64 protein-coding genes are annotated in these 54,655 nt (G+C 69.0%); 31 read left to right on the top strand and 33 right to left on the bottom strand.

All coding sequences use genetic code 11. From position 1 onward, the window contains the following. Positions 1-276 precede the first annotated feature (276 nt). From SNA_RS24725 to SNA_RS24715, 3 genes are read left to right on the top strand one after another with little or no spacing between them, the layout of a single operon-like run. On the top strand, positions 277-519 hold the full coding sequence (locus tag SNA_RS24725) for a hypothetical protein (protein WP_030064090.1): 243 nt from the start codon (positions 277-279) through the stop codon (positions 517-519). Further along, positions 516-701 carry a hypothetical protein gene (locus SNA_RS24720; protein ID WP_030064091.1) on the top strand — a complete coding sequence of 62 codons (186 nt, stop codon included), beginning with the start codon at positions 516-518 and terminating at the stop codon, positions 699-701. The genes SNA_RS24725 and SNA_RS24720 overlap by 4 nt, the downstream gene beginning before the upstream one ends. Beyond that, positions 698-937: a hypothetical protein gene (locus SNA_RS24715; RefSeq protein WP_030064092.1), complete on the top strand. Its 240-nt coding sequence runs from the start codon at positions 698-700 to the stop codon at positions 935-937. Before SNA_RS24720 ends, SNA_RS24715 begins: the two co-directional genes overlap by 4 nt. Before the next feature lie 82 nt (positions 938-1,019). Here the strand turns inward: SNA_RS24715 and SNA_RS24710 are convergent, their stop codons facing one another. From SNA_RS24710 to SNA_RS24700, 3 genes are all read right to left on the bottom strand, one after another. Next, positions 1,020-1,637 (bottom strand): hypothetical protein, encoded by a 618-nt coding sequence (locus tag SNA_RS24710; protein WP_051877149.1) that lies wholly within the window; start codon positions 1,635-1,637, stop codon positions 1,020-1,022. Between the two features lie 267 nt (positions 1,638-1,904). Next, positions 1,905-3,242 (bottom strand): hypothetical protein, encoded by a 1,338-nt coding sequence (locus SNA_RS24705; RefSeq protein ID WP_157880084.1) that lies wholly within the window; start codon positions 3,240-3,242, stop codon positions 1,905-1,907. A gap of 465 nt (positions 3,243-3,707) precedes the next feature. Continuing rightward, positions 3,708-3,914: a hypothetical protein gene (locus tag SNA_RS24700; RefSeq protein WP_030064094.1), complete on the bottom strand. Its 207-nt coding sequence runs from the start codon at positions 3,912-3,914 to the stop codon at positions 3,708-3,710. A 369-nt stretch (positions 3,915-4,283) separates the two neighbouring features. Between SNA_RS24700 and SNA_RS24695 the strand changes: the two genes are divergently transcribed. Then, on the top strand, positions 4,284-4,949 hold the full coding sequence (locus tag SNA_RS24695) for an RNA polymerase sigma factor (RefSeq protein ID WP_241779822.1): 666 nt from the start codon (positions 4,284-4,286) through the stop codon (positions 4,947-4,949). A 280-nt stretch (positions 4,950-5,229) separates the two neighbouring features. Next, positions 5,230-5,394, top strand: a complete 165-nt coding sequence (locus SNA_RS24690) for an excisionase family DNA-binding protein (protein WP_157880085.1) — start codon at positions 5,230-5,232, stop codon at positions 5,392-5,394. A 176-nt stretch (positions 5,395-5,570) separates the two neighbouring features. Here SNA_RS24690 and SNA_RS24685 read toward each other — a convergent pair whose 3' ends face one another. After that, a complete protein-coding gene (locus SNA_RS24685; protein WP_044366844.1) occupies positions 5,571-5,831 on the bottom strand; it encodes a hypothetical protein in 261 nt (86 codons plus the stop codon). 31 nt (positions 5,832-5,862) lie between these two features. Here SNA_RS24685 and SNA_RS40420 point away from each other — a divergent pair, with 31 nt between their 5' ends. The 4 genes from SNA_RS40420 to SNA_RS24665 all read left to right on the top strand — a co-directional run bounded on the left by SNA_RS40420 (position 5,863) and on the right by SNA_RS24665 (position 7,965). After that, complete coding sequence (locus tag SNA_RS40420; protein WP_051877153.1) at positions 5,863-6,744, top strand: restriction endonuclease; 882 nt, start codon at positions 5,863-5,865, stop codon at positions 6,742-6,744. A 197-nt stretch (positions 6,745-6,941) separates the two neighbouring features. Then, complete coding sequence (locus SNA_RS24675) at positions 6,942-7,310, top strand: PadR family transcriptional regulator (protein ID WP_241779821.1); 369 nt, start codon at positions 6,942-6,944, stop codon at positions 7,308-7,310. Beyond that, positions 7,307-7,774 carry a hypothetical protein gene (locus tag SNA_RS24670; RefSeq protein ID WP_030064100.1) on the top strand — a complete coding sequence of 156 codons (468 nt, stop codon included), beginning with the start codon at positions 7,307-7,309 and terminating at the stop codon, positions 7,772-7,774. Before SNA_RS24675 ends, SNA_RS24670 begins: the two co-directional genes overlap by 4 nt. Continuing rightward, positions 7,771-7,965, top strand: coding sequence for a hypothetical protein (locus SNA_RS24665; protein ID WP_030064101.1), 195 nt, complete (start codon positions 7,771-7,773; stop codon positions 7,963-7,965). Before SNA_RS24670 ends, SNA_RS24665 begins: the two co-directional genes overlap by 4 nt. Before the next feature lie 131 nt (positions 7,966-8,096). On the opposite strand, the gene SNA_RS43395 is transcribed toward SNA_RS24665, so the two are convergent. Further along, positions 8,097-8,291 (bottom strand): hypothetical protein, encoded by a 195-nt coding sequence (locus SNA_RS43395; RefSeq protein WP_030064102.1) that lies wholly within the window; start codon positions 8,289-8,291, stop codon positions 8,097-8,099. Next, complete coding sequence (locus SNA_RS38580) at positions 8,288-9,103, bottom strand: hypothetical protein (protein ID WP_051877154.1); 816 nt, start codon at positions 9,101-9,103, stop codon at positions 8,288-8,290. The genes SNA_RS43395 and SNA_RS38580 overlap by 4 nt, the downstream gene beginning before the upstream one ends. 117 nt (positions 9,104-9,220) lie before the next feature. Here SNA_RS38580 and SNA_RS24650 point away from each other — a divergent pair, with 117 nt between their 5' ends. From SNA_RS24650 to SNA_RS24625, 7 genes are all read left to right on the top strand, one after another. Then, positions 9,221-9,544: a hypothetical protein gene (locus SNA_RS24650; protein ID WP_030064104.1), complete on the top strand. Its 324-nt coding sequence runs from the start codon at positions 9,221-9,223 to the stop codon at positions 9,542-9,544. Beyond that, positions 9,541-10,635: a tyrosine-type recombinase/integrase gene (locus tag SNA_RS24645; protein ID WP_044366843.1), complete on the top strand. Its 1,095-nt coding sequence runs from the start codon at positions 9,541-9,543 to the stop codon at positions 10,633-10,635. Before SNA_RS24650 ends, SNA_RS24645 begins: the two co-directional genes overlap by 4 nt. Further along, entirely contained in the window at positions 10,632-11,159 is a 528-nt protein-coding gene (locus SNA_RS24640; RefSeq protein WP_051877155.1) for a recombinase family protein, read from the top strand. The genes SNA_RS24645 and SNA_RS24640 overlap by 4 nt, the downstream gene beginning before the upstream one ends. Before the next feature lie 238 nt (positions 11,160-11,397). Continuing rightward, positions 11,398-12,642 carry a hypothetical protein gene (locus SNA_RS24635; RefSeq protein ID WP_157880083.1) on the top strand — a complete coding sequence of 415 codons (1,245 nt, stop codon included), beginning with the start codon at positions 11,398-11,400 and terminating at the stop codon, positions 12,640-12,642. Positions 12,643-13,264: 622 nt separating this feature from the next. Then, complete coding sequence (locus SNA_RS42755) at positions 13,265-13,963, top strand: hypothetical protein (protein ID WP_157880082.1); 699 nt, start codon at positions 13,265-13,267, stop codon at positions 13,961-13,963. Between the two features lie 154 nt (positions 13,964-14,117). After that, a complete protein-coding gene (locus SNA_RS42750; protein ID WP_157880081.1) occupies positions 14,118-14,255 on the top strand; it encodes a hypothetical protein in 138 nt (45 codons plus the stop codon). Positions 14,256-14,663: 408 nt separating this feature from the next. After that, positions 14,664-14,921, top strand: a complete 258-nt coding sequence (locus tag SNA_RS24625; RefSeq protein ID WP_030064110.1) for a hypothetical protein — start codon at positions 14,664-14,666, stop codon at positions 14,919-14,921. Between the two features lie 94 nt (positions 14,922-15,015). Here SNA_RS24625 and SNA_RS24620 read toward each other — a convergent pair whose 3' ends face one another. Further along, the gene (locus SNA_RS24620) at positions 15,016-15,210 is read right to left on the bottom strand and encodes a hypothetical protein (protein WP_030064111.1); all 195 of its coding nucleotides are present in this window, start codon (positions 15,208-15,210) and stop codon (positions 15,016-15,018) included. Positions 15,211-15,699: 489 nt separating this feature from the next. Here SNA_RS24620 and SNA_RS24615 point away from each other — a divergent pair, with 489 nt between their 5' ends. Then, on the top strand, positions 15,700-16,599 hold the full coding sequence (locus SNA_RS24615) for a hypothetical protein (RefSeq protein WP_030064112.1): 900 nt from the start codon (positions 15,700-15,702) through the stop codon (positions 16,597-16,599). Between the two features lie 220 nt (positions 16,600-16,819). Here the strand turns inward: SNA_RS24615 and SNA_RS24610 are convergent, their stop codons facing one another. The 10 genes from SNA_RS24610 to SNA_RS24575 form a co-directional block, all read right to left on the bottom strand. Beyond that, positions 16,820-18,394: a hypothetical protein gene (locus SNA_RS24610; protein ID WP_063894104.1), complete on the bottom strand. Its 1,575-nt coding sequence runs from the start codon at positions 18,392-18,394 to the stop codon at positions 16,820-16,822. Between the two features lie 70 nt (positions 18,395-18,464). Continuing rightward, on the bottom strand, positions 18,465-18,968 hold the full coding sequence (locus SNA_RS24605; protein WP_030064114.1) for a hypothetical protein: 504 nt from the start codon (positions 18,966-18,968) through the stop codon (positions 18,465-18,467). 67 nt (positions 18,969-19,035) lie between these two features. Then, complete coding sequence (locus SNA_RS24600; protein ID WP_241779820.1) at positions 19,036-19,395, bottom strand: hypothetical protein; 360 nt, start codon at positions 19,393-19,395, stop codon at positions 19,036-19,038. Further along, on the bottom strand, positions 19,392-20,153 hold the full coding sequence (locus SNA_RS24595) for a hypothetical protein (protein ID WP_044366840.1): 762 nt from the start codon (positions 20,151-20,153) through the stop codon (positions 19,392-19,394). Before SNA_RS24595 ends, SNA_RS24600 begins: the two co-directional genes overlap by 4 nt. Before the next feature lie 4 nt (positions 20,154-20,157). Then, positions 20,158-20,316 (bottom strand): hypothetical protein, encoded by a 159-nt coding sequence (locus SNA_RS42745; protein WP_157880080.1) that lies wholly within the window; start codon positions 20,314-20,316, stop codon positions 20,158-20,160. Beyond that, the gene (locus SNA_RS24590) at positions 20,310-20,735 is read right to left on the bottom strand and encodes an ASCH domain-containing protein (protein ID WP_030064118.1); all 426 of its coding nucleotides are present in this window, start codon (positions 20,733-20,735) and stop codon (positions 20,310-20,312) included. The genes SNA_RS42745 and SNA_RS24590 overlap by 7 nt, the downstream gene beginning before the upstream one ends. Then, positions 20,735-21,013, bottom strand: a complete 279-nt coding sequence (locus SNA_RS24585; RefSeq protein ID WP_030064119.1) for a hypothetical protein — start codon at positions 21,011-21,013, stop codon at positions 20,735-20,737. The genes SNA_RS24590 and SNA_RS24585 overlap by 1 nt, the downstream gene beginning before the upstream one ends. Further along, positions 21,010-21,294 (bottom strand): hypothetical protein, encoded by a 285-nt coding sequence (locus SNA_RS24580; RefSeq protein WP_030064120.1) that lies wholly within the window; start codon positions 21,292-21,294, stop codon positions 21,010-21,012. The genes SNA_RS24585 and SNA_RS24580 overlap by 4 nt, the downstream gene beginning before the upstream one ends. An 85-nt stretch (positions 21,295-21,379) precedes the next feature. Further along, positions 21,380-21,514: a hypothetical protein gene (locus SNA_RS44810; protein WP_275042032.1), complete on the bottom strand. Its 135-nt coding sequence runs from the start codon at positions 21,512-21,514 to the stop codon at positions 21,380-21,382. A gap of 5 nt (positions 21,515-21,519) precedes the next feature. Beyond that, the gene (locus tag SNA_RS24575; protein ID WP_052808981.1) at positions 21,520-21,837 is read right to left on the bottom strand and encodes a hypothetical protein; all 318 of its coding nucleotides are present in this window, start codon (positions 21,835-21,837) and stop codon (positions 21,520-21,522) included. Positions 21,838-22,149: 312 nt separating this feature from the next. Here SNA_RS24575 and SNA_RS24570 point away from each other — a divergent pair, with 312 nt between their 5' ends. From SNA_RS24570 to SNA_RS24555, 4 genes are all read left to right on the top strand, one after another. Further along, a complete protein-coding gene (locus SNA_RS24570; RefSeq protein ID WP_044366839.1) occupies positions 22,150-22,479 on the top strand; it encodes a hypothetical protein in 330 nt (109 codons plus the stop codon). 113 nt (positions 22,480-22,592) lie between these two features. After that, the gene (locus SNA_RS24565; protein ID WP_030064122.1) at positions 22,593-24,443 is read left to right on the top strand and encodes a coiled-coil domain-containing protein; all 1,851 of its coding nucleotides are present in this window, start codon (positions 22,593-22,595) and stop codon (positions 24,441-24,443) included. A 336-nt stretch (positions 24,444-24,779) separates the two neighbouring features. Then, the gene (locus tag SNA_RS24560) at positions 24,780-27,062 is read left to right on the top strand and encodes a type IV secretory system conjugative DNA transfer family protein (protein WP_051877157.1); all 2,283 of its coding nucleotides are present in this window, start codon (positions 24,780-24,782) and stop codon (positions 27,060-27,062) included. Then, a complete protein-coding gene (locus tag SNA_RS24555; RefSeq protein WP_030064124.1) occupies positions 27,062-27,754 on the top strand; it encodes a hypothetical protein in 693 nt (230 codons plus the stop codon). Before SNA_RS24560 ends, SNA_RS24555 begins: the two co-directional genes overlap by 1 nt. A 72-nt stretch (positions 27,755-27,826) precedes the next feature. Here SNA_RS24555 and SNA_RS24550 read toward each other — a convergent pair whose 3' ends face one another. The 8 genes from SNA_RS24550 to SNA_RS24515 all read right to left on the bottom strand — a co-directional run bounded on the left by SNA_RS24550 (position 27,827) and on the right by SNA_RS24515 (position 38,364). After that, complete coding sequence (locus SNA_RS24550) at positions 27,827-28,942, bottom strand: hypothetical protein (protein WP_030064125.1); 1,116 nt, start codon at positions 28,940-28,942, stop codon at positions 27,827-27,829. Next, the gene (locus SNA_RS24545) at positions 28,939-29,616 is read right to left on the bottom strand and encodes a hypothetical protein (protein ID WP_030064126.1); all 678 of its coding nucleotides are present in this window, start codon (positions 29,614-29,616) and stop codon (positions 28,939-28,941) included. Before SNA_RS24545 ends, SNA_RS24550 begins: the two co-directional genes overlap by 4 nt. Before the next feature lie 111 nt (positions 29,617-29,727). Then, positions 29,728-30,153: a hypothetical protein gene (locus SNA_RS24540; RefSeq protein WP_030064127.1), complete on the bottom strand. Its 426-nt coding sequence runs from the start codon at positions 30,151-30,153 to the stop codon at positions 29,728-29,730. 75 nt (positions 30,154-30,228) lie between these two features. After that, complete coding sequence (gene mobF / locus SNA_RS24535; protein ID WP_044366834.1) at positions 30,229-35,253, bottom strand: MobF family relaxase; 5,025 nt, start codon at positions 35,251-35,253, stop codon at positions 30,229-30,231. A gap of 951 nt (positions 35,254-36,204) precedes the next feature. Further along, the gene (locus tag SNA_RS24530) at positions 36,205-36,726 is read right to left on the bottom strand and encodes an HNH endonuclease family protein (protein WP_030064068.1); all 522 of its coding nucleotides are present in this window, start codon (positions 36,724-36,726) and stop codon (positions 36,205-36,207) included. Positions 36,727-36,857: 131 nt separating this feature from the next. Further along, positions 36,858-37,427, bottom strand: coding sequence for a hypothetical protein (locus SNA_RS24525; RefSeq protein WP_051877144.1), 570 nt, complete (start codon positions 37,425-37,427; stop codon positions 36,858-36,860). After that, positions 37,424-37,759, bottom strand: coding sequence for a hypothetical protein (locus tag SNA_RS24520; RefSeq protein ID WP_051877145.1), 336 nt, complete (start codon positions 37,757-37,759; stop codon positions 37,424-37,426). The genes SNA_RS24525 and SNA_RS24520 overlap by 4 nt, the downstream gene beginning before the upstream one ends. Then, positions 37,756-38,364 (bottom strand): hypothetical protein, encoded by a 609-nt coding sequence (locus SNA_RS24515; protein ID WP_030064071.1) that lies wholly within the window; start codon positions 38,362-38,364, stop codon positions 37,756-37,758. Before SNA_RS24515 ends, SNA_RS24520 begins: the two co-directional genes overlap by 4 nt. A gap of 532 nt (positions 38,365-38,896) precedes the next feature. Here SNA_RS24515 and SNA_RS24510 point away from each other — a divergent pair. Next, the gene (locus SNA_RS24510; RefSeq protein WP_241779819.1) at positions 38,897-39,661 is read left to right on the top strand and encodes a hypothetical protein; all 765 of its coding nucleotides are present in this window, start codon (positions 38,897-38,899) and stop codon (positions 39,659-39,661) included. Between the two features lie 57 nt (positions 39,662-39,718). Here the strand turns inward: SNA_RS24510 and SNA_RS24505 are convergent, their stop codons facing one another. Together SNA_RS24505 and SNA_RS38575 are read right to left on the bottom strand one after the other, a co-directional pair. Next, complete coding sequence (locus SNA_RS24505) at positions 39,719-40,462, bottom strand: nuclease-related domain-containing protein (RefSeq protein ID WP_030064073.1); 744 nt, start codon at positions 40,460-40,462, stop codon at positions 39,719-39,721. Positions 40,463-40,554: 92 nt separating this feature from the next. Then, on the bottom strand, positions 40,555-41,259 hold the full coding sequence (locus SNA_RS38575) for a hypothetical protein (RefSeq protein ID WP_051877146.1): 705 nt from the start codon (positions 41,257-41,259) through the stop codon (positions 40,555-40,557). A 242-nt stretch (positions 41,260-41,501) separates the two neighbouring features. Between SNA_RS38575 and ku the strand changes: the two genes are divergently transcribed. The 3 genes from ku (at position 41,502) to SNA_RS24485 (ending at position 42,828) form a co-directional block, all read left to right on the top strand. Then, positions 41,502-42,284, top strand: coding sequence for a non-homologous end joining protein Ku (ku, locus tag SNA_RS24495; RefSeq protein WP_157880079.1), 783 nt, complete (start codon positions 41,502-41,504; stop codon positions 42,282-42,284). 80 nt (positions 42,285-42,364) lie between these two features. Further along, complete coding sequence (locus SNA_RS24490) at positions 42,365-42,607, top strand: hypothetical protein (RefSeq protein ID WP_030064076.1); 243 nt, start codon at positions 42,365-42,367, stop codon at positions 42,605-42,607. 8 nt (positions 42,608-42,615) lie between these two features. After that, positions 42,616-42,828, top strand: coding sequence for a LexA family protein (locus tag SNA_RS24485; RefSeq protein WP_044366846.1), 213 nt, complete (start codon positions 42,616-42,618; stop codon positions 42,826-42,828). Between the two features lie 57 nt (positions 42,829-42,885). On the opposite strand, the gene SNA_RS38570 is transcribed toward SNA_RS24485, so the two are convergent. After that, the gene (locus tag SNA_RS38570; RefSeq protein ID WP_051877148.1) at positions 42,886-43,404 is read right to left on the bottom strand and encodes a hypothetical protein; all 519 of its coding nucleotides are present in this window, start codon (positions 43,402-43,404) and stop codon (positions 42,886-42,888) included. A gap of 165 nt (positions 43,405-43,569) precedes the next feature. On the opposite strand from SNA_RS38570, the gene SNA_RS24475 reads away from it, so the two are divergent. From SNA_RS24475 to SNA_RS24460, 4 genes are all read left to right on the top strand, one after another. Next, positions 43,570-44,697, top strand: a complete 1,128-nt coding sequence (locus SNA_RS24475) for a tyrosine-type recombinase/integrase (RefSeq protein ID WP_037788791.1) — start codon at positions 43,570-43,572, stop codon at positions 44,695-44,697. Beyond that, entirely contained in the window at positions 44,694-47,147 is a 2,454-nt protein-coding gene (locus SNA_RS42740) for a tyrosine-type recombinase/integrase (protein ID WP_030064080.1), read from the top strand. Before SNA_RS24475 ends, SNA_RS42740 begins: the two co-directional genes overlap by 4 nt. Further along, positions 47,144-47,668, top strand: a complete 525-nt coding sequence (locus tag SNA_RS24465) for a hypothetical protein (RefSeq protein ID WP_104532062.1) — start codon at positions 47,144-47,146, stop codon at positions 47,666-47,668. Before SNA_RS42740 ends, SNA_RS24465 begins: the two co-directional genes overlap by 4 nt. Before the next feature lie 71 nt (positions 47,669-47,739). Further along, positions 47,740-48,396, top strand: a complete 657-nt coding sequence (locus SNA_RS24460; RefSeq protein WP_030064082.1) for a class I SAM-dependent methyltransferase — start codon at positions 47,740-47,742, stop codon at positions 48,394-48,396. A gap of 240 nt (positions 48,397-48,636) precedes the next feature. Here the strand turns inward: SNA_RS24460 and SNA_RS42735 are convergent, their stop codons facing one another. The 4 genes from SNA_RS42735 to SNA_RS24445 form a co-directional block, all read right to left on the bottom strand. Continuing rightward, positions 48,637-48,789 carry a hypothetical protein gene (locus tag SNA_RS42735; protein ID WP_157880078.1) on the bottom strand — a complete coding sequence of 51 codons (153 nt, stop codon included), beginning with the start codon at positions 48,787-48,789 and terminating at the stop codon, positions 48,637-48,639. 169 nt (positions 48,790-48,958) lie between these two features. Continuing rightward, positions 48,959-51,127, bottom strand: a complete 2,169-nt coding sequence (locus SNA_RS24455) for a zinc finger domain-containing protein (protein WP_241779818.1) — start codon at positions 51,125-51,127, stop codon at positions 48,959-48,961. A 456-nt stretch (positions 51,128-51,583) separates the two neighbouring features. After that, entirely contained in the window at positions 51,584-51,829 is a 246-nt protein-coding gene (locus SNA_RS38560) for a hypothetical protein (protein ID WP_030064084.1), read from the bottom strand. A 412-nt stretch (positions 51,830-52,241) separates the two neighbouring features. After that, a complete protein-coding gene (locus SNA_RS24445) occupies positions 52,242-52,466 on the bottom strand; it encodes a hypothetical protein (protein ID WP_030064085.1) in 225 nt (74 codons plus the stop codon). Between the two features lie 182 nt (positions 52,467-52,648). On the opposite strand from SNA_RS24445, the gene SNA_RS24440 reads away from it, so the two are divergent. Continuing rightward, complete coding sequence (locus SNA_RS24440; RefSeq protein WP_157880077.1) at positions 52,649-53,656, top strand: hypothetical protein; 1,008 nt, start codon at positions 52,649-52,651, stop codon at positions 53,654-53,656. Between the two features lie 28 nt (positions 53,657-53,684). Further along, positions 53,685-54,056, top strand: a complete 372-nt coding sequence (locus SNA_RS24435; protein WP_030064087.1) for a hypothetical protein — start codon at positions 53,685-53,687, stop codon at positions 54,054-54,056. Positions 54,057-54,128: 72 nt separating this feature from the next. Here the strand turns inward: SNA_RS24435 and SNA_RS24430 are convergent. Further along, positions 54,129-54,655 (bottom strand): 2'-5' RNA ligase family protein (locus tag SNA_RS24430; RefSeq protein WP_044366830.1); only part of this gene is annotated, 527 nt, incomplete at its 5' end.

The following is a 54,655-nucleotide window of genomic DNA, read 5'->3' as shown; positions in this document are numbered from 1 at the left end:
ATTGAAGGAGGAGGCAGGCATGGGCAGCGGTGCCCAAAAAAGTAGGGCACCGCTGCCCGTGACCGCGACCCGCAGGCTTGGAACGCTGGCCCGCGACACCGGCACCAGCGAGGGACGGCGCAACGCGGACACGCGTCCCGATCCCGCCGCTGACGCATCGTCGCCCGGTGATCACAGTGCGACGACGCGTCAGCCGGTCTCGGCGTGCCCGCACGCGTCCCCCGTCGCGGGCGGGCACGCCACCTTCCACCTGACCGCTACGGCTGAGGCGGCGCCATGACCACATGCCAAAGAACCATCCCCACCCAAGTCCCCCGCTGGCTCGGCCCCGGCGCCCTCGCCCTGGACACCAACACCGGCTGGGCCGGCGTCATCCAGCTCTTCAGGGATGACCGCGGGTCGATCAGCATCGATGCCGTGGGGCACCCGACGCATGCCATCCTGCGGCCGGTCGGCGGCCTGGGCGCGTCCTGGCGGGCCGCCCTCGCACACCTGAAGAAGCCGGAGGGCACCCGATGAGTGAGCGCCCTGACGTCGGCGATCTGGTTCACGACCTCGCCCGCAACGAGAAGGGCGTCGTAACGGACATCTCGCGCGGGAAGCTCATCCTGCGGTCGCCGTTCGGCACCCAGCAGTGGACACCCGACGACCCCACCAAGATCAGGGTGGAGGCCCGGCGCGGCTCTTGGAGGATCCCGTGATTGCCAAAACCTCCCAGGAACAGCGGACAGACAGCGCCTATCCGCCGGACACGATCATCTATGACACCGTCGCCGATGAGGTCGGCCGCGTTGCCGGCCCAGACGAATACCCGCACGAATACCTGGGGGCCGCATGTGCCCTGGTGGTTCCGCTGCGGGGGAATGCGTCGGCGTGGCAAGCCGAACCGGGAGCCCTCCGCCCGGCGACCGCCGACGAGATCGAGGCTGCGCGGTGAGCGGCGTGGATCTCCGGCACGATCCGGGTCGTCAGGCAGCGCTACCCGTCCGTTCGCCGAGAACGGGGCCAGCTCGGGTCGCTCACGGATTAGGGCCCTGCGTCTGGTCGATTTTGTGGACGCGCCAGCCGTCGAGCCCCCAAGTCAGATCCAGTCGCATCGTGAACCAGCTGGTCCGCGGGGAGACTGTGGCTCCCTTGCCAGTGAGTCCCAAGACCCCGGAGCACCACACTGCTACCGACGCTCTGGTGTCGGTGTACGACTTGGTGGTGATTTTGAGCGGCGTTGTCGTCGACACGAATGTCTGTCCGCTAGGCGGTGTGCCGTCGCGCCCGAGCCCGAGGCGGTCTCCCAGGGCCCTATACGCGCGGTCGTCGTCGCGCTGAAGCCGATCCACCACGGTCGGGTCCATGACGGATTCGAGCACCTGCTGGCGCTCCTTATCGCTGAACATCCTTTCCGAGCCGATGAGCTGTGCGGCGTGTTTGGCGGCGCTCTGCGCCCCGGCTTCGTTGTGGGAGTAGCGGGCCGTCGTCTGGCCGGCCTGGGTACCGCCTTCAGTGTCGTCCCGGTTCACCAGGGCTATCGCCGCGATCAGGGCGGCGCACACTCCCACGCTGGCTACGAGACTCCGGGTAGGCCGCCATCGGGCCCTCGCAGGCGGCGGGCTCTTCACCTCGTACTGGTCGTCGGCGCTCATCCGGTGCGGTCCCCCTCAGCCTGATTGATCTTCAACTGCTAGGTGATTGTCCGTTTGTCCGTCAGCAGCGGTAAGGCCCGGTGCGAACAGGACCGGGCCTTACTGCGCGTCATCTCAGGTCAGCGCGGCGGTGGTGGGCCGGCGAGCGTCCCAATCAGCACGCCCAGAGCCACGATCGCCAGAAGGAACAGAAGGCATCCCTTGATCGAGAACTGCATGACATTACCCCCCTTCGTGCGCCCTGGTCAGCGGCAGTAACGGTGCAGCTCACCGCTCCGGCCGGTCATTTCCTGGCTGCTGGCGGGACTCGGGCTGCTGCCTTCCCTGGGTCCCCGACGACCGGCTGGCCCGGCTGGAGTGCGCGGCGATGCCTCCCGATGCCTGGCCGGTTGTGGCGGCTGAGGGCCGGGAGGACGAAGTTTGCTGCCCGATGCCACGCTCGCTGTGTGTGCTGATGCCCTGCTGTACCGTCCGGGCGGGAGAGGTGTGCTGTGGCACGCGGTTGCGCGGTGATGCCTGCGTGATGATGGCGCGGCGTGAAGCCTGGATATCGTCCCCCAGTCCCGGGATGAACCGGTAGATCACAGCGCTGGCGAGAATCGCGAGAATGATGATCGCCAGGCCCGAGATGACGGCAGAGAGGGATGCGTTCTCGTCCTGCTTCGTGCCGCTCAGGGCGCTGGCCAACAGCAATACGATGGCCACGACTGGCTTGACCATGATGACGGCCCCCATGAGCCCGGCCCACCTCTTGATCCTCGGCCACAGGTCCTTGTCCACGAAACCGCTGTAGACCGCGGTGCCCAGGACCGCGCCGACGTACAGCACGGCGGCGCGGATGGCCATCTCCAGCCACAGGATGCCGGCGGCGGCGATGGACACGATGGCGACCACGATCTGCATGATCGGTCCGCCACCAATGCCCGAGTCCGACTGCAGGGCCTTGGCGAAACCGCCGAAGAAGTTGTCGGATGCACCCTTGTCGGCGATGACGGACGTCACCGCGTCCACGGCTCCGACGACTGTGTAGAGCATCAGGGGGGTGAAGGCCGATGCCAGCACGACCAGCCAGAGAAGGCCGACGGCTTCCCCAACCGCGGTGGTGAGCTTGGCTCCGCGGATAGCCCTTTTCATGATGCCGACCAGCCAGAGAATCAGCGTCAAGACGGTGCTCGCCGCGAAGACGATCGCGTACTGGCGCAGAAAGGCGGCGTTGGTGAAGTCGACGGTTGATGTGGCCGAAACAGCGTAGGACAGCTTGGTGACGATCCAGGAGGCCGCCTTCGTGCACCCGTCTGCCACGCTCTGCAGTGGATCGAGGGGGTTGTTGTCCATCAACCCTCCCGGCTTCTTGGGCGCCGCCCCGTCCCCCTTGTCCGACTTGCAGTACTCTGCGGCCGGCGTGCCGGAGAGCAGCTGGCAGGGGTCGTCCTTCTTGTCTTTGTCCTTGCCTTCGCCCGTCGCAGGCTTGTCCTTCTGATCCCCGGACCTGCAGTAATCCCCCGCTGGGCCTCCGGGGCACGGCGGCGCCATCGGGGCGGCCACTGTGCGCTCGGGGCTATCAGCAGCCTCTACCGGGGATGCGGCTGCGGTTGTGCCGAGCATCAGTACAACGGCAGCCGCCAGTGATGCGGCCAGCCGACCGCCTATACCTCGTGGTCGTGTGAGCAGCACCGGGCCTCCTGTGACGAGCAATCTGCTGACCGTAGTCTCCAGCATGACGGCCATATGTTCCGCTGCCCGCTCCTCCGCCCAAGTCCAGTCCTGATCAGGAGATTTCAGGACGCATCGCAGCGTGGCCGACGCCGACCTCGGGGTCGTCGGGTGTTGCAGCCCTTCCGGTATTGCCGCAGTAGATTGGGCATTTACTGCGGCGCCACCCTGACGAGTCATCAGGCGACGGAAGTCCACCGACCTCGAAGCGGACCGCGGCTACGGGCATCCGCTGTACCGCCGGCCCTCACTCCGACCACAGACCTAAGCATCACGCAGTGCTACACACCACCTGGCCGTAGCTATACGAGAACAGGGCCGACTCGCTGCGGTCGGCATGCGAAGGTGTCCGGCCGATCAGCCGATGAGGCTACGGAGCACGGGAATGCTGAGACCTGCAGCGGTGAGGCCGGCCAGGACAGCGGCCGGAACGAGGGTGCCGCTGAGGAACGTGAGGGTTCCTGCGATCAGCCCAATGAGTATGGCCGCCAGGAGGATGATGGCGGTGTGCATCGTCAGGAAGGGGGGCGGCTCGGGGTGGCTCGGCGAGGTGGTCGTGGGCATCGAACTCAACGCGATCTCCAGGGCGGTTGGGGGTTGTGACGCCCGCTCCTATGTCGCCGCGGCCGCCGTTCCCCACGCACCTTTCCTGTGTGCATCGTCTCCAAAAAACTTGTGGAGAATGCGTGGGGTGTTCGGCTGGGCGGCACTTAGAAAGCCGACAGATCACAACCGAACCGAAGGGGGAGAGGGATGGGGGGCGACGACGAGCCCGTGGGCGGGAAGTCCGCGGCCGTGCGCTCCCAGGACCTACAACCTGCAGGAGACTGTCCATCACTCGCTGCTCCGGTGTCGCCGAGTGAACTCAGCACACTGGAGGCGCCGCCCGCCAGCGGCTCGAGCCGACACCTGCAGGCCACGATCGACCAGCGCATGGCCGACGAACGGTTGGTGCGCTTACTGTCCGGGGACGGGTTCGCGGGTCCGCGCTACGAACGGTTCGAGGACGAGCTCGCCCGATACGGGATCTCCGTGATGCGAGGCTGGATGCACTCGGGCTTCGTGTTCAAGCTCGCCGCATCACGCGGCTTCAACCTCAAGCCCCATGACCTGGAACTGGAACAGCTGGCACGCGACAGTGACCTGCGTGAGGAGCTGGCCATGATGACCGTGGCTCGGGCGCTTCCCCGCTTCCGCGAGCGTGCCCTCATAGGCGAGGGCTGGAAGCCTGAGGGGGGCGCCAGCATCACCACGTACTTCATGGGTGCGTGCGCTTACGAGTTCCCCAACGAGTTCCGCCGGCACCGTAAGGAAGAGGAACGGTGGCGACGGGGGACAGAGCAGGAGGCGACGGGAGAGCCCGTGCCATCTGTGCAGAGTGTCGCCGAGGAGGTGCTCGGCAATCTGCGAGTGCTGGAGGACATAGGAGGCATCGAGAATCCACGCGCACGGGCCGTGGTCGCCCTGACCATCGACGGCTACACCCAGGAGGAGATCCGGCAAATGCTGGATGTGTCGAGTATCCGCGCCGTTGAGGCTGTGCTCCACCGATGGCGGGCGAAGGCGAAGCGAGAAGAAGTGGAGGGACGGCGTGAGTGATCAGCGAGACGCGGAGTTCGAGGCTCTCCTGGAACAGTCGTCGCTCGGCTCCCCCGGAGCGCGGCTACTGCGGGAGCGGACCACCCCCGCCACAGCGGCCGTCACCCGCACGCTCGGGCAGTCACAGAACCGCTCCCGCCTCGGTATCACCTGCGGGAATCGCCAATCGTTCCATGACTATCTTCGTGCCCGGTTGGAGTTGGCCGCCGAGACCCAGGCCGAAGAAGAAACCACGACTCCCACCAGTGGCTCGACCAACGAAGAAGTCGTCTTCCTCACCGTGGCAGAGGTCGCCACTGTGATGCGTGTCTCCAAGATGACCGTCTATCGACTGGTGCACTCAGGTGCACTACCGGCGATCCGGGTCGGACGCTCATTCCGGATGCCCGAGCGTGCCGTTCATGACTACCTGAAAGAGTCGTACTCCGGCGCCCCGGCACGATAGGGGCACGCCCCAGATAGAACACTACGACCAACAGACGTAGCGTCCGCCCACCGTGATCGCTCCTGCGCCGTCCAACAGCCCCAGCACAAGCCTGCCGCCCCGACGCCTCCGGAATGGCTGGACTGCTGGGAGCTGCTGCCGCGCGATGAGTGAGGAATTCACCACCAGACGGTCGGTTACCCGGCCTCGCCCTGCTCTGTCCAGGTCTTGAGCACCTGCCGGCGGCCGTCAGTCTCCTCGATGAGCCGGATCACCACGCTCGGATTGCTCCCGTAGAGCCCTACCCAATCCCGGTAGGTGCGCCAGGCAGTAGTGCCGTCGGTCCACTCGCCCTCGACGGTCGGGCCGTTCGCCTCGAACTGGAGCGTGGCGAAGTACTTGGTCGCTATACGGTGCTCCTCGCCTTCGGTGGCCTCCCCGCCCGCTGCGGCGGCCATCGATGTCAGTGCTGGTCAGTAGCCTGCGTCGGTGATCAGTAGTAATACCTCGGCACCAACGCACCTCGACTTCAGCGACGTTCTGGGCTCGTTCTTCGACCCGGAGAACTTCGATCCGGACAACCTCCCCTCCATCGGTGAGCTTTTCGGCGAGCAGGCAGGAGTGAACGCACACCGCAAGAACCTAGACATACTCAAGCGGAACGTTGAGAACCTGGATCAGTTGCTCGACGTCGCCTCTCGTCGTCTCTTCCTCACCGACTGGCACGAGACCTCGGTCCGCTTCTTCGAGCAGTTGGCTTCCGAGGCACCGGCGATGCGTCGTCTGGTCGCTCGTGTCGAGTCCACGCTCGCCACCTCCCCGTCGGCCGGGAAGTTGGAGCCGCTCATCGACGAAGCGAACGCCTGGGTGGGACGAATAGAAAAGATCAGAGAAGACGACGAATCGGAGCATCTGGCTGCTGTAGGGCAGCGCTTTGGAGCCCTTTACAAACTCCACCATCGGGAATTCGAACAGCGCATAGCCCAGTTGCTGAACTTCGACGGCTTCGTCATCGAACGCTGGAACGGCGGAGCGGGCGATGTCGCCGCCGATGTTGTCGCGCGCCTCCCCGCAGGGGACGGCCGCCGCGCCATCGTTCAGTGCAAACACACGGGCGATCCGCGCAATCCGGTCGGGTCAGGGGTGATCCAGCAGGTCAGCGGCGCACGACAGGTACACAGCGCCGATCTCGCCTTCGTCGTCACGACGGGGAGATTCACCAAACCAGCCAGGGACCTGGCCAGCAAGCTGAACGTACAGCTGGTCGACTGTGACGACATACTGCGATGGGCACTGGGAGGGCACCGTGTGCTCGACCTCCTGTCCAGCTCAGGACAGCTACCCGAATCATTTCGTTCCGCGCCCATTTAGGGGCGCCTGACGCTGACCCGAGTTGTTCATCAACCGATCGGTTGTTGCACGAAGGGACCTCAAGTCAGGGCAGCGCATCGGTACGAGGACTCCGCCGTCCAACAACGCTGTTCCGGAGCGAAGGGCTCCCCCCCGGCCACCTGACCATCAATCTACCTAGGTAGACAATGAAGTGTCGACCTAGGTAGATTGATGGCATGTCAGATCCAAAGATGACGCCGCACACTCAGACGGTGCTGCGCGCCCTGCTGGGTCGGGGGGTTGACGGCGAGCGCCGAACGACGGTCCTGGCGGAGGGGCTTTACGGGCTGGAGTTGTCAACGCTCACCGGGCTCCCGAACGGAACGCTCTTCCCTCTTCTGGAGCGTCTCCGCCAGGCTGGTTGGGTGGAGCGCCGCTGGGAGGCAGATGCCCTGGCCGAAGCCGAGGGGCGGCCCCGGCGCCGCTTCTTCCGTCTTACCGACAAGGGTGCCGAGTGCGCTCCATACGCCCTCGCGGCGGTCACTGCCACGGACTCCAGCCGCGCTGGCGCGGTGCGGCCGGGCTACGCCGGAGGAACGCTGTGAAACTGAAGCTTCTGGAGCCGGTTGTTCCCGTTGGGGACCTGGAATCGGCGGCCTACCTCCTGGCGTGGGACGAGGTGAAGGCGAAGTACCGGTCGGGAATCGAGCGTGAGGTTCACGCAAGCATCGAGCTGTCCCGGGCCGGCTTCGTTGTGTACTTCACTCAGCTCGGCGCAGTCGACGCCAGCTTCTCGGTGCCTCTCAGCCGCGAACTTGTAGAAGCGTTTGCACGAGCACGCATGGAGGCGGACCGCAAGATCGAGCACCCCACTGGTGTGGGGCTGCTTCGCCTCACGGCTCTGCTTCTACCTGGATCCGAGCGGGCCGACTGGCTGGAGGAACAGCGCGGCTACTTGGCCGACTTGCCCACGCGCCGGGCCTGCTGGGGTTGGATCATCGCTCAGTTGCTCGCGATGCCGCGGTACGCGTACACGGTGCGCACTGGGCGGGAGAGGGAGTCGGCATGACGGCCCCTCCGCCCCGGACCGAGCCGCTGTTGACCCAGCGCGCGGTCCTTGTGCTGCTGACCGCCGCCTTCTTCGGTCTTGTCGTCGGTGGGCTCACCTACTTCAGCGCCGGCGACGTCGCCAGCGCCGTGCTCGCCGGTCTGGCGTGCACGGGCGCCAGCACGCTCGGCCTGCACCAGCTGATCGGCTGAGGCGCTACCTGGCGAACGCGACCTCATTCCGTACGGCCGGTCCTACAGCACGCCGAACAGCGCATTTGGGCATCAGCATCGTCGCGCTCCTGCATCTCCGGCCTCAGGGAACAATGGAACAGCCATTAGCGCTAAGCGATGATCTGTTCGTCGGCTTCAGCGAGTGCCCGGTACAGCGAGGCGACCGAGGGGGACTTGCCCGCGTTCTTGCCCGTCTTGATGGTCAGCTTCGTCGCGATGTCGGGGACGGGGACGCCCGTGTTCTTCGGCCTCGGGGAACATCGGTACAGCCATTGGCGCTGAGATTGATCATGGTTGCGGCTCACTGGTCGGCTCCTTCCGCCTGCGCGTCCCCGGAGGCGATCGTCATGCCAGCGCCGTCAGCCGGGGCGCGGCCCCGGAGGATGCCCTGCGCGAGGCTGCGCTGGGTGGTGGCGCGGCGGCGGTGTTCGGCGGCGAGGGGTTCCTCGATGGCGGCGAGCCGGTCGTAGACCTCCGCGTGGGCGAAGTGCCGTGCCGCCCACACGGCGCGCTTGTCCTCGGCGGCGTCGGTGTCGGTGGCTTCCATCGCCATGGTGTACGCGGCGTCGCACTCCTTGCGGAGTTCTTCCGCCCGCCCCTGGAGCTGCTTCACCTCGGTGCGGCGGGCGTTGGCCTCGTCGCGGGCCGCCTGATCGTGCAGAGAGGGCAGCAGACGGCTGACCCCGTCCGGGCCCTTGCCGACCAGGGCGTCCAGCCACCGATCGAGGTAGCGGGCGTGCTCGGCCGGGTCCGCGGGACCGCGGCCGATGCCGTTGCGCTGGCGGCCCGTAAGGGCCCATGCGCCCACCTTGGTGTTCCAGCGCTCGTGGGCGGACTGCCGGGAGATGTCAGCGGCGTTGCCGAGGGCGGTCCAGCTGGCGCCGCGCTCGCGTTCGGCGATGACGGCCTGGTCGACCAGTTGCTGGGCGAGGCCCTGCACGAACAGGGCGTCGCGCAGCAGGCCGCCGTGGTCGTCGCTCGGGTAGGGCTGGGCGACGTCGCGCAGCGCCGACTCGACGATCTCCAGGAGCGTCTGTGCGCGGGCGAGCATCGCTTCGTCGGCCGGGGCGAGGGCCGGTGGCCGCTCCCGCTCGGTCCGTTCGTTCGCTTCATCCATGTCGTCAGGGTATCCCTGACAGATAGATGCGTCAGGGCATCCTTGACACTCTGGCTGGATTCACCCGCGCGGGTGGCCGGAACAAACGCACAGGATAATTACGGTTATCCTGTGGGTATGCTGACGCCGCCTCAGAATGCCCCGGAAACGGGTGAATCGAGCGACCTGGACCACTTCCAGCGCGCCGTCGAGACCTACGCCGGAGCCACCGGCAGGGTCTTCGACCCGCAGCTGTTTCCCGAGCTGCTCTTCGACCGGACCGCGCCGGACGTCCCGCTCTCCGGCGAAACGCTGGAGGCCCTGGAGGCGTGGACCGCCGAGCAGGCCGAGCATCTGGAACGCCGCGCCTGGAGCGGGCGCAGCACTGCCGTCGACTCCCTCGCGCTGCGGGAGGCCCAGGAGAACCTCGCCACGGTGCGCCGGTACCGGGCGGCCCGGTGACAGCCACCGCCCTGGTCCGCTCTCCGCGGGCGACCCTGGACACTCTGCACCGCGACCCTCGTGACCAATGGCCCGAGCACGCGCGGAAGCTGTACGACTTCCTGCTCGCCCTCTACGGCGAGGACGACCCGCTCCCGACGCTCGCGGCCTCCTGGATCGCCCACCAGCGCTCGGCGAACACGCAGAAGTCGTACGCCCGGGGCTTCAAGGTGTTCGAGGAGTTCGCCCGGGACCACGGCAGTCACCCGCTGCAGGTCAAGTTCCTCCTGGCGGACACCTTCCGGCTGTACCTGGAGAAGGCCCCCACCTGGGTGCGGGTCAAGGGCGGCCGGCGCGGCGAGATGGTCCGGACCGGGAAGCCGTACTCGGACGCCTCCCGGGCGAATGCCCTGTCGGCGGCCTCCTCCTTCTTCAGCTACCTGGACAAGGCCAGCGACGCGGGAGTGAAGAACCCGTTCGACGCGGTGCAGCGGCCGGTGCTCGACCCGGACTACTCGCCCACCCCCGGCTACACCGAGGAAGAGTGGACCACCCTGGTGGTCACCGCCCGGGACCACCACCGGGTCGCTGCGTACCGCAAGCGCGCGTACGCGCTGCTGCTCATCCTGTACACCTGCTGCCTGCGCATCGACTCCCTGCTCAACGCCCGGGTCGAGGACCTGGGGTACGACAAGGGGCACCGGGTGCTGCACCTGGAGAAGATGAAGGGCGGCGGCCGGAAGAAGAAGCCCATCCCACCCGTGGCGTGGGATGCGCTGCAGGACTACCTCGACGGCCGGACCACCGGCTGGCTGTTCTGCACGGCCAGCGGCGGCCAGCTCGACGAGCCGGCCGTGTGGCGGCTGCTGCAGTCCCTGGCCAAGCGCGCCGGCCTGCCACTGCGCGGCCCGCACGGCACCAAGGGTGACGCCATCACCCACGCGCTGGCGAAGCCGGACGCGCGCCCGGACAAGGTGCAGCGCTGGGCCGACCACAAGGACAGCCGCACCACCCAGCGCTACAACCGACGCAAGGAACTCCTCGACGACAGCCCCGGCTACGGCCTCGCCGCCGATGTCGCCGGCGCCCTGGCACACGGGGAGGAGCAGTGATCAGCCACCAGGCGAGGGACGGGAAGGGCGGACGGCGGCTCGTACTGCTGCTGTCAGAGTCGGTGTCGCCCAGCTACGACCATGCGCAGCAGGACCGGGACGGGCACCGCTGGGCTCGGCGCAACGGCTTCACCGTGGTCCGCTCGGTGCACGAGGCACAGGGCGGTGAAGCCTGGCAGGAGGGACTGCAGCTCGTACAGGACAAGGCCGTGGACGGTGTCCTCGTCGCCTCCCTCGCCCACCTGGGCCCGGCGCTCGTGCGGCAGGAGGCGCTCCTGCAGTACATCTGGGCACACGGCGCACGGGTCTACACCGTGTCGGACGGCGAGATCCCGGAAGACGATCCGGACGACCCTATGCGGACCGCGATGCGCCAAATGCGCGGAGTCATGGAGGAGTTGATCCGCAGCCTGGACGCCCAGCGCGGGCGCGGCGAGCCCTGTCTGCTGTGCGGACAGCCCAAGCCCGATCCCGTTCGCCTCATCGCAGGGGACGGGCCAGCACTGCCCGCTCCGCGGTCCTGACCCGCACTGTCAGTGGCAGGCGCTACCGTGTGAGCAGTGGCAGAGTCCCCGGATCTCGGGGGCTACGCGCCTGCCCGCGCCCGTCCCAGTACCGTGCCACGCCACGGTGCTGATGTGGGGCCAAGGTTCGCCGAACCGCGCGACTCCGCCGAACACTCATGCCTTCTCGCGGCCTACGGTGGCTGCCTTCACTTCCCTGTCGGCGGGGTGCGTGGACCCTGCCGAGAAGGGACTCACCGTGCCAAAGGACCGCGCTCGCAAGCAGGCGGCTCGTGCCGCGAAGGACCACACCAGCCGGGCGTACATGGACGCTCAGCGACAGCTGGAGGCGCAGGCGCCCAAGCTGCGCGAGACACCAGCGGCCGAAGTGCCGGCGCCTGTCGCCGTGGAAATGGCCCGCCAACTGCATGCCGCCTGGCTGCACCTCGGCGCCTTCAAACGCCTGACGGAGGACTACCGCATCACCCCGCCCCGAAAGGCTATGGAAGAGCCCACCGACCCCGTGGGGCGGGCGGAACGACAGGTGTCGAACCTCCTGTTCGACCTTCAGGAATGGGCGGGCCGTACGGCGCACGCGTCCGGTGCGGTCAGCGCCGAGCCGAAATTCATGGCGCACTCAGGAACCCCTGAGGCAAAGGCGTTCGGGCAGCTATACCCCCAGGGGCAGGGTTCGGGTGGCTGGTGCCGGGAGCCAGGTGGAACGATGCCGCAGCCTGGCGCCGAGCAGCAGGACGACGAGCGGCAGCGGCCGGTGACCACCAACCTGGTCGGGCCCGTACCCGAGGCGGCTTTCTCCGTGTACGGCTACCAGGGCAACCCCGCGGGGCCGGCGGTGCGGGGCACTCCGGCCGCGCCGGCCTGGGACGCCCGCGACAGGCTGAACGCGCTGATGTGCCAGCACTGGGAGGCCAGCGGCGATACCCCCGCCGATCTCGCCGCGACGGTCGAGGGTCTGTCCCATGCTGCAGCAGAGCTGGGCAACGCGTGCAGCGCAACGCTGGATGAACTGGACCGCCGTGTCGGTGACGGGCGCCTCCTTGTCGAGGACACGGAAGCGTTCACCGACGCGACAGAGCAGGCCCGGGAGCAGGCGGAGCACTTCGAGGCCCGGCCCCTGGCCCGCGTACGGACGGCTCTGGCCGGTGCGCAGGCGGCGCTGCCGGGCCAACCCTGGCGTCGAGGGCTGCCGCCTGCGGTCCGCTCCGTGCTCAAGCGGCTGGACGGCAAGGATCTGGCCCAGATCCGGTACCAGCTCGGTGACGAGCGGCACTTGAACAAGCAGATCAGCAAGACCCGCCCGACCGACTACTCGCGCGAGGACGTCCTGCGGCGGGTGGTGGCGTGGATGCACGCGCAGAACACCGTCGTCTACGACGAGACCGCCCATAGCCTGGACGAGATCTATCGGCCCCGCCCCGAGGATCGGGACCGCGAACTCGCTGCGGCACGGCGGGCGATTGCGCTGGACGACAAACAGCAGTAGACGCCAGCGCCATGACCTGCACCGTTCCCAGAAACGGCCCCTCGATTGAGGGGCCGTTCGTCGTCATGCCGGTGGCGCCCTGTTGCCGCCCCGAGGCGGGCCTGGCATCAGCGCTGCTGCGCCCACCAGATGGCCCCAGTCACCAGGGCGCTGCCGATGGCACCGGCGATGCCACGGACCAGGCCGTGGCTGGCTGTGCGAGCGAGCGTCCGCAAGCGCGCCCCTGGACGGAGATGACGAAAACGCTGCACATACGAAGGACCTTGCGGCCGCTGCCGACTCGACGGACGTGCGGCGGGCAACGTAGGCTCTGGGATGGAACTGATGGCTCTCTCCACTTCGTGCTGGTTGAAGGCCGTCGGACTACGCGATGAGCGGCCCCCTGTTGGCGCAGGGGGTCGTTTTTTTGGCCTCCGGTCATACGGGCGGTCAGGACTACGCGTGACGGCAACCTGTTGGCGCAGGGGCACCCACCCCGACAGACGTTCGCGAACTACCGTCAGCGGGCACCGTTTTGCCGTCACGCAGAAGCCTACGCACACCACTGAGCATGCGGTTACTGTCGAAAGATGTCGCGAGACATCAAGGCGGAATCAGCCCTCACGAGGTGAAGGACAGTCCCATGCCAGCGCGCCAACGCCCGGTAGATCCGAGACGTGACGAGCTCGCCGCATTCGCGCATGACCTGCGCAAATTGAGTGCTGGCAAGGCGACCGTCCCGTACATCTCGGCCCGCGAGCCGAAGGTGTCCCGAGCGGCCCTCTACGCGGCGCTGTCCGGACTGCGGCTGCCGTCAGCCAGAACCTTGTCGACCTTGCTGCGGTGGTGGGCGGTTGAACCGCCACTCACGCCCGACCCCGGAGCGTGGCCCTGGAACTGGGTGCAGAAGCTGCCCAGCGATTCCCCGGCCGTCGCGATAGCCAACCAGTGGATAGACCGCCGTGACGATCTGGCGGGGGAGCGGCTGTGGCCGGCCGACCGTGCCGCCCCCGTGACGATTCCGCCGCCGACGGAACAACTGCGCTTCGCCGCCGAGCTGGGAAGGGTCTTAGAAGCGCGGGGGCTCCTGCCGGGCGTCCTGATTTGGGACGACTTCTATGAGGAGTGGCACACGGCGGTGAGCGGTCATCAGATCCAGCGCTACCTGAACCATCGGGTGATTCCGAGCGATGACACTCTCGCGGTGCTGTTGAGCGTCGATGAAGAAGATCTAGAGGACCTGCCGCACCTGCTTCTCCTGGCGCGGGCAGCCCGCGCGGCCCGTGTCCGTGGCCGACGTGCTGCGCGCCAGGCCAGTACCCGACACTACCGGGACAGGTAACAAGCAGCCGGACGTCCGCACGGCGGTGCCCTGCGCCTGTTTGCGAGGGACATGGAGTTCTTCTAACACCTGCCACTCCGATCATGGCCGCCACCGGCAGTGCGGCGCTCGTGCTCGCGTCGGCGAGAGGCACGTCCATGTCACAGCTATCAGCGTGGTAGTCAGAAAGCGCTATGAGGGACCGTCGCCGTACGGCGACGCGCACCCCAAGGGGCCGGACGATCCGTCCGGCCCTTCGGCGTATGCGGGCGTGGGGCCGAACGCGCTGGTCGGCACCGGGTTGCGCAACTAACCCCCGCGTCGTGTAGGGCGCGCGAAGGGGACTTGTGGGGCTAGGGCGGCGGCGGTGTAACGGCGGCGCCTACCAGGACGGCCGGGCCGATTCAAGCGCTCGCGAAACGCAGTCGTGAGCGGATTTCGCCGCCCCAATCACCGGTTCGCGAGAAGCGGGGAAGGCGAAGTTCCCAGTTCAGGGGGCACTTGAGGCGGCTGAAAGTGACGACCCTTCAGATTCGGGTGGCAAATTCGCGAGAACTCGAATCGGCCGCCGAAGCGGTGCAGTCTCCTCACTGCTCGCTCGCCCCGGGGGCGCCACTGGGGCGGCGAGTAACCGGACTTGCGGGGCTAACCCTCCGCCGGTCGAAGGTTCGTCCACCCATTCACCGAGTGCTTCCGCACGCACGACAAACAGAGGTTTGCCATGTCCACCACAAACAACCAGCCCGATGACCCGCAGGCGCACGGCAGGGAGCCGGAACCCCACACGCCCGACCAGTCCCCCGCGGAGCGCCCCCAGGCCCGAGACACCCTCGGCTGGACCAAGACCGGACTGTCCGCAGCGTTCTGCACCACCGGCGTGGTCCTTAGCCTGACGGGCCACGAGGCAGTCGGCGTCGCCCTCATCAGCGCCGGATCCCTGGGTGGAGGCATCCAGATCAACCTCCCCGGCCGGAAGTAGGGCGTGAGGGCCCCTGCCGCCGGTTCAGCCCGTCCGGCGGCAGGGGCCGCGCCTCCAGCGGTTCTGGCCTCTGCCGTCTCGGCACCTTCTGTGATCATCCGTCGGCAGGTAGTCGGCGCGCCAGATTTCCTGCGAGATGGCGGGCAGCAACAGCGCCTTCGCTCGGGGCCGCTGCCAGTAGTTGCAACAGCTCGACCGCGGCGCGCGCTTCGCCGAGTGTCAGCAGCGGCAGGCGTTCCTCGTCGTTGTAGATCGCGTTGTCCACCAACGTCAGCAGTCGTTCGTCCACGTCGCTCATGCTCAGCCAACGGGGTGAGGCACGGCGCGGTCACGTGCGACAGAAACCGGACAGCCCGGCGGCCGAGCCACGTTGACGTGGGTGCCCTTCATCCCCGAAGTTCGTCACGCTCCGGGGAGTACAAGCAGTCCCGCTGCACGTATGGCGTCTCTCGGCCGGATGACGAGTCCGACCGGGCGGGGCTTCTCTCTACCTACAGGTGGACGCGTCGCCCCTCTGAGCCACCGGAAGCCACCCGGGCGGGTACTGCACGCTGTGCTGGCTGGGCACTGTCACCTGCCTGTTCACACCGTAGCGGGCCTGCCGAGCGACTCAGCGTATGGACAGGCGGCGCGTCGTGGCCCGGGACTCCTATCCGTGACCCAGGCCGCAAGGTGGAGGGCCTCCGCTGGTCAGCGCCCGCCCGCGTAGGACGGTTCAGAAGTTCAAAAACCATCTGGTGCCGGGCAGGCGGGAAGGCCGTACGCGACAATCGGGCGCGTGCCGGAGTACCTCTCGATCAACGCGCTGGACAGGCTCCTCGACGACCTGGTCGTCGGTGAGGCGCGCCGCCGTCAACTCGCCATGGTCCGCGGCGAGCTGCAGCGTGCCCTCGACCGTGGCGCCCTGCCGTTCCAGGCCCGGCGAAGCCTGCGGCGGCTCCTTGAGGAAGACGCCCTTGGCCCGTACGTACGGCTCGCGGAGTCGGGAACGCTGCGGACCCGCCTGGTGAAGGGGGAACGTCCGCGCACCTCGGTCTCGACCAACGAGATCCGCCGGCAGTGCCTGGACGTGCTGCGCGACGCGCTCGGCCTGTCCGTACTCCAGCTCGGCGGCGGCGCGCTGCCGTTGCAGCCCACCCCGCAGTTCGGGGACCTTGCGACCCTGCGTCGCGAACTCGACCAGAACCTCGCGGGCTCCATGACGCCGGGACGCATCCGGTTGGTCGCCGTGCTCGCCCTGGTCCTCGACGCTGCCCCCCGCGCCGGCGAGCTCGTCGCGCAGCGCCTGGACGACCTCGCCCCGGGGAACACCGCGGTGTACGTCGAGCGGCGCCCACAGCGCGGGGGTGGCGACCAGGCCGGTGAGGGCGACTGGTTCGAGCTGTCGCCGCTGAGCCGGGCTGCGCTGGACCGCTGGCTGCCGGTGCGCGCAGAGCTGGTCCAACGAGCTCACGGAACCAGCCGACTGTGGGTCTCCCTGTGGCACAACCACGACGGTCATCCGGGCGAGGAAGGCTCCACGCTGAACCGTCCGCCCGGCATGCCGTTGGAGGAGAACGGGCTGATCACCAGCTACCGCCGGGGCCGTGCCCGGTACGGGTTCGCCGGGGTGCTGCCGCCGAAGCTGGAGCAGCTGCGGAGGGCGGTCCTCGCCGAGATGCCGCCGGTCGCCCTCTGAGTTCTCTTCCGTCCCTGGTGGCTGCTCTGGCCTGTTGCTTCCAGGCGGAGCGCGAGGGCCGCACGGCTTGTTATTACCCTCCGGTAATCCTCTTCCGGCGATTCGGCTGGCGGTCGCCAGCGGCACGGGGAACGGCCATCTCCTCCGATGCCCCGGACCACAGCTCGGTGCCCTTCTCCATGGCGCCCCCTTCAGTGGCGGTTCGGTCCGAGCGCGGTGGTCACCGGTTGATGGGGCGGTTGTGCAGCTGTTGGAGCCGGGCTTGAGCTGTCGAGACGTGCCGGGGGTCCAGGGCAGGCAGCTGTCGGAGGAGGTTCATCAACTCGGGCCCGGTCTCTATCGCGTCCTTGGCGTCCGAGATCTGGTTCCAGCAGTAGTGCGCCCCTCGTGCGGCGTTGAGTACCTCGGGGGCATCAGGTGCCTGATGCGCGAGGCGAGTGCGTGTCGCGGACACCCACAGCTGTGTGGCGAGTGTCCAGCGGCTGGCGATCCTGGCGAGGTCGGCCCGGATTTCCGCCCATTGAGTGGCCTGGGGGGATTCGTATCCATACCGGCGCAGTGACTGCTGCTCCCATGCTGCGGCCATCTCCGCGGCCTGGTCGTGTCGGCCAGCCTGGGCCGCTTGCCAGATCAGCGGCCGGGGGTCCGGCTCCCGGGTTTCGTACGGGGCGGGCTGCTGTGGGAGCGGATCCGGGACTGGCCGCTGCACGGGCTGAGGCTGAGCTGGGACGGAGGCGTACGGCTGCTGTGGTCCGGGCTCCGCATTCGGGCGTGGTCCCCGGACCAGCTGCTGGGTCGGTTGGTCGCCGGGATGTACCGAGGCGCCCTGGGCCGGTGGTGGAGTCGTGTGCTGGGCGATCGGGGAAAGTGGCGACTGGGGCTGTGGTGCTGGGTGCTCGTCTTCCGGTTTGGTCGCCGGGTGCGGGGTTGGAGCATGTGGGTACGGGGGTTCAGGGGTCGGTTCGTCGAGCTGGATGGGCGGGGGCGACAGGTGCTCAAGGCCCGGTGCCAGCTCGGGGGGCTCCTCGATGCGGCGGCGGCCTGGCAGGAAGGAGAGGTCGCCGGCGAGAAGCCGCTGCACGTTCGTCATCGGCGGCTGGTAGTCAGGCTCGGCTGGTGGGGCATTGACTTCGCGGGTGGCCGGTATGACCAGCGTTCCTGGCGGCAGCGCGGCGGCGGAGACGGTGAGCGCGTGCAGCCGGGCGTTGCTGGGCCGGGCGGAAGTTGAGCGCAGCTGCTTGATCCATTCCCGGGTGTATGTGCTTGTCCCTTCACCGCTGAAGGCTGGCGGGACAATCACCCCGTACACCTCGGCGGAGGTCGCTGCCGGGAGCGTGCCGTACTCCTGCAGCAGGGGCCAGGTGGCCTTGTCTGCGGCGAGGTCAAACATCACGGTGGTCAGACCAGCGGGGCGATTGCGCAGCTCGTTGCCCAACCACTCCCACGGCAGTGCCGTGTAGCGGGCGGTGGCGGACGTGGTGCCGACCAGCGCGAGGTAGAGCTGTCGGCCGCGGCGGTCCACGGTGAGACGCCCGGAGAGGTAGATGAGCAGCGGTCCTGGAGCCGCGGCGGCGGCCCGAAGTCGCATCAGCAGGGCGTTTTGGTCCCGCGCGCCGTCGAGGTACGTGGTGTCGCTCGGGACGGTGCTGTTCAGCAATACGGGGACGGGAACGATGGACAGCGCGGCCAGGTTCGCTGACGGTTCGACCTGCACGGTCCGGCGGCGTACAGCGACGTCTCCCGCGATCAGGAGCACATGCCCTCGTTGCTGCTGTTCCACCCCGTTGATCTGCATAGACAGCACCGTACTCACACGCAAAAAGCCCCGGCGAGCCTTTCCGCCGGGGCTCCTTGCTGCGGTGCTGTCACATGTCCATCTCGAAGTCGTCATCGTAGGCGTGCTCGATGCCCTGGGGCTCCGGCACCCGCGGTTCCGGCCGCGCGTGGTCGCTCGGCGTTCCGACAGGCGTGCCCAGCTCGTGCTCGTACTCGGTCAGCGTCTTGAGTTCCTCGGCCCGCTGACTGAGTACGACCGTGTTCTGGTGGTCGATCTGCTGCTCGGTATCGGTGGGTGCCTGCGGTCCGGTGATCGCGTTCCAGACGTTCTCGACGCGGCTCCCGCTCATCTCCTGGGAGTTGGTGACCTCCTCGGTGTTGCGCAGGCCCTGACCCCAGTCGTACTCGGCCCAGATGCGTTCCTGCGTGGTGCCTTTGAGCACGCCCCGGGTGTACTGGGTGGTGCCGACCCGCTGGGTGTCCTGGATGTCGACGTCGTCCCACGTCGTCAGATCCAGTTCGCCGGCGTCCGCGGCGAAGCTGTCGTCGTCGTAGATGAACTCGGCGGCGGGGGTGGGTTCGATGTCCGGCATGTCTTCCTCTCCTCGCAATGGCTGGGTCCCGGCACCGCTGGCCGGGGCCTTGGCGGTCTTCGGTCGGCTACAGGTCGATGTCGTGGTCGTCGTCGCGGTCGCGGTCCTTGTCCGGCTGGCTGACTGCGGGCTCGGTCGACTCGAACCGGCGGGTGTGGGTGGCGTGGTCTAGGCCCCGGATGGCGAAGCCCTTGTCGCCGTCGCCGCGGTGGGCCTTCTCGGCCTGGGCAACTTCCGTGGCGCTGGTCCCGAGGGCGTCGAGCAGGTGCCGGGCGTGGGTGGCCTGCGTCTCGTAGGCGGTGATCCGGGCGGCGCTGATGTGCTGGCCGGTCTCCAGCTCGGTGGCGGTCTGGTCGAGCTGCGCGAGGACCGGCAGCAGCGCGGCGACCTCTTGGCCGTGAGCGAGGGCATCGGGCTCGTGAATCACGCCTGGCGCTCCTCGCATTCGGCGGCGGTCAGCTCGTGCGGGGCCTCGTGGCCCGCGGCCTTGAGCAGGGCGGCGACGTTCAGCTCCTCGCCCGGCGCCACGGCGTGGGCGTCGCGGGCTGCGCTGGCAGCGACCAGTCCCTCGACGGTCTTGCTGATCGCCTCGACCCGCTTGGCCTCCGTGCGGTAGGCCCACTGCGCCTCGACCGACCGGTTGTACCCGTCGATGACCGCGAGGGCCTGTTTGGTGCGGCTCTCCGTCTCCTTCATGACCTGCTCGTGGCGCTGCTCGCGTTCCAGGCGTCGGTCGGAGCGCCACAGCGGGGCACAAACTGAGTAGACGGCGGTGGTGCTCAGCAGCCACATCAGGGCTCGCGCCGGCCAGAGGGGGGTCCAGGCTGCGATGCCGAGTAGGGCAAGGGTTCCGCCGGCGGCGTAGGCGAAGGCGGTGGTCTGCTTGTCGCCGTTCTGTTTGGCGGCCGAGATGGTCCCGGCCGTGGCGGCGAGGCCAGCCAGCAGACCGCCGATCCACAGCGGCTGGGCGGACCCCTGGGGCAGTTGCTCATGCCACGCCCACGCCAGCGCGGTCGCCGCGGTGGTCATCAGGACCGGCGCGATCCTCCCGAAGTGCTCCCACAGCACCTGGGCGAGATTGCGGACCGGCGGCAGCGGTTCGACGTTGGCGATGGTGGAGGCGGTGATCCGGCGCTCGCGGCTGAGTAGGTAGTGCGTCGGGTCGAAGGGGAGCGGGTCGTTCACTGGGTCACATCTCCATCTCGTGGTCAGGGGCGCAGGCAGTGGCTGGGGCCGGCTGCTTGTCGCTGGAGGCCAGCTCGGCGAGCACCCGCGCGTGGCAGGGCTCGCCCTCACGGCACCAGCGGCCCAGCCGCTGGGCCCTGAGCTCTTGTCCGTGGGTCAGCACGGCTCCGCCTGCTCCAGCAGGCGAGAGACCCTGGCCTCGTCCAGTTGCAGGCAGACCCTCGCGAGCAGCGCGTCGGGAGGGGTCCAGAGCCCCTGAGCGCCCTTCCAGGGCACCGGGAGAGGCAGCGCGGTGACGTCTTCCAGCACGTGGTGGTAGTGGCCGGGGAGGGACCAAGGGCTGCACGCCCCGTCGTCCGGGTGGCAGTTCGCGAGGCGGGCAACGGCGACCACGGCCCCGAGGTCCAGCTGCAGTCCGCGCACCACGGCGCTCACGCCGCGTCCGGGTCGGCGGTCCGGCGTCAGGCTGGCGTGGATGAGCAGAGGGCCGCGGTATGCGGTCCGCCAAACCCGGTTTTCGATGCGCTTGTCGGCGTGGGCGATGGCGGCGGCGTAGGGCTGGCGGATGGTCAGAGCGCGCATCAGCTCATCACCCCCGCGACGGAGCGCCCGATACTGATGAGCAGCAGGACGATGACCACGGCGGTGACGACCGCGCCGCGGCCGGTCGCCGAGATGACCTTGCGCGGCTGCAGGAGGGGGACCTTCCAGGCGGCGAGGGCCACGGCGGTGATGTAGGTCAGGATGGTGACGCCGATGAGGTTGCCCAGCCCCACCCCAGTGAGCAGGGCAAGGGTCGCGACCAGGACGGCGGCCAGGGTCGCCAGCCAGGCGACGATGCGTTCGCGGGTGAGGCTCATCGGGACACCGCCGTACGGGGAGCCGGGAGCTGGGTGGTGACGTGGGCCGCTTCCACGGCGTCCAGGCAGGCGGTCATCCGGGCAGACGCCGTGTCGGGGTGGCGGCCGTACTCGTAGGCGACCTGGGCTTGAGCAGTCTTCGCACCGTCCGGACCGAGCAGGTCAGCACGCTCGTGGATGAGGTCGAGGACCGTGTCCGGGTCGGCGAACTCGCGGGCGGTGGCAGGGGATACGAACAGGAAGGTCGCCAGGATGGTGGTGACCTTGGAAGGGGTGCGCACAGCAGCCTCCGGATCAGGAGAAGAGCAGGGGTGCTGCTCGCCCCGGGCGGACGGTGTCCGCCCGGGGCGAGCGGAAGGTGACGGGTCAGCCGTTCGCGCTGGCAGCGGCCTCGCGCAGAGCTCGTGCGCGCTCGGCGGCCTCGGCGGCCTCCTGGGCGCGGCGCAAGGCATCGGCGGCGGCGATCTCCTCGGCGCGACGCAGGGCCTCGGCGGAGTCCACGGCGGTCAGCCGGCGAGCAGCGCGGCGTTGTGCGCGTGAGGGCGGGCGGGCTCGGGGGCGGGCTGGCGGCCGTCACGCTCGTGCGGCTGCGGGCGCAGCGGCAGCGGGGGCTTGGCCTCGCTGTGCACGGTGTTGGGGCAGGTGACCACGCCGTTGCGGGTGACGACGGCCTCGAAGTCGCGGCAGTCCAAGCACGTCGGCCGCTTGACGACCGGTCCCCAGATGCCGGCGGCGAGGACGTACCGCGTCGTGCTGAGCACAGCCGGGGCGCTCATGGCGACCTGGTAGGGGGAGATGCTGCTGCGGATGACAAACTTGCTCATGGATGTCCCTCCAGTTCAGGGGTGTCTCGAAACCGGAAGGCGGTCGCACGCCTGTCCGGGGAAAGCCGGGGCCGGCAAGCCCCGGTTGAGAGGGCCGGGCTGTGTGCCTGGCCCTCTCGCCTTACACAGAGAACACTAACCGCCAGAGTCTTGAACTTCAAGACTCTTGAGGTATGATTCTTTTCGTGGAACATCACGAAAGGAGGGACCGTGCAGGGGATAGCCCAAGACCGGGCCAGCCATGGCCCACCGAAGATCCAAGGTCATAGTCTCTTGGGGTCATTGACTCCAAGACCCCGAGGGGGCGACAACATGGCCCAGGACCCGGCCGCGAGGCGCTCGTCGAAGAACCTCAGCGAGGCAGCGAAGGCGGCGCGCGAGCAGCTCTCCCCGAAATACGTGCAATTGAGAGGCGACCAGCAGATCGAGCTGGACGTCGTGGCGCGGGAGCTGCAGGCGGCACGGACGCACAAGGGCGAACGGATCACCGCGAACACTGTCATCCGCGTCGCCGTGGACACCATCCTGGCCCATCGCGAACACCTCGTCGGGGACACCGAAGAGGAGCTGCGCACCAACCTGCTGGGCTACATCAAGGAACTACAGAAGAGGCCCGCGGGCTTCAGAGAGGACGAGGGATGATCATGCGTCCCGGTGAGACTACGGACCCTGGCCCCTACTGGTCAGCAGGAGAGTTCAGTCAGCTCGACTGGTTCGGGACCGCCCGACGCGTCCTGACGGAGACTCCGTCGTGGGTGCTCATCGTCACCGCCGTCGTCCTGGTGCTGGCCCTTCTGCTCGTGCAGTACCTGACGGTCCGCAAGATCGTCGCGGACCGGAGGCGGGCGGCAGAGGAGCAGCAGCGCATCCGCGAGACGGAGGGCGCTGAGGCTGCGCAGATGCTCGGAGGCATGGGGCCCGCCGGCCGCGTCGCCCTGGGCGGCGTCCTGGTGAGCCTGTACGGCCTGTGGGGATTCGCGAGGGGAACCGCAGAGCTTCCCTTCCTCGTCGCCATCGGCTTTTGCGCGATGTTCGACGTGCTCGAACTCCAGCTGTTCCGGCTGCTGTATCAGACGGCCGACCCGCGCAAGGGCAAGACGCCGCAGTACAAGCTCATGCACGGCACGGCCTGGGGCCTGGTCTCGCTGAGCGCCACGGCGAACTTCGTGCACGCCCCGAACGCGGTGAGCGCGCCGTTCATGGCTGTGATGCCTGCGGCTGCGGCCTGGGTCATCGAGCTGGAGCTGCGCAAGCGCATGGCGGGCAGCGAGAAGGTTGAGGAGGACAAGGGCAGCGGCGGACCGATCCGTCTGGTCATCAAGATCTGGCACAAGGTGTGGGCGGCCATTTACGGCGCGGCCGGCATCGACCCGGGCGAGAAGAACAGTGAGATGGCGCAGAAGGCGCTCGGTCGCAAAGCCGCCAAGCGCGCCTACGAATTGCGGCTGAGCCTGGAGCGCCAGCAGGGCCTGCAGCGGCAGGTCGAAGCTCTCAAGAGCGAAGTGTCCAGTCGTGAGAAGACTCGTCGGCTCGGCGAGTTGCAGGCTGAGCTGGACACCCTTGCCAAGCGCACCCGCGGCCCGCGCAAGCGCGCCCAGAAGATGCTGATGCGCGGTGACCTGCACGAACCGGCGGCGACGCTGGAGTTGCTGCGCCGTATGGCCTGGCTGACGCGTACGGACGACGTGGCGCTCCTGACCTACGGGCCGGACAGCAAGGCCAAGCAGGTCATGGAAGAGCTGAACATCGCGGCGAACGCCGACTTCGTCGAGGCAAGTAACCGAGCCAAGGAGATCAACGCCCGCGCTGCAGAGGTCGACAAGGTCCGGCGGAAGACCGAGAAGGAGATCGAGGAGGCCACCAAGCAGCTCAACGCCCTGAAGGGCGAGATCGAGACGGCGAAGAAGCAGGCCGATGAGGCCGTGGAGACGGCCACGAAGCAGCAGGAAGAGGAGCAGAACAAGCTGAGCCTGTTGCGCGAGGAGCGAGAGCGTCTGGAGTCCAACGACGCCAGCTCGGAACAGCTCTACAAGAAGACCTCCGACGAACTCGAAACCGCCCGCCAGGAGCTGGCCAGGGCGAACGAAAACGTACGGGAGGCGCAGGACAGGGCTCGCGAACTGGAAGGCCAGCAGGGGACTCTGCAGGAGCGGCTCAAGCGCACGCTGGACGAGCAGGAAGACCTCAAGCGCACCGCGCGGGAGATGGCCGACCAGGCCCAGGAAGCACGCAATGAGGTGGTGCGTCTGCAGGAGCGACTGGCCGTGGTTGAGCAGCAGGCCGCCGGCGTTTCGGCGAAGTCAGCCAAGCCGCGTGGGGTGGACGCCCGCATCGACGCCCCCCGCAAGGACCAGGGCATCGATCCGGCGAACGGCGGTGGCACCCGGGCCCAGATCCGCTCCCTGCTCCAGAAGCTGAGTCCAGACCAGCGAGAGCTGTCTCAGCACCAGCTGGCCGCGCTCCTCGAACCGGACCTCAGCGTGGGTGCGGATGCGATCCGCAGGCACTTGCGAGCCATCGCCAACGAGGAAGCAGAGCACGCAAAACCTGACGTACCGGGCCAGCGTGAGGAAACGGAACCCGCCGGGCACGGGGTCGAGCAGTGACCTCGCCGAACGGCGTGCACTATCCACAGGCTGATCACCTCACCGTGGCTGATGTGCAGATCACTGCAGGAACGGCCGGCGCTCTCACCGGCACCCGGTCCGCGATGCCCGCTCCGTGGGCTGCGCGCGGCGGGGTGTCCGGTCTGGCGGGCAGCGTGCCCACACCAGCCCGCCCTGCGGGAAACCGCGTGACCACATGCGGTAGGTCCGTAACGATCGGCAGTAGCAATGCCTCGAATGTCAGTCCCGCGACGTATACCAACTGGAGTGGCCCCCGCGCTTTCTGAGCTTGGCGGCTACGGCACCGGGGCCACTCCCGACCGAAGGAGAACCTTCGTGAACGACAACAGTAAGGGCACCCTGACCAACACAACCACCACCGGCGACCAAATGGCGACGGACAATGCGGCACCCGCCTGGGAGCCGACCGAGGGCGATGCCCTCAACAGCATGCTGTTCTCCACCGAACACTTCGGACGGCAGGGGGTGCGCCTGACCGCGCTCGCCGCGCCCGTCACCTTTCTCGCGGCGGAGAACACCACCGAGGGACCCGGCGAGATCCTCGGCAAGGTTTTCGGCGGCATCATCGACCTGGGCGGCACGCTCTTCGTCCAGCAGCCGCTCCTGACCTCCGCCATGAGCCTGGCACTGGTCGGCGCCGCGTACTTGAAGCTCCGCGGCGACATCGACTTCACCCGCGACGACGGCTTCGCCAGCAAGCACAAGCTGCGCAAGGCAATGGGCAGCGCACAGCTGGTCAAGCGACGCAAGGTGCTGCGCCCCAGCCTGGCGGACGTACCCAGCCGCAAGGTGCCGGTGAATGCGGTTGGCGTGTACGTCGGCCGGGACCGCAGGACGGGCCTGCACCTGTACATGGCGATCGAGGACAGCTCCCTGATGCTCGCTCCGATGGGCGCGGGCAAAACGGCGAAGCTGTCGAACTGGATCATCGACGCGGAGGGCGCAGTCCTGGCGACGTCCACGAAGTTCGACATCGTGGAGTGGACGGAGAGGATGCGGGCCCGGGTCGGCCGCATCCTGCTGTGGAACCCGCAGGGCATCGCCGGCCGCGACTCGAACATCGCCTGGGATCCGGTCATCGGCTGCGCGGACCCGGAGGAAGGCGTCGAACGGTCCATGCGGCGGGCCCGCTACCTGCTGGAAGGCAGCGACGCGACCAAGGGTGTGGAGAACCGCACCTTCTGGCTGACCGCCAGCTACAGCGTGCTGAAAGCGTTCCTCTGGGCGGCCGACGCGGATGGCCGGAGCCTGCTGGACGTGGCCCGCTGGTCCAAGAACGTCCGCAACTTCGAGGCCATCGAGATCTTCGAGAAGTACGCGCAGCCCGACCCGGCCAACCCGACCCGGCCGGTCGCCCCGCGCGGCTGGAAAGACGACCTGGTGCAGGCGCAGAAGGTCGAGGGCAAGCCCACGACTTCGGAGAACGTGTTCGGCACGCTGGCCAAGACCTTCATGTTCTTGGACTCGCCGCGCGTCCAGAAGATCGTCGAGGCTGCGCACCACGCGAGCACGCCGCAGTTCGACATCGCCGCGTACCTGAACTCGCGGGACACCCTCTACCTGCTCGGCCGTGAGGACGGCATGGGCTCCCTCGGCCCGCTGTTCACCGCGCTGACCGGTGAGATCTATGAGACCGCCCGCGCGCTGGCACCCATGAACCGCGGCGGGCGCCTGGACCCGCCGTGGAGCATGGTCCTCGACGAGGCAGCCCTGATCTGCAGTGTGCCGCTGCCGCTGTGGACGGCGGACAGCCGCGGCCTGGGCATCAACGTCCACGCCGTGTTCCAGTCGCCGGCGCAGATCTACGAGCGGTGGGGCAAGTACGGCTACCAGACGATCTGGGACAACTGCACGAAGCTGATCCTGGGCGGCCTCTCGAACGACGAGCACCTCGACTCGCTGTCCAAGCTGTGCGGCAAGCACATGGAGAAGCGGGAGTCGCGCTCGACGTCCCCCACCGGCCAGAACGGCACGATGCGCGAGTCCGTGTCGCACACCAAGGTCGAGGTGGACACCATGACGGCCTCGGACATCATGAACCTGGAGCCGGGCGAGATCCTCGTCCTGCGCAAGCACCTGGGCGGCCCGGTCGTCGCGAAGTTCACCGCCGTGTGGGACCGCAAGGACATCAAGAGCGCCGAGAAGTCGGACAAGCAGGCGGCCAAGGCCGAACTGAAGGCCCGCAAGCGCAAGCTGGCCGCCGCGACCTCGGCCGCTCCTCACACCCCGGCAGCAGCGACAGGCCCGACGAACCCGCGGGTCACGCCGACCGAGGATCCGTGGGCGCCACAGCCGCAAGGGCCGTGGGCGCAGCCAACCATGGACACCAACCCGTGGACGGCGGCCCCGGCGGCCAGCGGCTGGGCCACCGACGGCGTCCGCGGCCCCCGTACGGTCCTCGGCGAGGTCGTCCCGCCTGCTGAGCCTCCGGTGGTTCCGGAGAAGCCGGCCCACGCGCCGACGGGTCACCTGGAGCAGGTCCCGCCGCAGCCCGAGCCCTCGGCCCGGCCGGCCGATGCGCAGCAGCCCATCCCGCTGCGCAAGACCGGCACGGACAACGCGGCCATCGACGATGACGACGATATGGGGGCCTTCTGATGCAGCTCGACCCCATGGAGATGCTGCTGCGCCTGACGGGAGATCTCTCCGACGTCAACGGCCGGGTCAAGACGCTCGAAGAGCAGCGGCTCGCCGCCACGCTGGCCGCCTTCGAGGAGAAGATGGCCACCTCGGTGGGCGGCCTGAAGGAGCAGCTCGCCGCGGTCGTCGCGGTGATCCAGCAATTGCAGGCGGAGCCTGAGGAAGAGCCCTCCCAGGCGCCGGGCACCGCCCCGAACTGGAACGACGTCAACCAGGACCAGGCCCGGGAACTGTGGGACTGGTTGACCAGCTGGTGCCAGAACGTGCTGTGGCCCACCTACGCCGAGTCGGTCTGGAAGCCCTGCTGGTACCGGCACCAGCAGGTGCGCATCCAGCTGACGTGGCTGTGCGCGTACTGGCACTGGGCGTACGAGCAGCACGCCCCGCCGACCCGGGCCGCGGAGTGGCACGTGCGGTGGTGGCCGCACGTCGAGCAGGTCCTCAAGAAGGAGCTGAAGGAGTGCGGCTACCCCAGCGACGATCTGCCCAAGCCCCGGCACCCTGTCCCGGTGCCGGTGGCCGACCCGGCGGCCCCGCCGGCGCCGTTCGGCATCGACGACTTCGTCGATCACCGGTTCTTCGAGCGGGTGGAGAAGGACATCGCCCGGCGGCCCGAGCCGGAGAAGAAGGACGATGCCACGGCTGAGTGACCGGCCGGGCTGCCAGACGAATGGGGAGTCACCCAAATTTGGGTGACTCCCCATCGGCATGTCCGGGGCCGGCTACCGCTCTTTGAGGACCTCTTCGGCAGCCTCGGCTATCGCTCGTGCCGTCTGCGCGATGGAGGTGAGCGTGTCCGTACGGGCGTGCTGCAGCAGGCCCGACATCACCATCGCGCTGTGCATCCCCTCAAGCTCACTCCACACCTTCGCCGCCTGGTCGGCCTTGCCGTCGTCGGTCTCCTGGTCTCCGGCGCCTTCCGGCCCGCCCGGCCCGGGGGCCTCCTCGGTAGGCGCGTCATCCGGTTCCTGGTGCGGCTGCTCGTCGCTGGCGGGGGTCCCCGAGTCACCCAAATTTGGGTGACTCGCTTCCTCGCCGGCGGTCTGGACTCCGGCCGCTGCGCCGACGGCAGGAGTACCGGGCGAGGGCTGTGCCGCGGGGCGGGCCTTGGTGGACTTGGCCTTCTCGACCCGCTCTTCCCGGGCTGCCATCCAGTTCTCGGCAGTCAGCGCCGGGCGCTCGCCCGGCTGTTGAACTGCCTGGGCCTTGTCGACCCAGGTCTCCAGGTCGGCTGCGGTGACGCGCTTCTTGTTCTCGGCGGCCCAGGTGCGCAGCGTCACGTAGTCGCGGGCTGTCTCCTCCAGGCCGTAGCCCTCGATCACTGGCAGCAGCGCCTGGACGTGGGAGGCCGGAGTCGCGAGCGGCCTCGTCCACTGCTCGGAAATCGCCTTCATCAGCGGCCACTGCTGGATCGACCGGTTGACCTCGGACTCGGACTCACCGAACTTCTCGTCGCAGTACTCCGGCCACGTCCGGGTGCCGTCGGGGCCTCGGTGGGTCTTGCGTTCGCGGACCGCGTGAGCGGCCTTCCACTTGAGCCATTCGGCCTGGTTGGCGTTGGTGTAGGCGGCCTCGCAGTGCGCCAGCTCGTCGATCTCCTGGGCCGACATCGGTCCCTGGGCGTCCAGCTTCTCCGGCTCAGGGATCAGGTCCGGGGTGAACGGCTGCGGGCGGTACGCCTCGTTGACGGCTGCCGCAGCGGGGCTCTGCAGCGGGTCTACCTCGCCGCCCGGCGCGGGCACGGCAGCGGTGGCACCCTGCTGGCCTTCGGCTTCCCGTCCCTCACGCTCGGCCGCGCGCTCGCGGGCCCGCTGCTCCATCTGCCTCTTGTAGCTCACTGCTCCGCCTGCTCCTCTCGCTCCTCGACGGGCAGCAGGCCCCGCTTCTTCATCTCGGTCACCAGCGAGCCGAACGCTGTCTTCCTGGCGTCCACGATCGGGAAGCCCAGAGACTGCCCGAACATTTCACTGCGCGGGATGGCCGTGGTGAAGACGTCGTAACCCTCCTTGGTCATCTCCTCCCGGTAGTAGCCGGTGGAGGACGCATTCGCCACGGTGCGGTTCAGTAGCACCCAGGTCGGCGGCATCCTCCGCGTGGCACGCAGCGGGGCGCTTCGCTTGAGGATGTCCATGAAGGGGGTGGCGTCCGGGGGCTCGACGATCCGTTCCCAGTCCGCGCCGGTCGGCGACATGTGCAGGATCACCAGATCGGCAATCCGCAGCACGGAGTCCGTGATGTGCGGGTGGTTCTCGGAGTGCCCGCAGTCCACCATCGCGATCGTCTTCCCCGCCGGCGGCACGACCTCCTTGTGGAACTGGGCGCTCGCCTGCAGGTGCACCGGGAACCGGAAGTCGCCCTTCGCCTTTTTGCTCCAGTTGTGGAACTGCTTGGAGTGGTCGGCGTCGTACCCCAGGACGTCGTACTGTTCCTCGTCCTCCTCGAGGGCATGGGAGAGCCACGCCGTGTCGGTGGTCTTGGCCATGGTCCTGGGGGACACGTTCGCGATGAGCATGACCTGACCCTATGGCTACTCCTGAGATCAACACACCAGCACGCGCACGGTGCACCCCAAACGGCGTGCGGCCTGCCCAGATGGGGCAGGCCGCACGCTCGGCTCAGGTTCTCACTCGAAAATGGGGCGCTCCTTGTCGACGGACGTTGCCCATTCCAAGGTCCGCTTCACCCCGCCGGCGTACCACTCGGAAACCTCGGGCCACCTGCCCTCGAAGATGGCGTCGGTGGCGTGTCCGGCGATCCTGCCGACAGGCAGGTCCGGGTAGTCATACAGCGTGCGGGAGATCGGTGCCCCGTCGCGCTCGCCGAGCAGCCATCGGGTGGTGTGGATGATGGCCTCCAGGGCGCTCGCCACCCCGTCGGGGGAGCACCACATCATGCGGACGTCGCCCGGTTCCCGCGCCTGAGAGGCCACAGCGTCGTCGCGCAGCTTCTCCAGCTCGCCGCGTGAGCGCGTGACGCCGGCAGGCAGGTCCCGTGCAGGCGCTTGGGTCGGCTGGGTGTTGCCCCGGTTCCACCACGATGTCTCCGCCATAGCGTCAAGGTAGCGGGCGGCTCGGACACGGGACTAGGAAATGGAGAGGCCAGCGGGTGCCCGCTGGCCCGTGTCCTACATGTCGATGTCGGGCGTGAAGTCCGGCATGGGCGGTGCAGGAGGCTCCGGCGCCGGCGCCATGGCAGGCTCCGGCTCGGGCTCAGCGGGTGCGCCAGCCGTGGGCTCGATGTCGACGTGCCCGGCCAGTTCCTGGCCCAGTCGCTCGTACTGGGCCTCGTAGTCGATGCCGGTGTCGCGGCGCTCCCGGTCCAGTTCCTCTGCCTGCGGCTGTGCCTCGCGCTCCCGCTGGGCCTCCTGCTCCCGCTCCTGGGCGCGCTGTTCGAGGATCAGCTGCGCCTGGCGGGCCTGCTCCATCGCCTGCATCAGCTCTTCTTCGACCGACGGCTGCGGCCTCGGCTCGGCGGGCGGCGCGGCCGGGGTGGCGGGCTCGTCGACTTCCGGCTCAACGGAGTTGCGGCGCTCCAGTTCGGCCCGCGCGTACTCCGCCTCGTCGCGCACCTGCTGCGTCTCAGCGTGCCACCCCTCGCGGACCTCGTGGACTTCCTGGAACTTCTGGGCGCGGTCGCCCATCGTCTCGGCGATGCTGCGGCTCGCCTCGGCGCGATCGAGGGTGTCGCGCACCAGGTCGCTCGGGTCGATCTCGGCCTGCAGGGTGGGCACCTGCTGGATCGCCATCGCCTGGGCGAGGGCCTGCTGGTTCTCGTTGTAGCCTCCCGCAGTCGCGAACTCGCCCATTGCCTGGGTGACGCGCCCGGTGTGCTCGGCCGCTTCCTTCTCCGCCATCTCCTGGGCGCGCAGTTCCATCTGCACGGCCTGGTCGGCGTAGTCGCGCTGCGCCGTGTACGCCTTCTGCATGTCGTCAGCGACGTAGGGCGGCGCCCACTCCTCCTCGCGCTCGGCCCGCTCGATGGTCTGACGCAAGGTCTCCTCGCTGGCGCGGGAGATGTCGGCCAGCTCGTCTGGCACGCCCAGGGCACGGCGGGCCCGCTCCCAGTCGGCCCGTGCCTCGACGGCGCCCGCCGGCGGGGCCTGCCCAATGGCGTCGGCCGCCTGGTCGTAGCCGTGCGCCTCGCGGTAGCGCTCAACGCGGCCGGCGCGACGCTCCCACTCAGCCCGCTTGATCGGGTCGTCAGGGACCTCGCCCAGACGGTCGATCGCCCACTGCGGCTGTTCCTCGGCGACGCGCTCGCCCAGCTGCTCGGTGCGGTGGTCCATCAACTCGGCCCACTCATGCATGAACCGCCCCACGTCGCCAGCGAACTCGGGAGTGCGAGCGGTGTACGAGTCCGTGGCCTCCAGCTGTGCCTCGCGTTCCGCGGCCTGCTGCTGCTTGACCTCGTTGTCCTGGCCGGCGTGCAGAACCTCGACGTGCTCCTGGTAGGCGAGCGTCTGCTGGAGCAGACCGGCGTGATGCTCGGCAAACAGGTCGGCCGGCTCCGGCTCGGGGGTGCCGACCAGTTGCGCCAGCTGCTCCTGGTCGAGCGGCTCGGCGGTCGCGGCCTCAATCCAGGCCGTCCCCTGCTGCTGGCGGGCCTCCTCGCCGACCGGCGCGTGCAGGACCTCCATCCCCGTCTGGACGGCGAGGGCCTGCTGCAGCAGCTCGTCCTGGTGCGAGTGGAGGCGGGCGGCCTCCTCGGCAGCGGCGAGCAGCTGCGGCACCTCATCCGGATCCACCGTGACGTTCCCGGCCTGGGCCGCGGCGTCGACCTTCTGCTCCTGCTCAGTGAGCGCGGCGCGTTGCTCGGCCTTCTCCGCGTTGACCTGGTCCCGCTCCACCAGCCGGTACGCCTGCTTGAGGCGGTGGTGCAGCACCTTGCTGGAGTCGTCGGCGGTGTCCAGCTCGCGCGACCGGGCGGTACGCACCAGCAGGTCTTCGGCGTCGAATCCCTTCTCCTCGACCTCCCGCGCCAGCCTCATCAGGGAGCCGTACGCCTCCTCGGTGGTGCACTGCGCGTACGCCTCAGGCCCCAGTGCGTCGAGCAGGGCCTTGCCGAAGCGCTTCTCGGCGTCCTGGTCCTTGACGCCGGACCACACGGGCTCCAGCACGTCGAGCCGCTCGCGGCGCTCCAGCTCGGCCTCGATCGCCTGGCTGGCAGTCTGCTGCATCCCGCTGCGCTGCAGCGTGCCGTTGAGCACGGAGAGGTGGTGCGGGATGTCCTCCTGCTTGATGCCGTCGCCCTGGCGGTGGGTGATGACGTAGGCCCAGTTTCCGTCCTCGCCTCGGGTAAGGCTGACGTACAGCGCTTCGAGGGAGGTCTGCTCGTCGACCAGGGAGTGGCAGGGGCCGACGGTGCGGCCCTGAGCACCGTGCACAGTGCTCGCGTAAGCCAGCTCGACGTACTCCTGGACGTAGGCCGCAGGCAGGTGCATCCGCGAGCCGTCCTCCAGCTGCACCATCAACGCGCCGTTGTCGCTGATGCCGGTGACCTTCGCGGTCAGCCGGTTGGTGGCGAACTGGCCGCTCTCGCCTTCGATGTGGCGGTTGTTGCGGCGCATCTGGATGAGGTCGCCGCGGCCCGCCTTCGTCTCGACGCCGTACATCCGCCCGGTGCGCAGGGTGATGCCTTCCTCGTCGACCTTGTCGGCGCGGACCAGGTCGGCGCGGGCGCGTGCGGAGAGTTCGGCGGCCGTCTCGTTGTCGGGGGCGACCAGCAGCGGGTTGCGGTTGTTGAGCCGGTCGGTGACCCACGCCTGGTACGCGCGCTCCTTCATCTCCTCGGCGCTGCCGCCGCGGAATCGTCCGTGCAGCTCGTACTCGGCAAGACACTCGGAGTCGCCGTCGCGCAGCTGGAGGGATGCCTCGGCCTCCCACTGGCGGACGGTCTTGTTGCCCCACGCGTCGGTGTCCCGGAAGCGCCGGACCTCCTCCAGCGTGTGGACCCCCGGCATGTCCTCGGCGAGCCAGCCGAACACTCCGCCCGCGCCAACGGCGGCGAGCTGGTGGTGGTCACCGCTCATGACCATCTTCGCGCCGCTGGCCTCGCACAGGGCCCGGACGCGGTCCAGGTCGCGGGTGTTGGTCATGCCAGCCTCGTCGGCGATGACCAGAGCGCCGCGAGGAATCCGGTACTTCTCGGCGTCCTCGACCGTCTTGCCTGCGGCGAGATCGTCGTGGACCTTGAGCAGCTTGCTGATGTTCGCCACGTTGTCGATGCCCTCGTCCGCGAGGACCTGGGCGGCGCGCTCGCCGCTGGCGAGGCCGATGACCTTCCCGCCCTCGTGTGCCTCCCAGACCTCGGTCAGCGCCGCGAGGGTGAAGGACTTGCCCGCGCCGGCCGGGCCGACCAGCAGGTCGGCCTTGCGCCCGGAGGTCGCGGCGGCCCGGACGAAGTCGGCCTGCTTCCCCTTGAGTCCGCGCTTCTCGATGACCTCCTCGACCAGGTCGGCGGGTACGCAGGGGGCGCCGCGCTCGCCCGCGAAGGTGCGCATCCGCTCCTCGGTCGCGATGTGCCGCTCGGTGGCGAACCGGTTCACGTTGTTGTCGGCCGGCTCGTAGACGAACGACCCGTCGGCGCGCTGCAGCTCGGCAGGGATCTCGACCAGGTGCGGGGCGGTCGCGCACACCACGCCGTTGTCGTTGCTCGGGTCCAGGGCCTGGTCGGCGAGCGTGTTGAGCAGCTCGGTGACCTCGTGAGCCTCCATCCCGCCCAAGGTGTCGGGGAGCTGCCGGTTCAGCTCAACGAGCAGGTCAGCGCGTCGCCAGGTGGGCTTCTGCTCCTGGACGGCGGCAACCGCGCGCTGCTGGATGATCTCGGGGTCGAACTCCTTGTACGGCCGGTGCAGGTCGTGCAGCTGCGAGTGGTAGGCAACCTCGTCGGGCACGTTGGCCAGCGAGTCACGGAACCGTTCCTTGCTGAACGACTCCCACCGGTCCAGCAGCTGCTCACGGGTGGTGGCGTCGTGCTTCTTGGCCTTGCGCTGCTGCAGCGTGATGTCCTCGGACATCCGGGCCAGCACATACGGGCTCGGCGCGCTGCCGTACCGCTCCTCGTACGCCTTGGCGACCTCGGCGACCTCGGCCTTGATGGCGACGCGGCGGGAGCTGAACCCGTCGCGCAGGTCCTGGTCGATACCGACGATCTCGCGGGCCGCGCCGTCCGGCCGGGTCATGAACCGCACGCCCTCGGTGCGCTCCAGCTCCTGCTCGGCGATCCGCTCGGCGAGGTGCCCGATGTACTGCTTGTTCGCCCAGAGCCCCTGGCCGTCGATCGACGCCCAGACCTCGCGTTCTTCCCCGGTGACCGGGTCGGTCTCGATGGCCCGGATCTTGTTGAGGACGGTGGCGTGGACGTGGAGTTGAGGGTCGTCGTCACGGCTCGTGTGCTGGGCCCACGCTGCGACGATGAAGCCTTCACCCTTGACGAAGCGGCCGGTGGAGCGGCCCTCGACCTTCGCCCCGTGGTGACCGAGTCGGGTGTAGCCGGCCGCGCGCTCCACCTCCTCCAGCCCGGCCTTCACCCCGGTCTTCCACGCGTCCCAGACGCGGTCGGCCTTCTCGGTGAACTGCTGCGCGCCCTCCAGGTCGCCGGCTTCGCGGCACTGTGCGGCCTTCACCTGCAGCGAAGCGTGGTAGACCGACCAGGACTTCGGCGCGCTGAAGGTGAGGTCGTAGTACAGCTTGGCGCTGGGCGAGTGCTTGCGGACGTCCAGCTCGATCGCCTTGACACGCTCCGGAGTCAGCTCGACGCCCGGCGACTTGGCGCGCGCGTCGTCCAGGGCGGCGGCGAACCGCTTCTCGTAGCTCTTCTGGTAGTTCTTCGGGGCGTTCCCCAGCCGGGCTTCCTTGCGGATCGCCTTCTCGGCCTTGGCGTACTCGGGGGTGCCTTCCTCGTGCGGGATGGCGGCGAGTTTGGTGTACATCTCGTCGCGCTTCCGCGGGTCGATCCAGTCCTTGTACAGGTCGGTGAAGACCTCGTTGTTGACCGTGCCGTCGAGCCCGAGGGTGTCGATGTCGCCGCCGAGCCAGTAGCCGGGCGGTTCGCCCTGCAGTTCGACGCTGCGGGCGTAGTAGTGCTCAGCGCCGGCCGCTACCTCGCGGGTGAGGTAGTCGGGGTCTGAACCTGCGCTGATGCTCAACATCTTGACTCAGAGTAGGCGATTTTCAAGATCAACAACAGCCATTGGATCGTGATGCATAGGTGTGAGGGATTGTGGTTGGTACATGGAGTTCTACGGTCTGCAGTCGGTCTAGATGATCAGGGGAAAGAAGGGGTCCTATGACCTGGGTCTGCAGAGGGTCAGGATGTCCCATTTGAGTCTGCCTCTTGAGGGGCCTTCATGCGATCGCTGGGGGCCTGGGGTTGGAACCACGGGTTTGGCGCGGCGCGCCGGTCTGTACCGAAATGTGACGCTCGGCGGCTACGGGGCTGCGCCCAAGTCGCGGCGCGCGCTGCGCGACTCACGACGGCCGGCCGTCGCCCCAAACGGAAGGCGGTGCTGGCCGCCGGCCGCGCGGGTGCGCTACGGTCGGCACCGACGATTTCGACCCCCGCCGGGCTTCCCGGCGGGGGTCGACTGTTACCGGGGAACGGCCGCGACGATGCCCGCGGACTCGCGCTCGGCCGGCCCGCGAGCGCGGCGGCCAGCGTCCCCGCCGACCCGTTCGGCGACCACGGTGCGTAACCGACGTGGGGAAGCTTCCCCACCACCACGTCGCGCGTGGGGAAGCTGGGCCGCGCTTCGGTGGCGGGTGGGGAAGGCCGGACCTTCCCCACTTCCCCAACGGTGGGGAAGTCGCGGCGGAGTGGGGAACGTGGCTGCGTCGGGGAAGTCGGGGCGGTGGGGAAGTTCCCCACCCGTGCGTACGTCCCCGCCCGGCCCGGTGGGGAAGTTCCCCACCGGCGGTGAAAGTTCCCACCCGCCGTGGGGCGGCCGGCTTCCCCATCCGGTGGGGAAGCCGCGGCGGGGAAAAGCGGTCGCGGGTCGCACGCCCCACGTCCCCGGGGCCGTTCCCCACGGCCGGGTTCCCCGGCTTCCCCACGCGCGCCAGCCCCGGCCACCAGGTGGTCCGGGGCTGGCGGGTGAGCGTCGTCAGAAGAGCGAGTCCTGGTGCGCGCCGGACGGGTTGCCCTCGGCGAGCGCGGCGGCGATCGCCTCGTCGAGGTGGTCGGGGTCGGCCGTGGCGATGGCGGCTTGGACCGCCCGCGCCCGGCCGGCCGCGCCCCGTACGTCGGCGAGCGCGTGGCCCGCCAACCTGCGGCGACTTGCGGCGTCTCGGTTGTTGTCGCCCCGGGTGCCGAGCAGCCAGTGGGCGGGGTTCTGGCACGGCGGCTCGTCGCACCGGTGCCGGATCACCAGGCCGGCCGGGATGGAATCGATGCCCTGGGCGAGGCGGTAGCCGAACAGGTGGGCGGGGACGGTGCCGCGCCTGGTGTGGCCGGGCAGGGAGACGGCGCGGAAGGTCGCATGGCCTGTGTCGCTCAATCCGCCGGTCCACCACCAGCAGTCGTCCGGCCCGCGGCACAGGACGTGGCTCCAGTAGCGGGCGACGGTTTCCCCATCGGCGAGCAGGGTTCCCCACGGCACGCCGTTCCCCGGTGGGGAAATCGACATGTCTTCCCCACCGGGGAACGGCATGTCGACTTCCCCACTTTCCCCGGTGCCGGGTTCCCTGCCGTGGGGAAGAGCGGCGGTCTCTTCCCCACGCGCCGGGTGGGGAACGGGGCGTTGCCCGCTGGGGAAGGTCACCGGGGCACCAGCCCGGCGGGGCCGGGGCGGGTCGCGGTGGGGACGGATTCGGGTCCGGCGTGCACCAGACGGGCCTGGGGCCACGGCTCCTCGCGCACCACTTCCCCGTCGCTGTAGGTGATGGTGACCGTGGTGTCTCCGGCGTCCGGGTCGTACGTCGCGTTGGTGAAGAACCGCCAGCCCTCGGGGTCGCCGTAGATCCACACCCACGCCCCGGCAAGTACGTGGGTGAGGTCCTTCACGCGGACGTCCCGCACCTCGGGTTCCCATCCCGCCGGCGCCTGGCCCTCCTCGACGTCCCGGTCGTCGTCGCCGATGTCGTCCTGGGCGGCCAGCTCTCCCGTCGCCTCGACGTCGACCTCGCCGGTGCCGTGAAAGCAGACGACCGCGCCGTCGGTGTCGGTCTCGGTGTACGGCGGAAGGTCGTCATCGTGCCGGTCGCCGGTGCCGTAGGTACGGCGCCCGCATGCCGGGCAGCGCCAGATCTGCTCGCCCTCCACCTCGATCGCCTGGGTCGGGGTGACGCACTCCGGGCAGGGCGGCGTGATGGACATCACGGCGTTCACGGGCGGCTCCCGTCGTCGGCGGGCGGCTCGATGTCGGCGGCGCCACCAGTGCCGCCCGTGAGTCCGGTGCCCCGGCAGTGTCCGCATGCGCCGCTGCCGTCCGCGTGCGCGTTGCGGAAGTCGTCCAGCTGGCCCCGCACCAGGGTGGTCACCCAGTCGAGCTGTCCGGGCTCGATGGGGACCTGGTGCTGCTCGCCGGTCGCCGGGTCGGTGACCGTGACCGTCACGAGCGGGGCGCCTTCCGGGTCGGTCGGGTATCCGTCGGCGAGTTCGGCGAGCGCCTGGGCGAACGCGTCGGCGGCCGGGGTCGTGGTCGTGGTCTTGGTGCTCACGCGCTGGCTCCGTCCGTCGTGGTGTTGGTCGCGAGGAACGCGCCGGCGGCGGCAGCGGCCTCTTCGCTCGTGTCGTACGTGAGGTCGTCGGGGGCTTCCTGCGTCTTGCGGTTGGCGGCGGTCGCGATCCACCACCAGCCACCCTCCTCGGGGTGCCAGACGACCCGGGCCTCCCCGCCGAACGACTCGAAGTGGATCGGCTCCTTCCTCACATACCCGTTGACCGCCGCGACGGCGCCGGGCCACCGCTTGCGTGCGGCCTGGCGGGAGATCCCCCACGCGGCTCCCAGCTGCGGGTAGTTGATACCGCCCGCGCCAGCGCCGCGGACGAACTTCTCACTCAGCTCCTCGGCGGCGTCCCTGGTCTCGCGGAGGGCCCGCACCATCGCCAGTTGCCAGTCGGGGGTGAACTCGACCTGATCGAGGTGCGGGTGGCCAGCGCCCATCTGCTGCTCGCGCACGGAGATCGATCGGGCCAGGGTGCTGACGACGTCCTCCAGGCGCCCACGGAAGTCCTGCACCTGGTCCTCGGTCGGCTCGGTCCACGCGGGATCGAGCGGTTGCATGAACTGGTCCCAGTCGACAGTTGGTTCACTACTCGTCATGAGGACAATCCTAGTTGTCGACAACTCACCTTGTCAGGGGAACCGTGATTGTCACCTGACCCGTCAGAGATGCCGGGACGGTCGTGTGGGGCCAACGTGGCGCGCTGAGCGGAGCGCCCACGACGGGCTCAGCCACATCGCGGTAGCAGAAAGCTCCCCCTCGGCCACGGAGCACGGACCGGTCTCCTCGCGCTCCCGCATCCGCGACGGCACGAGTACGGCGAGCCACCCAACTCCGGCGGTGTCGACGGCATACCGGGCCCCGACCCCCTCCCCTCCCTCCGTAGCCAGCCGTCTTTCTCACCCCGACTCAGCTGCAGCCGCGCACGCGGCGGGCCACGGAGGCTAACGGTCTTGGGCGCACCGCCCAGCACCGTCGTGGGCGGAGGCAGGCACGGACCCGAGTCACCCAAATTTGGGTGACCAGCCGCCCACAGGGCTTGTTATTAGCTCCCGTGGGTGGGTTCTAGCCGCCGTGGTGTCTGGTCCGCGGCGGCGCCGCTGTACGGATGCCTCGGCGGGCAGATATGACATGGGGCGTCAGAGGGACGGCGACGGGGTGGTGGTGGGGGTGAGCGTTGTGTGGGCGCTGCGCCGGTCTCCAGAGGGGACGCGACGCGCGTGGCGGCAGCGCGAGGAACTGCAGGTGATCCTGCGCGGGGAGTATGGACCGCGCTGGTGGGAGATCACCCCTGCATTCGCCGCGCTGCTGCTCGCTCTCGCCTTACCGCTCTTCGCCGTCGGCTGGGCCTGGTCGCGCCTGGGCTGGTGGGCCGGAGTGCTTGCCGCCGGGGCCTTCCTCTACGCCTTCCGCACGGTGGTTCGCCGCCGGCGAGCAGCCGCGGCCCGCAACCGGCGCCGGTTCACGCTCGCCGAGATCGACGCGGCGGACGACCGCGCGTTCCGCCGGATCGTCGGCCGCCTTCTGGTCCGGGACGGCTGGACGGCTAAGGGGGTACTGGTCAACGACCGCGGCACCGTGCACCTGGTGGGCAACGGGCCCGACGGCCGGCGCATGGGCTGTGCCTTCGAGCGCGGCATCGAGTCGGCGGGGCAGGATGGCCCGCGGCCGGCGGCTGCACTGCGGCCGGTGAGCGCGGCCCCAGACGACGACGGGCCGGAGGAGCCGGAGGGGCCCTCGCCGTTGCTGCTGATCGTGTCCTCCGGCGCGTTCGCGCGGGGGCGGGTGGTGTGGGCGGCGAGGAACAACGTGCACCTGGTCGACCGCGCCCAGCTGCAGCGGTGGGCGGCGGGGGAGAACCTGCGGCAGCTGCTCGACCTGGGCCGCGACGGCTGAACCGGGCAACAGGAAGGGCCCGGCGACGCCGGGCCCTTCGTCGTGGCGGCCGTACGGTCAGCCACCGTGCGGTGGCAGGCGCCGCTCGGCGAGCTGCTCGACGGCGGTGATGCGGTCCGCGGTCCAGCCGGGCTGCGGCATCAGGCTCTGCAGCAGACGCGGCAGCTTCTTCGCCGACACGATGGTCACGCCCTTCACCTCGACCCGGCCGCGGGGACCTGGGACCTTGGCACCGTGGACGGCGATGAACGGCCGCACTTCGCAGCCCAGTACCCGGGCAGCCTGTTGCGCCTCCCAGATGACGGTCTCCAGCGCGCGGGTCTGGTCATAGCGGCCGTACCGCAGCGTGCCGCCCTCGACCCTCACCTTCGACCGCTTCGAGAGCCACGCCTTCGTGTCCACATACGCCACCCCAGCGGGGCCCGCGACCAGGTGGTCGAGGTTGGCCCGGCTGCCGGGGATGGCCCGGTCGTGCAGCACGGCATAGCCGCGGCGGGCGAGCGGAGCCAGTAATCGGGCGGTGGCCACTTCGCCGGCCGCGCCCTTGGCCCAGGAATTGCCCGCGCGGCGGTAGGTCTGCCGGACGCCGTACGCCACGATGCCCAGGGCGACGGCCAGGCCGACCTGCCACACGGTCGCCGTGGCGGCGGCGTAGCCGAAGACGGCGGCGCACACCGCGGTGGCGGGCAGCGCGACCTTGGCGCGGCGGTGCTGCTCGAGCCGCTCGGCGACACGGGCAGCCTCGGCGACTTTCCGGGCGCTGGCGCCTGCTCCGCCTCGGCGTCCTGGTGCGGTGGTCATGAACGTCCCCCTCTGTGTTGGGCTGTTGCTGCCTGTACTGGGACGGTAGCGCTGTGCACTGACACGGCATCAGTGCACAGCTCCGCGGTCGGTCAGGTCTGTTGGCTGCGGATTTCGGCGGCCCGAGCGCGGGCGCCGGCGGCCATCTCCCGTGCGTCCTCACGGCCTTCCTCGGTGGCGATGCGATCCATCAGTTCGGCCTTGCGGTCGAAGAGCCTGGCGAGGTCCTCGCCCTGGGTCCGGTGCTGGGTGGCGTGCCGGATCGCGTCGAGCAGCTGGCTGATCGCGGCGGAGGTGGTGAGCGTGGGCAGGTGCCCGCTGACGGGGTGCTCGTCCTGCTGCTCGGCGGGCCGGCCGTGTTCGCGCAGCCACTTGTCGAGGCGCCGGGCGGTGGCTGTGGGCTGGTAGGCGGCCTCGGGCGCGTTGAGCGACGCGAGTCCCTTGGGCGTGGTCGGCCGGGTGATCGGGTTGACCACGCCGCGGCGCCATTGGGCCTCGGCTTCGGCGTACTTGGCGTGGGCGGACTGGCGGGTGATGCCGCCGAGGGCTTCGCCGATGGCGTCCCAGCTCAGGCCCTTCTCGCGTTCGTAGAGCACGGCGGCCTGCAGTACCTCCTGGGCCTGTTCGACCAGGTGCATGGCCTGCTCGATGAACTCGCCGCGGTGTGCCCCGGTGTCGTGGCGGGTTCCGATGTTGGCGGTGGCCTGCTCGGCGAGGGCATGCGAGGCGTCGCTGAGTACGAGGCGGGCGAGGGCCTGCCGGCTGTAGTTGAGGTGGTCATCGTCGAAACGTTCCATGACGTCAGTCTATGCCTGACAACCAACTTCATGTCAGTTTACATCTGACATAACAAATGCCGTCTTGGTCCCGTTCGCCGTGTGGTTGTCGCCGATCAGGTGGGCCGGGGCGGTCGCTACGTCCGCGGCAGCAGGTGATCGCGTTGTGCGTCGGGCCTTGGGCTTCGCCTGGCGGACTTCGCCCTGGGCGGACATCTCGACCCCGCAGTGCGGCTGCGCGGCATCGGCCGGAGGGTGGAGGTATGAGCAGCAGCTCACCCCCGCGGGCGGTGTGGACCGGGGCGCTGACGTTCGGACTTGTCGTCTTGCCCGTCCGGCTCTACAGCGCGACGGAGGAGCACGCCGTGCGTCTTCGGGAGATGCACAAGGGAGACGGCGGGCGGGTGCGCCACCGGCGGGTCTGTGAGCGGGACGGGCAGGAGCTCGGCCTGGAGGACGTCGGGCGCGGATACGAGCTGCCGGACGGCCGGCTGGTCCCGCTGACCGACGAGGACCTGGACCACCTGCCACTGCCCACCCGCCACACCGCGCAGGTGCTGGGGTTTGTGCCTCTGGCTGACGTGGACCCGATCAGCTACAGCGGCAAGTCGTACTACGTGGGCCCAGCCGGAAACGCGGCGGAGCGGCCCTACACCTTGCTGGCGGCTGCACTCGCCCGCTCGGGAGCGGCGGCGATCTGTCGGGTGGCGATCCGGACGCGCGAGCGCCTGGCAGCCGTCCACCCTCACCAGGGAACGCTGCTGCTGCAGTCATTGCTGTGGCCCGATGAAGTGCGTGATCCCGGGGACCTGGCCCCCTCGACTCCCGTGACGGAGCGGGAGCTGGAGCTGGCAGAACTGCTGATGCGGGAGCTGGCCGGGGTCGAGGCAGCGGAACTTCGCGACCGGTACCGCGAGGCGCTGGAGCAGCTGGTCGACGCCAAGATCACCGGTGGGCAGATCGAGGCACCGCCTCAGCCGGAGCCGGCCGGAGACCTGCTCACCATGCTGGAGGCGTCCGTCCGGGCAGCGCGAGCCGACCGGTGACCACGGGGCCCGGGGCCACAGAGCGACGTTCACCCGTACGTGTGCTGCATCGCAATTCGAACATGTGATGCAATTCCGGGGTGACGCCCTACGACTTCCCCGCCGACCTCCTGCAGGCTCAGCGCGACTGGTACACCGCATACCGGCAGCTGGCTGAGGAGGAGAACCCTTCCCAGACCACGGTCCTGCGGCGCACGCTGCAGCGACTGTCCGTACGGATCGCCACCGATCCGTACTGGGCGAGCATCCCCGGCCGGGCGCCGGCCGCCCGGATGGCGCTGAAGCAGCAGGCGTGGGAGCCGGAGCCTGAGGTCAGACGATGACCGCCTTCATGACCGACACCCAGGGCAAGATCGCGGGGGCCATCCGGTGGCTGGCCGACGACGTCGGGTATCCGCCGTCGATACGGGAGATCGCGGCGGCGGTCGGACTGAGCGCTTCGACGGTCGCCTACCACCTCAAGACGATGGAGCGGCGTGGGATCGTCACGCACGCCCCGCACCGCAGCCGCTCGTACCAGGTGCTGCTGTCGCCTGATGCGTGACGTCAGCCGTCATAGCCGCTGGTATCAGGTGATGGGGTACCAACTTGGCTCGGATGATCAACCACAACCGTGGAAGGTGCGCCACCGTCCAGCCGCGGACAACAGCGGCACACCAACCAGCACCAGGAGCAACCCACCACTGTGATCAGCCACCGGCCTCCCATAGCAACTGACTAAGCGGCAGCGAGGGAAGGCGGTAGCTTGGCGCCCCTGCGCGCCACAGTGGCCGAGCTGGCCTGCAGCGTTGCCGTGATGCCGGGTCAGGGGCACCCCCAGCCGGCGGTCGGCCCAGGGCTTAGTGCAGAGACGGTCCAGCTCGAATACCGCTGTCCCCGGGCCGGACTGTTCGGTGTAGACCGTTCCGTCCTCGGCGACGCGGGTCACGGTGCAGTGATCGACGTAGCCGCCCTTGCCCAGCCGCTTCGCCAGCCACAGCAGCGGTTTGCGCCGGTCGATCAGGGCGTGGGTCGTGGCGTTGATAGCGGCGCCGACCAGCAGCGCCTTGACCGGGAGGCGGTAGCCCAGGGTCCGGGTGACTACGACAGTGGCCGCCATCTGTCCGACGGTGTACGTCACGACGTTCTCTCTGGTTTGTAGGTGCGTCGTGCACTGTCGCGTCACCCGCAAGAGGGTTGCTGTGTACGACGGTTCGCGTCGCCGTGTCGTGCACGTCGGAGTTGTCGTTGAAGGCTCGTGACTCATCAGACGGTCTCCGGAAGACTCCGCCCTTTCCCTGTACGCATGCCGTCGGGGCAGCGGTACTGGACCGTGCTTGACGAAGACCGGCTGGCGCCCGTACCGGCGGCGGACGAGTTCTTGCGGCATGTGCGCTTTGGTCGTGATCAGGCCGAGTCGACCACGCGTACATACGCCGGGGCGGTCGCGCTCTACCTGACGTGGTGCGGGTGCACCGGGCGGGACTGGACGACGGCGGCGGGCCGCCTGGGCAGCTTCATGTTCTGGCTCCGGTACTCGCCCGGCGATGGCACTCCGGTGGTGGCCGGGCCCGGGAGCGAACCGGTCCGCGGGCCGCGCCGGATCAACACCGTGCTGGCCGGCGTCCGCGAGTTTCTCGCGCACGCCACGACGCTGGGAACGGTGCCCGCGTTCGTGCTGTCCCAGCTCTACGAGGTCGCCGACGACCGTGACCTGCCGATGCAGGCCCGCGGCGAGGGGAGCGGACTGCGCTACTACGCCAAGGCCCGGCACCGGGCCGCCGAGCCGGACGAACCGGTCGGCCGCGCAAGCGACGAGGATGTCCTTGCCCTGCTGCGGGTCTGCCGCTCGGCCCGGGACCGGTTCATCGTTCTTCTGCTGGCCAGGGCCGGGTTGCGTCGGAGCGAGGCCGTGGGCCTTCGGCGTGAGGACATCCACTTCGTCCTGGACGCCAGCGTGCTGGGCTGCCGGATTCCCGGCTCCCACCTGCACGTCGTGCGCCGGGACAACGACAACGGCGCCTGGGCGAAGTCGAAGCGCTCGCGCGCCGTCCCGGTCGACTTCCTGCTGGTGCAGGCTTACGACCAGTACGTCGTCGAACGAGACGCCTGCCGCGAAGCCCGCAAGAGCGACTTCGTCCTGGTGAATCTGTTCCGAGCGCCGCTGGGGGCACCCATGCCGCCCGGCGCCCTGAACGACCTGTTCAGCCGGCTCTCGCGCAGGGCCGGACTGGCCGATGGCGTCCACCCCCATGCCCTGCGGCACGGATTTGCCAGCAACGCCGCCGACGCCGGCGCCGTCCTGGACGAGATCGCCGATCTGCTCGGCCACGCGAACGCCTCCAGCTCCGAGGTCTACCTGCACCCCGACCCGCAGCGCCTGCGGTCCGCTGTCGAACGGGTCGGTGCTCTCGCTCCCAGGAGGAACGGATGACCACGGCCCTGCAACTGGTGCCCGCTCCGGCATCGGATCTGCTGCCTGCCTGCGCGAAACGGCTGCGGGCTCTGATCCGACCGGAGACGCTGGATGTTCTGAACTGGGACGAGAAGTCCCGGATCCTTCGGCCCTCACCGGACCACCCTTTCCTCGGCATGCATATCTGCGCCCGTTCCGGCTGCTGGGCAGCAGCCCGGAAGACGGAACTGGGGTTGTGCTCGGCCTGCCGCAGCGTCTGGAAGCGAAGCGGCAAAACGCCGGAAGACTTCCTGGCCACCGAGCCAAAACAGATCAGCAACATCTCGGGCGGGTGCGCTGTCCCCAAGTGCCGACGCCCCTGGACGTCGTCCCGCACGCAGATGTGCATGCGCCACCGCGAGTTGTTCACGAAGCTGGGGCGGCCACCGCTGGAAGAGTTCTTCGCCGACCCGCGCGTTCGCCCGCTGCCGGGCTTCGGCCTGTGCTCGGTGGACGCCTGCCACCGGCACCAGGCGAACAGCTCGAACCCGTTCTGCCCTCCCCACTGGGTGAGGTGGCAGGAGGCACAGATCCCCGACGCTGATTTCGAGACGTGGTGCCGCACCGAGCCCGGCACGGCGGAGTCCACCGCGCTGAGCCTGCGGGGCCTGCCGGCCGTGGTGACCGCCGAGATCCTCTACGCCCTTCAGGCCCGCACGGACGCCGAGGTCAAGACCCCGCCCGTCCTGCTGCGAGGCGTCGTCCGGCATCTGCGCGAGCAACGCGTCGAGCAGTTCGACGACGTCGTGGTCCCCCGCAACACCCATCTCGCGGGTATGGCCAACCGCATGCGCCGCACACTCGCGGCCGCCGTCTCCACGCCGGAGCTGGAGCAGATCAAGGACGTCTGGAACATGGGCGCCTTCGGACTGGGCCAGTGGCGGAAGATGGACTTCACGCCGTTGCACCAGGAGTGGATGCGGCGGGCCTGCAAGACGTGGGTGCTGGACGAGATCCCCCGCCGCTACGGCAAGAACATCCCCAACGGCCTCTCCAACATGATCCTCTGCCTTCGTTACCTCTCGCAGAGCCTGGTCCGCTCCCGTCAGGACGGCGGAGCGGACATGGCCGCGCTCGGCCGCAGCGACATCGAGGCGTTCACGCAGTACGTGGCTCATCTGGCACACACCGGCGAGATCAGCGCCTTCCACCGCACGACGATCTGCCGCTTCACCGGCCGGTTCCTGCGCGAAATCCGCGACCTGGGCCTGACCCGGCCCGGCGAGATCCTCGCCGCTCTGCCCGACGACTTCGCGCTGCGAAGGCACGACATGCCCCCGGTCATGACTGAGGAAGGACCGGGCAGAGCCCTGCCGAAGGAGATCCTCAGCCAGCTCTGCGAGCGGCTGCCCACCCTCGACCAGATCCGCGACGGCAGCGACGACGCGCGCGCCGCCATCGAGGTCCTCGTCGACACCGGCCGGCGCCCCGACGAGATCGGGTGCCTGCCCTGGGACTGTCTGGAGACCGACGAGCACGGCAAATCCGTGCTCGTCTACACCGACTTCAAGAACAACCGTGTCGGCTGCCGCCTGCCGATCCCGGACTCCACCGCGGAGATCATCGTCCGGCAGAAGAAGGCCATCCGCGCCCGCTTCCCGGACACTGAGCTGTCCAAGCTGGTCCTCTTCCCGCGGCCCCGGCAGAACTCCGAGGGCACCCAGCCGTTCCGGATGCAGCACATCGGCAACGTCCACCGGCGTTGGGTCAACGCCATGCCCCCGTTGCTGCTGGCTGACGGCACCGAGTTCCCCAAGTTAGAAGTCGTGCCCTACTCCTACCGGCACTCCTACGCCCAACGGCACGCCGACGCCGGAACCCTGCCCGATGTGCTCCGCGAGCTCATGGGTCACAGATCGTTGCAAACTACACAAACCTACTATCGGGTGACCGAGAAGCGGACTCGATCCGCGGTCGACAAACTCGTCTCGCACCAATTCGACCGGCACGGCAACAAGATCTGGACCCAGGCCCGCCAGCTCCTGGAGCACGAGCACGCCCGCCTGCGGATCGGCCAGGTGTCCGTCCCCTACGGGATCTGCGTCGAGCCGAGCAACGTCAAAGCCGGCGGCCACGGCTGCCCGTTCCGGTTCCGCTGCGTCGGCTGCGACCACTTCCGCACCGACCCGTCGTACTTGCCGCAACTGCGGACCTACCTCGACACCCTGCTCCGGGATCGCGAACGCCTCACCGCAGCAACGGACTTGGACGCCTGGGCCCGCACCGAGGCGACTCCCTCCGAGGAGGAAATCAAGCGCATCCGCACTCTGATCCGCCGCATCGAGACCGACCTCGACGGGCTCACCGACGACGAACGCGAACAGATCACGGAGGCCACGCGGACCCTGCGCAAGACCCGCGCTGTCTCCCTGGGCATGCCCGGCGTCCGCCCGCCGGAGCCGGACCTGCGGCTGGAGCGTGACGCGTGAGCTCATCACCGAACCACCTGGCCCGAGCAAGGGCAGCGGACTCCACCCGGCGACGGACCCGTGTCCTCAAAGCCCTCGACAAACTGGCCGCGGACGGCGAGGAGATCACCGTCTCCTCCGTTGCCCGCACCGCCGGCGTCCACCGCAGTCTGATCCACCGGCACGGTGACCTGCACGCTGCCGTCCTCGCCCGCGCTTCCGAGCCGCCGCCCGGCACGGCGGCCGGGACGCAGGTCAGCCGCCAGTCACTGCTGGCCGATGTCGCGAATCTGACGGCCCGAAACGGCCGCCTGTCCATGCACATCACCCGGCTCGAACGGCGACTCTCCGAGGCGCTGGGGCAAGCGGCCTGGGAAGCTTCCGGCCTCGGCGCCCCTGCCGACATCGAGACACTCACGCGTCGGACCACCGAGCTGGAACAGCAGATCCTCGATCTGCGCGGCGAACTCGCCGAACGGGACGAGGACCTCGAAGCCGCCCGCGCCGCGAACCGCGAGCTGATGGCCCAGCTCAACCGCTGACGGCGTCATCGGCGTCAGCCGTTGCCCGGCGATGGTGTCCCAGACGACCGGACCTCTGATGGACTCACGCCATGACGACACTGCTGACCCGCATTCTTCGAGCACTTGAGCAGTTTCATGCCACCCATCCCTGGGACCACAACGCCCATTACCACCGGCTGATCCTGCGCCAGCTGCCAAAACGCATCAACAGCGCCCTGGACGTCGGATCGGGCAGCGGTGACCTTGCCAGGCTCCTGGCCTCACGAGCTGAAGTGGTGCACGGCATCGACGTCGATGCCGCCATCGTCGCTCGCGCGCGGGAGCTCACAGCCCCGGCAGCCCCGGTGACCTTCACCGTCGGAGACGCACTGAACGAGATACCCCCTGGTCCCTACGACGTCATCACATGTGTCGCCACCATCCATCACCTGCCGTTCAGTGACGCCCTAACCCGCTTTCGACAACACCTTGCGCCCGGCGGAACCCTGGTCGTCCTCGGTCTCTACCGCCCGCAGTTTCGGAGCGACTACCTGATCGACGCCGCCGCCATTCCGTCGAATGTCGCCATGGCATGGATCAAGAACAAGGGCCGCAAGTCACCGCGCCCGACCTCGATGACTGCCCCGACCCGACCGGCGACCATGAACTTCGCAGACATCGTGCGCAACGCTCACCACGAACTACCCGGCGCACGGCTGCGTCGGCGACTGTTCTGGCGCTACACGCTGGTCTGGCACCAGCGCTGAACGGTCAGCGCGCCAGGGTCTGGCATCGGAAGCAGTAGAAGCCCCCTGCGCTGTCGAGGTCGTGAACATCTGGACCGTCCCCCAGCTGCTGGCTGCATCCACGACACCTGTCGCGCACACTGCACCGAACGAGTCATGCCGCTGAGCTGGGAAAAGTGGCGCCCGCCGCGTCCAGTCGTCTCCCAAGCCTGAGAGAAGCGACGTGGCGGGCAACGCTGCGCCGTCCCAACTGGCTTGCTGTCATCGTCGGCTGCCCGGGCGCGGCTCGGTCTCTTCGACCGGGGTGCCGTCCGGGTAGGCGTCCCGGCTCTTCTGCGCCCACTGGTCCCACAAGGGGTGGGTCTCGGCGAACACCGTCAGCAGCACAGCGCCCAGGGCCAGGGGCCTGAGCAAGTATCGGTCGGCTGGTGCTTGTGCGGGCCGTAAATGGATTCCCCTGCATGTCTCTCAAGAGGGTGCAGGAAACTCAGAGTTGACGTTCCGGTTATCTCGGGTGGGTAATAACAAGCCCTGTGGTCGGGGTGACTCTGGAGATCAACGGACTGCGCAGCTGCGCGAGGGGTCAGGCCGTCGCGATACGGCGCTCGATGCGGGCCTTGGCTGCCTGGTGGTCGCCTCGGCCGTCGGCTCCTCGGGGGTAGCGTCGCCGGGGCTGACGGGGCAGCGTGGTGAGGGTCAGGGCCGCCTGCTCGTCGTGGGTCTGAATTCCTGTGCGGATGCCCTGCTTGGGGGCCCGCATCCACGCCTCTTCCTGCTGCCACCAGCGGTACAGCTCGATCTCGACGGCATACCAGCGAGCACGGGCGGCGAGACGGCCGTACGTTCCCAGGACCTTCGCCGCGGCGACCAGGGATCCGGGCCGGGGGCGGTAGTAGGGGGTTCCGGAGCGGTCGGCCGCGAGGGTGCGCCGGGCCATGTGCTGGTCGACTCCTCGACGGCGCAAGACGGTGCCGGCAGCCGTACGGCACCGTTCGCCGGGCGCGGCCTGGCAGGTGGGGCACTCATGGTGGACCGTCATCACAGCGCGCGTAGCGACCATCACATCCCGCATGCGGGCCAGGTGCTTGGCGGCAGTACGCGGAGCGTACCCGGTCAATTCACACATCTCGGAGAGGCTCAGGGGCCGTTCGGCACGCTCGACCAGCTGCTGGTAGACGCGACCAGCATGGTGACCGAGTCCTCCAGCATGGGACAGGGTAGGGCGGCCGTAGGAGAAAACGTCGGCCTGACCAGCGGCGAGACGAGTCTGGAGTCGAGAGATCAGGGTGGCCCGCCGCTCCCCTACCGGGGGCGGGGTTCCTTGTGTCCCACCCCGTGCAACGAGGATGAATCCTGGGTGCGAAGCGGTGACCGGGAGCAGTTCGTGGGTGCCGGCGGGGCCGTCGGATGTGCGGGCACCCAGCCAGCTGTCGAGGGTGAGGCGGGCTTGGGCGCGGTGCATGGTGGAGCGGCCGTGGCCGGTGGCCAACGCCGCCCGGCGGACGTCGAGGGCGAGCACCGTGGTGCCGGAGCGCAGCGCGAGCAGGCAGCGCAGGTCCAGGGCGGCGCGGTCGGCGGGGCCGGACTCGGTGGCCCAGCGTTCGGGCATCGCGTCCGCGGCCTGTTGGACCTGCTCGACCAGGGCGACGACATCGCTGATGGTCTCGGTCCACTCCAGGGAGTCCTCGGTGAGCGGCAGGGTGGCCGCGTACGCCACGCAGCGCTCCCACTGGCGGGTGAGCTTTTCGCGGGCCTGGGTGTCCGTCAGGAGGGTGCGCAGGGGGCCACGTCGGGTGCTGGTGCAGGCGTGCAGCAGGGCGCCCTCACGGTGGCGGCGCTCGCTCAGCAGCCGCTCGACCATGGGCCACGTCCAGCGGCGCAGTGCCAACTTCACCAGCAACGAGGCGAGGACTTCGCTCACCTGGTCGTCGGCCGGCCGACGGGTGAGCAGCTTGTACGTCTCGTCGTCCAGTACGGGGTTCGGTGTGCCCGGGAGGCGGGGGCCCAGCTCGTCGTCGAGAACCTCGACCTGGTGCTCGCGCACCATCCGTACGCGGACACTGGGCGGCGCGGGGACGGCGTCGATGATGAGCGCGAGGCGGACGAAGGCGTCGCTCACGTTGCCGCAGGTGGCGGGGGTGAGCAGGGCGGCGGCCCGCTCCTGGTCGAACGGCGTCTGCAGCTGGCTGCGGCCACCGTCGCGGTGGGCGGCGCCGATCGGCCGGACGGCGCCCGTGGCTGGGTTGCACAGCAGGCCGTGGTCGAGGGTGGGCAGGCGCAGCGCGGCGGCCTTCGCGAGGGAGGCGACCAGCACCGCGTCCAGCGGTGTCGCCGCGGTGACCCATACGTGCCGTCCGCCAGCGGATCCGGAGGCGGCGACCACGTAGGTCAGCCCGGCCTCCTCCAGCCAGCGCAGCAGGGTCGCCAGGTCCGGGCCGGTGTCGCCCTTCGAGCTGTCGAGGTCGAAGCACATCCAGCGGAAGCGGCCCTGACCGTCGGCGAGGTGGATGGCGTACGGCCCGTACGGGACGGCCCTCGGCAGCGGCCGGGCCTTGTAGGAGTGCAGCCATGCGCCATCGCCAGAGCGGGTGTCCACCCGGATGGAGTCGCGCGGGGACAGCTCCAAAAACAGGCTCTGGAGGTCGACCCGGGCGACGTCGAAGAGAGGCGGAACACCGGTATGAGCGATGTGAATTGGGGCAGATGACGGGCCGTGCACACCCCCCTCCACGGACACACCGGGGGCGGGCATGAGCTGTCCGGCATCGCAGCTGTCCGCTACGATGAAGGCGCTCCTAACTTCATAAGCACGCAGAAGCCCCCTTCCGCCGTGACGGCGGAGGGCTCCGAACGCGGCCAACCAGGTCGATCGAGGAGCAGGGCTCCTAACTTCTTGTGTGGTTGGTGCAAATCGCCCGGCAGTCGCATAGCGGCTGTGGGGCCTGACTCACCTCCTCGTTGTTGTGTTCGGTGCGAGGGATCCGGGCCTGGAAAACCCGGGAACCTCTGGGCCGGCGGCGCTGGGTAGGCGCCGTTCTTGCGGGGTGGTCGGCTGGGGAGCCGACCGTGGGTGTGTTGCAGGTGAAACAACTTGGGGACTCAGCGGGCTTGGAAGGAACGCTGGACCCCTGTACGTCGGAAGGGCGCCGCCCCGGTTGGGTAAAGGCCGGGGCCTTTTGGCGCGCCCAGACGATTCTTGCGGAGGGCGCTAACCGGTGAGGGGGAGCGCCTTCTGTTCGTCGAGCTCGTCCGCCCACGCGGGGCGTCCGTGCTCGTCGACCGGCATTCGCCGGAGCAACTCGTTGACCAGGCCAGCGAATGACATTCCGATGGAGTCGGCTGCCTTGATGGCCTTCGCGGCCTGCTCGGGCAGCACCACCACACCGGTGCGCCAGTTCTGGCCGGACGACGGGTCGTAGGCCACGCGCCGGTAGGGCTGTGCCTTACCGCGCACAGATCCTGATCCTTTGCTGGTTCGTGCCATGGAGCCGATCTTTCCATACGGATCAAGGTGTTCACTACAGAGTTGCCGGTGTGTCGCGGATTTTCTCGTGAGACAGAGAATTTTTCCTGCTCTGCTGACCCGCCGGGGTGACGGCTGGTCAGGGCGGTTCGAACGGTCTCGTGTTGGGGGCGGCATCGCCGTGGTCTCCCGGTGCACTGTCAGCTGCCGTACGGCGACATCACCCGATTCGGTCATCCGGCGTCCCCTCCCAACTCATGATCGCGGCCTCTCACTAGGTACATATACGGCTCGGCCCTCGAAATCGTCCCAGGTTTGGGGACACCAGTTTTCGCAGCTCAGCTGCCGTTCCATGGCATGGTTCAGCGAACCAGTGTGGTGTCCCGCAGGACGGGACGGAGCGTCAACGGGTCGGCTTCGCAGTCTGGGTGATGCGGATGAGGGGCGTCCGGTGCGTGTCCTTCGGTCCGCTTTTCTCGTCGGCCTTGGGACTGGTGCTCAGCAGTAACAACCCGAGCAGCAGCAGAAAGGCGCCGCCGGCACCCCCGCTTTTGGCGGCGATGGGCCCGGCGCGGTGGTATCCGCGGACGGGGCGGCCGGCGCGGTAGTGGGGTCGTACGTAGGCCATGGGTGGGATTCCCTTCTCGGTGGGCTGGTCGGAGACGGCGTTCTCCAGCTGCTGATGAACGGTAGGAAACGGCCCGCGGCGGATCCGGGGGACGCTTCGCGGGGGTCCGGCGAGCCAACTGCTTTGCACCCCCGCGTTGTTGGCCTCTTCCGCTGTCGGTGGCAGCCCGTACCGTCGTGGTCATGGCGAGGAGTGCACCGAGCAAGGCGGATCGGGAACTGATAGCCGCGGTGAGCGCGGCCGGAGTGACGGTGAGTGCCACGCAGCTGGAGCGGTGGCGGAAGCTGGGCCTGCTGCCCCGGGCGAGTCAGGCGTGGCGGGGAAAGTACGGCAGTACCTGTTCGTTACCGGAGGGCAGCGTGGAGCTGGCCACGGCCCTGGGGCGGCATGCTCGACGGGGCCGTGGCTGGGTGGACCTGGCGCTGCTGGCATGGCTGGAGGGAGCGCCGGTCAAGGTCGCGCTGCTGAACCGCGCGATTCGGACGTCAACGCGGGACACGCTGCAGATGGCCCTGGCGACGATCGAGAAGGAGCGCGAGGCCCACCCGGTACCGGAGGGGATGGAGCTGGACCCGCACTTCGAGACCGCTGAGGTCGTTGCTCGGATGGCGGACCGCGGCCCAGTCCGCACCCGGCTGCAGGTGAACCGGGAAATGCAGGCGCGGCTGCGGGCTGCGGGCTACGAGGTGCCGGAGCAGCCGCTGCGCGACATGATGACCGCGACCTGGGCCCACATGGACGACGACAACCCCATGGAGCCGGAGGAGGCCGCCCGCTGGTGCGCCGCTGTCGGCATGGGAGACAAGACCCTCTCGCAGATGGGCCGGTCGGGCACCGTCGGATGGGTGCTGTCGCGGGGGCTGCGGGAGTTGATTGGCGCGAATGGGCGCCGGGTGTTCGACAAGGGAGCCCAGCAGATCGTGGACGGCCGGGCCTTCCTCGGCCGCGGCGAACTCGATGCGGCCCGTGCCGATCTCGCCGCACACCTGCACCTGCTCGGCATTGGGGAGGACGACCAGATATCAGCCACCGACAACACTCTGGTCTGCCACTTCGTGGCGTATGTGTCGGCGGTGTGGGCCCTGGTCCTGCGGCAGCTGCCGGAGGGCACCGGGCTGCTGGGGGTCCTGCGCGCCGGGGTCCAGGCTGCCCAGAGCATGACCTCACAGCAGACCGCGCTCGCCGCCTGATCCATCACTCACTGACGAAAGGGACGGCATGAACGAGTTCACCATGCCCCGCAGGATCTTCGCGCACATGGAGGCCGGGTTCGTCGTGAACGAGGGGACAGAGCTGGCGCAGGAGTACAAGCAGAAGGGCGATGTGGCGCACCCGGGCGGCCCCTTCGGCAACGTCTTCGCCTGGCTGTGGGAGCAGGACCAGGACCACGCGATGAGCCTGCTGACCGACCTGCTGGTCGCCGCTCGGCGGGCCGCACCGGACGGGCACGCCCGCCTGGTGCTCGACGACCTGCTCGACTACCTACCGCAGGCGCTGCCTGACCGGCTGGCACCGCAGTACGACCTGATCAAAGCGACCGCCCAGCGGAACGTGCCGAAGTGGTTCGGTGGTGACCCCAACCAACCCTGAATGGGGCCGACAGCATGAGGGGGTGTCTCCCGCGGGAGACACCCCCTCATGCTGTCCGCTGAACCGTCGGGATCACCCGATGGGGATTTGCGCGTATGTCTCCCATTCGTACATCTGTCGGTCGCGATGGATGACGATGAGGTCGGCGGTGGCGATCCGAACTGTGGCAGGAGGAGCGTTGACCGTCTCTGCGGCCTGGCGGACCGGCTCTGAGGGGGCGTTGGCGTTGCTGTAGGCGACGGAGACGTGCGGGCGGAAGCCGTCGGCCTCCGGGACGGTGGGCCATACCTCGGCGATGGCCGCGCGGAGGGAGCTGCGGACCGCGGCCACGTCGTCTTCGGGCTGGGCGGGGATCAGTACCGCCTCGGGGGAGATCGTCACGCCGTAGAGGGTGAGGTGCAACGGCGGGAGGGCGGCGAGCCGGGGGCGGGCGGCATTGACGACGGCCTGGACGTCGCGTTCCTCGACGTCGTGGGTGAAGCCGAGTCCTTGCATGGTCAGGTGGAGCCACTGGTCGGGGATGGGGTCCAGGCCGGGCAGGTGGGCGAGGGCATCCCGGTAGGCGCCGACGCAGCGGTGGACATCCGGCTGATCGGCGA

Origin of the sequence: Streptomyces natalensis ATCC 27448, assembly GCF_000935125.1 — a bacterium.
Classification (GTDB): domain Bacteria; phylum Actinomycetota; class Actinomycetes; order Streptomycetales; family Streptomycetaceae; genus Streptomyces; species Streptomyces natalensis.
Note: the sequence above shows the minus strand (reverse complement) of the source record. Positions and strands in the feature narration are given on the sequence as shown.

Excerpts from the sequence above, each read along its gene's own strand:
- SNA_RS24725 (WP_030064090.1), top strand. The coding sequence starts at position 277 with ATGACCACATGCCAAAGAACCATCCCCACCCAAGTCCCCCGCTGGCTC.
- SNA_RS24720 (WP_030064091.1), top strand. The coding sequence starts at position 516 with ATGAGTGAGCGCCCTGACGTCGGCGATCTGGTTCACGACCTCGCCCGC.
- SNA_RS24710 (WP_051877149.1), bottom strand. The coding sequence starts at position 1,637 with ATGAGCGCCGACGACCAGTACGAGGTGAAGAGCCCGCCGCCTGCGAGG.
- SNA_RS24705 (WP_157880084.1), bottom strand. The coding sequence starts at position 3,242 with ATGCTCGGCACAACCGCAGCCGCATCCCCGGTAGAGGCTGCTGATAGC.
- SNA_RS24700 (WP_030064094.1), bottom strand. The coding sequence starts at position 3,914 with ATGCCCACGACCACCTCGCCGAGCCACCCCGAGCCGCCCCCCTTCCTG.
- SNA_RS24695 (WP_241779822.1), top strand. The coding sequence starts at position 4,284 with ATGGCCGACGAACGGTTGGTGCGCTTACTGTCCGGGGACGGGTTCGCG.
- SNA_RS24685 (WP_044366844.1), bottom strand. The coding sequence starts at position 5,831 with ATGGCCGCCGCAGCGGGCGGGGAGGCCACCGAAGGCGAGGAGCACCGT.
- SNA_RS24675 (WP_241779821.1), top strand. The coding sequence starts at position 6,942 with ATGTCAGATCCAAAGATGACGCCGCACACTCAGACGGTGCTGCGCGCC.
- SNA_RS24665 (WP_030064101.1), top strand. The coding sequence starts at position 7,771 with ATGACGGCCCCTCCGCCCCGGACCGAGCCGCTGTTGACCCAGCGCGCG.
- SNA_RS38580 (WP_051877154.1), bottom strand. The coding sequence starts at position 9,103 with ATGGATGAAGCGAACGAACGGACCGAGCGGGAGCGGCCACCGGCCCTC.
- SNA_RS24650 (WP_030064104.1), top strand. The coding sequence starts at position 9,221 with ATGCTGACGCCGCCTCAGAATGCCCCGGAAACGGGTGAATCGAGCGAC.
- SNA_RS42755 (WP_157880082.1), top strand. The coding sequence starts at position 13,265 with ATGCCAGCGCGCCAACGCCCGGTAGATCCGAGACGTGACGAGCTCGCC.
- SNA_RS24625 (WP_030064110.1), top strand. The coding sequence starts at position 14,664 with ATGTCCACCACAAACAACCAGCCCGATGACCCGCAGGCGCACGGCAGG.
- SNA_RS24610 (WP_063894104.1), bottom strand. The coding sequence starts at position 18,394 with ATGCAGATCAACGGGGTGGAACAGCAGCAACGAGGGCATGTGCTCCTG.
- SNA_RS24605 (WP_030064114.1), bottom strand. The coding sequence starts at position 18,968 with ATGCCGGACATCGAACCCACCCCCGCCGCCGAGTTCATCTACGACGAC.
- SNA_RS24590 (WP_030064118.1), bottom strand. The coding sequence starts at position 20,735 with ATGCGCGCTCTGACCATCCGCCAGCCCTACGCCGCCGCCATCGCCCAC.
- SNA_RS24585 (WP_030064119.1), bottom strand. The coding sequence starts at position 21,013 with ATGAGCCTCACCCGCGAACGCATCGTCGCCTGGCTGGCGACCCTGGCC.
- SNA_RS24575 (WP_052808981.1), bottom strand. The coding sequence starts at position 21,837 with ATGAGCAAGTTTGTCATCCGCAGCAGCATCTCCCCCTACCAGGTCGCC.
- SNA_RS24570 (WP_044366839.1), top strand. The coding sequence starts at position 22,150 with ATGGCCCAGGACCCGGCCGCGAGGCGCTCGTCGAAGAACCTCAGCGAG.
- SNA_RS24555 (WP_030064124.1), top strand. The coding sequence starts at position 27,062 with ATGCAGCTCGACCCCATGGAGATGCTGCTGCGCCTGACGGGAGATCTC.
- SNA_RS24545 (WP_030064126.1), bottom strand. The coding sequence starts at position 29,616 with ATGCTCATCGCGAACGTGTCCCCCAGGACCATGGCCAAGACCACCGAC.
- SNA_RS24540 (WP_030064127.1), bottom strand. The coding sequence starts at position 30,153 with ATGGCGGAGACATCGTGGTGGAACCGGGGCAACACCCAGCCGACCCAA.
- mobF (WP_044366834.1), bottom strand. The coding sequence starts at position 35,253 with ATGTTGAGCATCAGCGCAGGTTCAGACCCCGACTACCTCACCCGCGAG.
- SNA_RS24530 (WP_030064068.1), bottom strand. The coding sequence starts at position 36,726 with ATGTCGATTTCCCCACCGGGGAACGGCGTGCCGTGGGGAACCCTGCTC.
- SNA_RS24515 (WP_030064071.1), bottom strand. The coding sequence starts at position 38,364 with ATGACGAGTAGTGAACCAACTGTCGACTGGGACCAGTTCATGCAACCG.
- SNA_RS24510 (WP_241779819.1), top strand. The coding sequence starts at position 38,897 with ATGGGGCGTCAGAGGGACGGCGACGGGGTGGTGGTGGGGGTGAGCGTT.
- SNA_RS24505 (WP_030064073.1), bottom strand. The coding sequence starts at position 40,462 with ATGACCACCGCACCAGGACGCCGAGGCGGAGCAGGCGCCAGCGCCCGG.
- SNA_RS38575 (WP_051877146.1), bottom strand. The coding sequence starts at position 41,259 with ATGGAACGTTTCGACGATGACCACCTCAACTACAGCCGGCAGGCCCTC.
- ku (WP_157880079.1), top strand. The coding sequence starts at position 41,502 with ATGAGCAGCAGCTCACCCCCGCGGGCGGTGTGGACCGGGGCGCTGACG.
- SNA_RS24485 (WP_044366846.1), top strand. The coding sequence starts at position 42,616 with ATGACCGACACCCAGGGCAAGATCGCGGGGGCCATCCGGTGGCTGGCC.
- SNA_RS24475 (WP_037788791.1), top strand. The coding sequence starts at position 43,570 with ATGCCGTCGGGGCAGCGGTACTGGACCGTGCTTGACGAAGACCGGCTG.
- SNA_RS42740 (WP_030064080.1), top strand. The coding sequence starts at position 44,694 with ATGACCACGGCCCTGCAACTGGTGCCCGCTCCGGCATCGGATCTGCTG.
- SNA_RS24460 (WP_030064082.1), top strand. The coding sequence starts at position 47,740 with ATGACGACACTGCTGACCCGCATTCTTCGAGCACTTGAGCAGTTTCAT.
- SNA_RS24455 (WP_241779818.1), bottom strand. The coding sequence starts at position 51,127 with ATGCCCGCCCCCGGTGTGTCCGTGGAGGGGGGTGTGCACGGCCCGTCA.
- SNA_RS24445 (WP_030064085.1), bottom strand. The coding sequence starts at position 52,466 with ATGGCCTACGTACGACCCCACTACCGCGCCGGCCGCCCCGTCCGCGGA.
- SNA_RS24440 (WP_157880077.1), top strand. The coding sequence starts at position 52,649 with ATGGCGAGGAGTGCACCGAGCAAGGCGGATCGGGAACTGATAGCCGCG.
- SNA_RS24435 (WP_030064087.1), top strand. The coding sequence starts at position 53,685 with ATGAACGAGTTCACCATGCCCCGCAGGATCTTCGCGCACATGGAGGCC.